Origin of the sequence: Nocardiopsis sp. NPDC049922 (assembly GCF_040660275.1) — a bacterium.
Classification (GTDB): Bacteria; Actinomycetota; Actinomycetes; order Streptosporangiales; family Streptosporangiaceae; genus Nocardiopsis.
Genome location: NZ_JBFAME010000014.1, coordinates 1 through 54778, shown reverse-complemented (window position 1 = coordinate 54778; position 54778 = coordinate 1). Strand labels below are relative to the sequence as shown.

General features: G+C 70.8%; 60 protein-coding genes. 21 read left to right on the top strand and 39 right to left on the bottom strand.

What is annotated here, in order from left to right; translation table 11 throughout:
- Window positions 1-33: 33 nt before the first annotated feature.
- The 5 genes from AB0I72_RS22575 to AB0I72_RS22555 all read right to left on the bottom strand — a co-directional run bounded on the left by AB0I72_RS22575 (window position 34) and on the right by AB0I72_RS22555 (window position 4370).
- Complete coding sequence (locus tag AB0I72_RS22575; protein WP_358571881.1) at window positions 34-777, bottom strand: methyltransferase domain-containing protein; 744 nt, start codon at window positions 775-777, stop codon at window positions 34-36.
- A gap of 373 nt (window positions 778-1150) precedes the next feature.
- Window positions 1151-2170, bottom strand: a complete 1020-nt coding sequence (locus AB0I72_RS22570) for a serine hydrolase domain-containing protein (RefSeq protein WP_358571879.1) — start codon at window positions 2168-2170, stop codon at window positions 1151-1153.
- Window positions 2167-3429 carry a UDP-N-acetylglucosamine 1-carboxyvinyltransferase gene (locus AB0I72_RS22565; protein ID WP_358571877.1) on the bottom strand — a complete coding sequence of 421 codons (1263 nt, stop codon included), beginning with the start codon at window positions 3427-3429 and terminating at the stop codon, window positions 2167-2169. The genes AB0I72_RS22570 and AB0I72_RS22565 overlap by 4 nt, the downstream gene beginning before the upstream one ends.
- The gene (locus tag AB0I72_RS22560) at window positions 3426-4100 is read right to left on the bottom strand and encodes a hypothetical protein (RefSeq protein WP_358571875.1); all 675 of its coding nucleotides are present in this window, start codon (window positions 4098-4100) and stop codon (window positions 3426-3428) included. The genes AB0I72_RS22565 and AB0I72_RS22560 overlap by 4 nt, the downstream gene beginning before the upstream one ends.
- Window positions 4101-4169: 69 nt before the next feature.
- A complete protein-coding gene (locus tag AB0I72_RS22555) occupies window positions 4170-4370 on the bottom strand; it encodes a BldC family transcriptional regulator (RefSeq protein ID WP_358571873.1) in 201 nt (66 codons plus the stop codon).
- Between the two features lie 751 nt (window positions 4371-5121).
- On the opposite strand from AB0I72_RS22555, the gene AB0I72_RS22550 reads away from it, so the two are divergent.
- The gene (locus tag AB0I72_RS22550) at window positions 5122-5856 is read left to right on the top strand and encodes a helix-turn-helix transcriptional regulator (protein WP_358571872.1); all 735 of its coding nucleotides are present in this window, start codon (window positions 5122-5124) and stop codon (window positions 5854-5856) included.
- 273 nt (window positions 5857-6129) lie between these two features.
- Here AB0I72_RS22550 and AB0I72_RS22545 read toward each other — a convergent pair whose 3' ends face one another.
- The gene (locus AB0I72_RS22545) at window positions 6130-6261 is read right to left on the bottom strand and encodes a DUF397 domain-containing protein (RefSeq protein ID WP_358571870.1); all 132 of its coding nucleotides are present in this window, start codon (window positions 6259-6261) and stop codon (window positions 6130-6132) included.
- A gap of 132 nt (window positions 6262-6393) precedes the next feature.
- Here AB0I72_RS22545 and AB0I72_RS22540 point away from each other — a divergent pair, with 132 nt between their 5' ends.
- Entirely contained in the window at window positions 6394-6555 is a 162-nt protein-coding gene (locus AB0I72_RS22540; protein ID WP_358571868.1) for a DUF397 domain-containing protein, read from the top strand.
- 52 nt (window positions 6556-6607) lie between these two features.
- Here the strand turns inward: AB0I72_RS22540 and AB0I72_RS22535 are convergent, their stop codons facing one another.
- Both AB0I72_RS22535 and AB0I72_RS22530 read right to left on the bottom strand, forming a co-directional pair.
- Window positions 6608-7051 carry an ATP-binding protein gene (locus AB0I72_RS22535; RefSeq protein WP_358571866.1) on the bottom strand — a complete coding sequence of 148 codons (444 nt, stop codon included), beginning with the start codon at window positions 7049-7051 and terminating at the stop codon, window positions 6608-6610.
- On the bottom strand, window positions 7048-7494 hold the full coding sequence (locus AB0I72_RS22530) for a hypothetical protein (RefSeq protein ID WP_358571864.1): 447 nt from the start codon (window positions 7492-7494) through the stop codon (window positions 7048-7050). Before AB0I72_RS22530 ends, AB0I72_RS22535 begins: the two co-directional genes overlap by 4 nt.
- Window positions 7495-7834: 340 nt before the next feature.
- Here AB0I72_RS22530 and AB0I72_RS22525 point away from each other — a divergent pair, with 340 nt between their 5' ends.
- Together AB0I72_RS22525 and AB0I72_RS22520 are read left to right on the top strand one after the other, a co-directional pair.
- Window positions 7835-9616 carry a hypothetical protein gene (locus AB0I72_RS22525; RefSeq protein ID WP_358571862.1) on the top strand — a complete coding sequence of 594 codons (1782 nt, stop codon included), beginning with the start codon at window positions 7835-7837 and terminating at the stop codon, window positions 9614-9616.
- Entirely contained in the window at window positions 9547-9705 is a 159-nt protein-coding gene (locus tag AB0I72_RS22520) for a hypothetical protein (protein ID WP_358572046.1), read from the top strand. Before AB0I72_RS22525 ends, AB0I72_RS22520 begins: the two co-directional genes overlap by 70 nt.
- Before the next feature lie 72 nt (window positions 9706-9777).
- On the opposite strand, the gene AB0I72_RS22515 is transcribed toward AB0I72_RS22520, so the two are convergent.
- The 5 genes from AB0I72_RS22515 to AB0I72_RS22495 all read right to left on the bottom strand — a co-directional run bounded on the left by AB0I72_RS22515 (window position 9778) and on the right by AB0I72_RS22495 (window position 17300).
- Window positions 9778-10737 (bottom strand): glycine betaine ABC transporter substrate-binding protein, encoded by a 960-nt coding sequence (locus AB0I72_RS22515; protein ID WP_358572032.1) that lies wholly within the window; start codon window positions 10735-10737, stop codon window positions 9778-9780.
- Between the two features lie 4 nt (window positions 10738-10741).
- Complete coding sequence (locus tag AB0I72_RS22510; RefSeq protein ID WP_358571860.1) at window positions 10742-12694, bottom strand: ABC transporter permease subunit; 1953 nt, start codon at window positions 12692-12694, stop codon at window positions 10742-10744.
- A 1-nt stretch (window position 12695) separates the two neighbouring features.
- Entirely contained in the window at window positions 12696-14027 is a 1332-nt protein-coding gene (locus tag AB0I72_RS22505) for a glycine betaine/L-proline ABC transporter ATP-binding protein (protein WP_358571858.1), read from the bottom strand.
- Window positions 14027-15598, bottom strand: a complete 1572-nt coding sequence (locus tag AB0I72_RS22500) for a GMC oxidoreductase (RefSeq protein WP_358571856.1) — start codon at window positions 15596-15598, stop codon at window positions 14027-14029. Before AB0I72_RS22500 ends, AB0I72_RS22505 begins: the two co-directional genes overlap by 1 nt.
- Window positions 15599-15773: 175 nt before the next feature.
- Entirely contained in the window at window positions 15774-17300 is a 1527-nt protein-coding gene (locus AB0I72_RS22495) for an aldehyde dehydrogenase family protein (RefSeq protein WP_358571854.1), read from the bottom strand.
- Window positions 17301-17623: 323 nt separating this feature from the next.
- On the opposite strand from AB0I72_RS22495, the gene AB0I72_RS22490 reads away from it, so the two are divergent.
- Window positions 17624-18280, top strand: coding sequence for a class II aldolase/adducin family protein (locus AB0I72_RS22490; RefSeq protein WP_358571852.1), 657 nt, complete (start codon window positions 17624-17626; stop codon window positions 18278-18280).
- A 3-nt stretch (window positions 18281-18283) separates the two neighbouring features.
- Here the strand turns inward: AB0I72_RS22490 and AB0I72_RS22485 are convergent, their stop codons facing one another.
- The 5 genes from AB0I72_RS22485 to AB0I72_RS22465 form a co-directional block, all read right to left on the bottom strand.
- Window positions 18284-18685 carry a PIN domain-containing protein gene (locus tag AB0I72_RS22485; protein WP_358571850.1) on the bottom strand — a complete coding sequence of 134 codons (402 nt, stop codon included), beginning with the start codon at window positions 18683-18685 and terminating at the stop codon, window positions 18284-18286.
- Entirely contained in the window at window positions 18670-18918 is a 249-nt protein-coding gene (locus AB0I72_RS22480; protein WP_358571848.1) for a prevent-host-death protein, read from the bottom strand. The genes AB0I72_RS22485 and AB0I72_RS22480 overlap by 16 nt, the downstream gene beginning before the upstream one ends.
- Before the next feature lie 80 nt (window positions 18919-18998).
- Window positions 18999-19211, bottom strand: coding sequence for a helix-turn-helix transcriptional regulator (locus AB0I72_RS22475; RefSeq protein ID WP_358572030.1), 213 nt, complete (start codon window positions 19209-19211; stop codon window positions 18999-19001).
- Window positions 19212-19281: 70 nt separating this feature from the next.
- Window positions 19282-20136 (bottom strand): ABC transporter permease, encoded by an 855-nt coding sequence (locus AB0I72_RS22470; protein ID WP_358571846.1) that lies wholly within the window; start codon window positions 20134-20136, stop codon window positions 19282-19284.
- Window positions 20133-21017, bottom strand: coding sequence for an ABC transporter ATP-binding protein (locus tag AB0I72_RS22465; RefSeq protein ID WP_358572028.1), 885 nt, complete (start codon window positions 21015-21017; stop codon window positions 20133-20135). The genes AB0I72_RS22470 and AB0I72_RS22465 overlap by 4 nt, the downstream gene beginning before the upstream one ends.
- A 400-nt stretch (window positions 21018-21417) precedes the next feature.
- Here AB0I72_RS22465 and AB0I72_RS22460 point away from each other — a divergent pair, with 400 nt between their 5' ends.
- Complete coding sequence (locus AB0I72_RS22460; protein ID WP_358571844.1) at window positions 21418-21825, top strand: VOC family protein; 408 nt, start codon at window positions 21418-21420, stop codon at window positions 21823-21825.
- Window positions 21826-21858: 33 nt separating this feature from the next.
- Here the strand turns inward: AB0I72_RS22460 and AB0I72_RS22455 are convergent, their stop codons facing one another.
- Window positions 21859-22647 (bottom strand): alpha/beta fold hydrolase, encoded by a 789-nt coding sequence (locus tag AB0I72_RS22455; RefSeq protein WP_358571842.1) that lies wholly within the window; start codon window positions 22645-22647, stop codon window positions 21859-21861.
- A gap of 156 nt (window positions 22648-22803) precedes the next feature.
- On the opposite strand from AB0I72_RS22455, the gene AB0I72_RS22450 reads away from it, so the two are divergent.
- Window positions 22804-23334 carry a DinB family protein gene (locus AB0I72_RS22450; protein WP_358571840.1) on the top strand — a complete coding sequence of 177 codons (531 nt, stop codon included), beginning with the start codon at window positions 22804-22806 and terminating at the stop codon, window positions 23332-23334.
- A gap of 63 nt (window positions 23335-23397) precedes the next feature.
- On the opposite strand, the gene AB0I72_RS22445 is transcribed toward AB0I72_RS22450, so the two are convergent.
- The 4 genes from AB0I72_RS22445 to AB0I72_RS22430 all read right to left on the bottom strand — a co-directional run bounded on the left by AB0I72_RS22445 (window position 23398) and on the right by AB0I72_RS22430 (window position 27557).
- On the bottom strand, window positions 23398-23892 hold the full coding sequence (locus tag AB0I72_RS22445; RefSeq protein ID WP_358571838.1) for a CrcB family protein: 495 nt from the start codon (window positions 23890-23892) through the stop codon (window positions 23398-23400).
- Window positions 23893-23949: 57 nt separating this feature from the next.
- Window positions 23950-24306, bottom strand: a complete 357-nt coding sequence (locus AB0I72_RS22440) for a CrcB family protein (RefSeq protein WP_358571836.1) — start codon at window positions 24304-24306, stop codon at window positions 23950-23952.
- A gap of 72 nt (window positions 24307-24378) precedes the next feature.
- A complete protein-coding gene (locus AB0I72_RS22435) occupies window positions 24379-24840 on the bottom strand; it encodes a hypothetical protein (RefSeq protein ID WP_358571835.1) in 462 nt (153 codons plus the stop codon).
- 47 nt (window positions 24841-24887) lie between these two features.
- On the bottom strand, window positions 24888-27557 hold the full coding sequence (locus tag AB0I72_RS22430) for an AAA family ATPase (protein WP_358571833.1): 2670 nt from the start codon (window positions 27555-27557) through the stop codon (window positions 24888-24890).
- A gap of 158 nt (window positions 27558-27715) precedes the next feature.
- On the opposite strand from AB0I72_RS22430, the gene AB0I72_RS22425 reads away from it, so the two are divergent.
- The 5 genes from AB0I72_RS22425 (at window position 27716) to AB0I72_RS22405 (ending at window position 32410) form a co-directional block, all read left to right on the top strand.
- Window positions 27716-28789 carry an alkene reductase gene (locus AB0I72_RS22425; protein ID WP_358571831.1) on the top strand — a complete coding sequence of 358 codons (1074 nt, stop codon included), beginning with the start codon at window positions 27716-27718 and terminating at the stop codon, window positions 28787-28789.
- A gap of 84 nt (window positions 28790-28873) precedes the next feature.
- Entirely contained in the window at window positions 28874-30094 is a 1221-nt protein-coding gene (locus tag AB0I72_RS22420) for an MFS transporter (RefSeq protein ID WP_358571829.1), read from the top strand.
- A gap of 295 nt (window positions 30095-30389) precedes the next feature.
- Window positions 30390-30695, top strand: coding sequence for a prevent-host-death family protein (locus tag AB0I72_RS22415; protein ID WP_073704950.1), 306 nt, complete (start codon window positions 30390-30392; stop codon window positions 30693-30695).
- Window positions 30695-31213, top strand: a complete 519-nt coding sequence (locus tag AB0I72_RS22410; protein ID WP_358571826.1) for a type II toxin-antitoxin system mRNA interferase toxin, RelE/StbE family — start codon at window positions 30695-30697, stop codon at window positions 31211-31213. Before AB0I72_RS22415 ends, AB0I72_RS22410 begins: the two co-directional genes overlap by 1 nt.
- A gap of 405 nt (window positions 31214-31618) precedes the next feature.
- Window positions 31619-32410, top strand: coding sequence for an SURF1 family protein (locus tag AB0I72_RS22405; protein WP_358571824.1), 792 nt, complete (start codon window positions 31619-31621; stop codon window positions 32408-32410).
- Here AB0I72_RS22405 and AB0I72_RS22400 read toward each other — a convergent pair.
- Together AB0I72_RS22400 and AB0I72_RS22395 are read right to left on the bottom strand one after the other, a co-directional pair.
- Complete coding sequence (locus AB0I72_RS22400; protein ID WP_358571822.1) at window positions 32386-32796, bottom strand: DUF3817 domain-containing protein; 411 nt, start codon at window positions 32794-32796, stop codon at window positions 32386-32388. The genes AB0I72_RS22405 and AB0I72_RS22400 overlap by 25 nt on opposite strands.
- A gap of 127 nt (window positions 32797-32923) precedes the next feature.
- On the bottom strand, window positions 32924-34558 hold the full coding sequence (locus AB0I72_RS22395; protein ID WP_358571820.1) for a glycosyltransferase: 1635 nt from the start codon (window positions 34556-34558) through the stop codon (window positions 32924-32926).
- 1052 nt (window positions 34559-35610) lie between these two features.
- Here AB0I72_RS22395 and AB0I72_RS22390 point away from each other — a divergent pair.
- Together AB0I72_RS22390 and AB0I72_RS22385 are read left to right on the top strand one after the other, a co-directional pair.
- Window positions 35611-36324, top strand: a complete 714-nt coding sequence (locus AB0I72_RS22390; RefSeq protein WP_358571818.1) for a PIG-L family deacetylase — start codon at window positions 35611-35613, stop codon at window positions 36322-36324.
- A gap of 152 nt (window positions 36325-36476) precedes the next feature.
- Window positions 36477-37460, top strand: coding sequence for an NAD-dependent epimerase/dehydratase family protein (locus AB0I72_RS22385; protein WP_358571816.1), 984 nt, complete (start codon window positions 36477-36479; stop codon window positions 37458-37460).
- Window positions 37461-37618: 158 nt separating this feature from the next.
- Here AB0I72_RS22385 and AB0I72_RS22380 read toward each other — a convergent pair whose 3' ends face one another.
- Window positions 37619-37993, bottom strand: coding sequence for a DUF202 domain-containing protein (locus AB0I72_RS22380; protein WP_358571814.1), 375 nt, complete (start codon window positions 37991-37993; stop codon window positions 37619-37621).
- Window positions 37990-38337: a DUF202 domain-containing protein gene (locus AB0I72_RS22375; RefSeq protein WP_358571812.1), complete on the bottom strand. Its 348-nt coding sequence runs from the start codon at window positions 38335-38337 to the stop codon at window positions 37990-37992. Before AB0I72_RS22375 ends, AB0I72_RS22380 begins: the two co-directional genes overlap by 4 nt.
- A 282-nt stretch (window positions 38338-38619) precedes the next feature.
- Between AB0I72_RS22375 and trxA the strand changes: the two genes are divergently transcribed.
- The 3 genes from trxA (at window position 38620) to AB0I72_RS22360 (ending at window position 41085) form a co-directional block, all read left to right on the top strand.
- Entirely contained in the window at window positions 38620-39027 is a 408-nt protein-coding gene (gene trxA, locus AB0I72_RS22370; RefSeq protein WP_358571810.1) for a thioredoxin, read from the top strand.
- A 335-nt stretch (window positions 39028-39362) separates the two neighbouring features.
- The gene (gene pstB, locus AB0I72_RS22365) at window positions 39363-40235 is read left to right on the top strand and encodes a phosphate ABC transporter ATP-binding protein PstB (protein ID WP_358571808.1); all 873 of its coding nucleotides are present in this window, start codon (window positions 39363-39365) and stop codon (window positions 40233-40235) included.
- Between the two features lie 52 nt (window positions 40236-40287).
- Window positions 40288-41085 carry a response regulator transcription factor gene (locus tag AB0I72_RS22360; protein ID WP_358571806.1) on the top strand — a complete coding sequence of 266 codons (798 nt, stop codon included), beginning with the start codon at window positions 40288-40290 and terminating at the stop codon, window positions 41083-41085.
- Window positions 41086-41162: 77 nt separating this feature from the next.
- On the opposite strand, the gene AB0I72_RS22355 is transcribed toward AB0I72_RS22360, so the two are convergent.
- The 6 genes from AB0I72_RS22355 to AB0I72_RS22330 form a co-directional block, all read right to left on the bottom strand.
- Window positions 41163-41417, bottom strand: a complete 255-nt coding sequence (locus tag AB0I72_RS22355) for a hypothetical protein (RefSeq protein ID WP_358571804.1) — start codon at window positions 41415-41417, stop codon at window positions 41163-41165.
- Between the two features lie 102 nt (window positions 41418-41519).
- Window positions 41520-41852, bottom strand: coding sequence for a putative quinol monooxygenase (locus AB0I72_RS22350; RefSeq protein ID WP_358571802.1), 333 nt, complete (start codon window positions 41850-41852; stop codon window positions 41520-41522).
- A gap of 127 nt (window positions 41853-41979) precedes the next feature.
- Entirely contained in the window at window positions 41980-42702 is a 723-nt protein-coding gene (locus AB0I72_RS22345) for a response regulator transcription factor (RefSeq protein WP_358571800.1), read from the bottom strand.
- 126 nt (window positions 42703-42828) lie between these two features.
- Entirely contained in the window at window positions 42829-43776 is a 948-nt protein-coding gene (pstA, locus tag AB0I72_RS22340; RefSeq protein WP_358571798.1) for a phosphate ABC transporter permease PstA, read from the bottom strand.
- Window positions 43777-44736 carry a phosphate ABC transporter permease subunit PstC gene (gene pstC / locus AB0I72_RS22335; RefSeq protein WP_358571796.1) on the bottom strand — a complete coding sequence of 320 codons (960 nt, stop codon included), beginning with the start codon at window positions 44734-44736 and terminating at the stop codon, window positions 43777-43779.
- Between the two features lie 28 nt (window positions 44737-44764).
- On the bottom strand, window positions 44765-45739 hold the full coding sequence (locus AB0I72_RS22330) for a PstS family phosphate ABC transporter substrate-binding protein (protein WP_358571794.1): 975 nt from the start codon (window positions 45737-45739) through the stop codon (window positions 44765-44767).
- Window positions 45740-46075: 336 nt separating this feature from the next.
- Between AB0I72_RS22330 and AB0I72_RS22325 the strand changes: the two genes are divergently transcribed.
- Complete coding sequence (locus tag AB0I72_RS22325) at window positions 46076-46294, top strand: EF-hand domain-containing protein (protein ID WP_358571792.1); 219 nt, start codon at window positions 46076-46078, stop codon at window positions 46292-46294.
- A 55-nt stretch (window positions 46295-46349) separates the two neighbouring features.
- Here the strand turns inward: AB0I72_RS22325 and AB0I72_RS22320 are convergent, their stop codons facing one another.
- Window positions 46350-47033, bottom strand: coding sequence for a helix-turn-helix domain-containing protein (locus AB0I72_RS22320; RefSeq protein ID WP_358571790.1), 684 nt, complete (start codon window positions 47031-47033; stop codon window positions 46350-46352).
- A gap of 84 nt (window positions 47034-47117) precedes the next feature.
- On the opposite strand from AB0I72_RS22320, the gene AB0I72_RS22315 reads away from it, so the two are divergent.
- Window positions 47118-48233, top strand: a complete 1116-nt coding sequence (locus AB0I72_RS22315; RefSeq protein ID WP_358571788.1) for an epoxide hydrolase family protein — start codon at window positions 47118-47120, stop codon at window positions 48231-48233.
- Between the two features lie 56 nt (window positions 48234-48289).
- Here the strand turns inward: AB0I72_RS22315 and AB0I72_RS22310 are convergent, their stop codons facing one another.
- Window positions 48290-49030 carry a spermidine synthase gene (locus AB0I72_RS22310; RefSeq protein ID WP_358571786.1) on the bottom strand — a complete coding sequence of 247 codons (741 nt, stop codon included), beginning with the start codon at window positions 49028-49030 and terminating at the stop codon, window positions 48290-48292.
- A gap of 46 nt (window positions 49031-49076) precedes the next feature.
- Window positions 49077-49622, bottom strand: coding sequence for a hypothetical protein (locus tag AB0I72_RS22305; protein WP_358571784.1), 546 nt, complete (start codon window positions 49620-49622; stop codon window positions 49077-49079).
- Between the two features lie 68 nt (window positions 49623-49690).
- Here AB0I72_RS22305 and AB0I72_RS22300 point away from each other — a divergent pair, with 68 nt between their 5' ends.
- Complete coding sequence (locus AB0I72_RS22300; RefSeq protein ID WP_358571782.1) at window positions 49691-51163, top strand: cellulase family glycosylhydrolase; 1473 nt, start codon at window positions 49691-49693, stop codon at window positions 51161-51163.
- Window positions 51164-51254: 91 nt separating this feature from the next.
- Here the strand turns inward: AB0I72_RS22300 and hisG are convergent, their stop codons facing one another.
- From hisG to AB0I72_RS22285, 3 genes are all read right to left on the bottom strand, one after another.
- Window positions 51255-52109, bottom strand: a complete 855-nt coding sequence (gene hisG, locus AB0I72_RS22295) for an ATP phosphoribosyltransferase (protein ID WP_358571780.1) — start codon at window positions 52107-52109, stop codon at window positions 51255-51257.
- Between the two features lie 61 nt (window positions 52110-52170).
- Entirely contained in the window at window positions 52171-52434 is a 264-nt protein-coding gene (locus tag AB0I72_RS22290) for a phosphoribosyl-ATP diphosphatase (RefSeq protein ID WP_013156366.1), read from the bottom strand.
- A gap of 110 nt (window positions 52435-52544) precedes the next feature.
- A complete protein-coding gene (locus AB0I72_RS22285) occupies window positions 52545-53369 on the bottom strand; it encodes an SDR family oxidoreductase (protein WP_358571778.1) in 825 nt (274 codons plus the stop codon).
- Window positions 53370-53547: 178 nt separating this feature from the next.
- Here AB0I72_RS22285 and AB0I72_RS22280 point away from each other — a divergent pair, with 178 nt between their 5' ends.
- Window positions 53548-54246, top strand: coding sequence for a methyltransferase domain-containing protein (locus tag AB0I72_RS22280; protein WP_358571776.1), 699 nt, complete (start codon window positions 53548-53550; stop codon window positions 54244-54246).
- Window positions 54247-54778: the final 532 nt, after the last annotated feature.

Genomic DNA, 54778 nt, shown 5'->3' with positions numbered 1-54778 from the left:
GGGGGTGCGGACATTTCGTCAGGGGACATGTACTCACCGCAGCCCTTCCGGTAGCACCGGAGTCCGACTACCGGCAGATACGGCGCCGTCCAACAGTTCGTAACCGACAGTGAACCTCTCCAGCAGTGGAGCATCCCCGCCGTAGGTGACCGTGCCGTCCGGCCAGATGTACACCCAGGAGTCACCCGCGCCCAACGCGACGACGGGCGCGCTCTGCCCGAGCCGCTCGGTCCACTCGGGTGGAACGTGACTGACCGCGCAGGTGGCGATGATGGCGTCGTAGGTGTCCGTGCCGGGCGCTGTGGTGCCGGAAATGACCCGCACACCGGTCTCGGCGAGTCGAAGGCTGGCGTGGGAGGCCACGCCGGGGTCGATCTCCACGGTCGTGACCGACCCGGTCGGGCCGACCAAGGTGGACAGGATCGCGGCGTTCCAGCCGGTGCCGGTGCCGATCTCCAGCACTCGCATTCCCGGTTCGATGTTCGCGGCCTGGAGCATGTCGGCCATGAGCTGCGGTGCCGACGACGATGAGGTGGGCCGGTTCACCGGACCCGACCCTCCGTCGTTGGCCTGCGTGGTCACCGCATCGTCGGTGTAGACGATCCGTGCCCACTGCTCGGGGTCGGCGGTGCGGTACAGCGGCAGACCCATCGCGCTCGGCCAGATCATGTCCGGGATGAACCGGTGCCGGGGGTGGGCGGCGAACGCTGCTCGGATGTCCTCCGGGGTGTCCAGATCGGCCACGAGCCGAGCGTGCAGGTCGTTGAGGTCAGCCATCACACCTGTCCTGTTCCGTTGCACAGGGGGCGGTCGATGATCTCCTTCTTCCATGGCCCGTTACCGCCCTGGTCATTGAAGGTCTTGCCCGATCCATTGCAGTTCGAGCAGTCCGCGGCGCGGGGAGTCAGACACGAATCCGCTCGTGTCAGCGCCCGAATACGAAGTGACGAGACCCTACTCGGGCACCCTGGCGACGGTACGGGCCCGTGTCGAGACAGGGTCGCGCGCCTACCTCGACCGAATGCTCAACGCGAGCCGGTACGCCACGCGCACCGGTCACACGGATTGGGGCCCGCCCCTGGTCGCAGCATGACGGCGCCCCCTGTCCACAGCCTGTGGACAGGGGGCGCCGTTTCGCGTTTTCGTGGTTCTAGGTGAGCAGGCTCGCGGCGATGCCCCGCACCTCGGTAAGACCACGGCGTTCGCGCCCGTAGGCGATCGCGTTCGTCAACAGCACCAGGTAACGCCCCGTCTGCGGATGCAGGTACAGACTGGTGCCCGTGAATCCGTGGTGGTAGACGAGACCGCTGTCGGCGACCAACCAGGCGAGCCCGCGGTGCGTCGTCTGGTCGATGCGCACGGCCGGTTCCCACGACTCGCGCACGTAGGCGCCGAACGCCGAGTCGGTTCCCTGCGCCCGCAGGATCGCGCTCGCGTAGTCGGCGAGCCCGTCGACCGTGGCGAACACGCCCGCGTGTCCGGCCATCCCGCCCAGCGTGGCGGCGTTCTCGTCGTGCACGGTCCCATGAACAGGATGACCGCCCGTGAGCCGACGCTCGGTCGGCGCCACCTGTGGCCCACGGGCAAGCGGACCATAGCCGACCCCGTTCACGTCGATATCGGTCGCGTACTCCTCGAGGAGTTGCCCGAGTGTCGCCCCGTGCAGACGTTCGAGGAGGATCCCGACGAAGATGAACCCGCGGTTGATGTACCGGTGTCGGCCGATCTCCTCAAGCGGCTCGGCGAGGATCGCCTCGGTGATGTCGCGCTCGTCGCCGATGTACTGGTCGAGGCGGGTCGAGGGCATCATGCCCGAGGTGTGCGTAAGGATCTGCCGCACCGTGACCTCGCCGCCTGGATGCGAACGGGGATCGAGGTCGGGGACGTACTTCGACAGCGGCGCGTCGAGCTCGACCAGGCCGTCCGCGACGGCGCGACCGACCAGCGGCCAGGTGGCGACGACCTTGGTCAGGCTCGCGATGTCGTAGGACGTGGCGGGCGTGGCCTCGTGTGCGCCGTCGACGCCAGTCGTACCGACAGGGACGACTTCCCGGCCACTCGGGGAGCCGATCGCGGCGACGGCGCCGGGAGTGTGACGGTCGGCGACCATGCCCTCGAGAGTGTGCCGCAATGTGTCGGCCGTCGAGTTCACCCATGCGTCGTCGCTCAATGGTCCTCCTCGATGATGGGGGCGCCGAGCGCGCGCAAGGTGCCCGTCAGGTTCTCGTATCCGCGTCGCAGGTGTTCGACGCCCAGCAGTTCGGTTCGCCCTCGCGCCGCGAGTGCGGCGACTACCAGCGCCGCGGCAGCACGGATGTCGGTCCCTCGCACCGTAGCGCCCGACAGGGCCCGGGGGCCGAGAATCGTCACACACCGTCCGACCACGTCCACGCCAGCACCCATGGCCGCGAGTCCGGGCACGTGGGTCGCCCGATGCGTGTAGACGCGCTCGACGACGGTCGATGTGCCCGGGGCTTGCGTAAGCAGGGCGCACAACTGCGGTTGCGCGTCGGTCGGGTAACCCGGGTGTGGGCCGGTCTCAACCTTGACCGGTGCCAGTTCGCCCCGGATCGCCCGGACACCGTCTGGCACCGAGGCAAAGGCGATCCCTGCCGCCTCTACGACGTCGAGGAACCCCGCAGGGAAGTCATGCATGCTGACCCCGTGCAGGTCGATTCGACCATCGGTGATCGCTCCGGCGATCGCGTAGGTTCCGGCGACCATCCGATCCGGGGGCACCTCGTACGTGGTCCCGCTCAACGCCGAGCAGCCCTCGATTTCCACGACATCGGATCCTGTCCAGTGAACAACGGCACCGAGGCGACGCAGGAGCTCGACCGTGTGACCGACCTCGGGTTCGACGCTGGCACCAGTGATGCGGGAGGTGCCGCGCGCTGTCGCCGCGAGCAACAGCGCCGAGACGGTCGCGCCAAGGCTCGGACCGTAGTCGGTGGTGGCGTCGAACGTGAACCCGACCAGCCGAGGAGCTCGCGCGTGAACGAACCCGCCCCTCACCTCGACCTCGGCACCGGCTGCCCGCATCGCCGCGAGGTGACGGTCGATCAGCCGCTCGGCGAACGCGTCCCCGCCCGGCAGAGGAAAGGTCGTGGCACCGGTACGGGCGAGGACAGCGGCGCCGAAACACGCTGTCGGCCGGATCCTGGTACCGAGGTGGTTCGGGATCGTGCGCACGCGCAGGGTGTCAGCGCGCGTGGTGAGGACGGTTCCCATGAACGCGGCGTGCGCGCCGAGTTCACGAGCGATGTCCACGCACACGCCCGTGTCGGTGATGTTGGGAACGTTGAGCAGGTGCACGGGCTCAGGGGCGAGCAACGACGTCGCGGCGAGGTGGAGGAACACGTTCTTCGAGCCCTGCACGTGAACGCGACCGGACAGCGGTACCCCGCCCGTGATCAGGAGACGCTTCACATCCTCACCCGCGCCTCGGTCGGGTACAGGCCGCCGAGCTGGTCGGTCGGGTAGAGCGTGACGTCGGGACCGACCAGCGTGCCCGGGGCGACCGAGGTCAACGCCGGGAGTTGAACACGGTCGCCCAGGACGGCGCCGAACTTGGTCTGCCCGGTGCCAACCTTGGTCCCGCCCACGGTGACGAACAGTTCGTCGACCGCGGGCTCGACGACCGGTCGGTCGACGCGCAGGTTCGACAGCACGCTCGACGAGCCGATGTTGACGTGACTGCCGACGACCGAGTCGCCGACGAACACGAAGTGCATGGCGCGCGTCTCGGCGAGGATCAGGCTTCGGGTGATCTCGCAGGAGTACCCGACTTTGCTCCCGGGCCCGATCACAGTGTGATCGCGCACCAGGCCGCGGCCGACATAGGCGTCTCGGCAGATCAGCGCCGGACCGATGATGACGGCACCCGCATCGACCACGGCGCCCGACTCGACGATCACCGCGCCCTCAACCTCGGCGCGGGGGTGAACGGTGCCCGACAGGGCGCGACAAGCGGATCCGAGCCAGTCATGAACCCTGGCCTTGACGTCGAACACAGCCTCGGGCAGAGGGAAGGGCAGGGGAACACTGGCCGTGTCGCAGTAGTAGGCGAGTTCCAGGAAGCGGGAAGTGTTGGGGGACATGCTCACTCCTCGGGTTGGGGGAGCCCGCGCCCGTTGTTTGGTTTCTCTGCCGAACGCGGGTGACAGCGGTCAGGTGTTGACGACGATCACCGCGTCGCCGTACAGCAGGGCGTGAACCTGGGATGCCGGATAACGGCGATGCCCGCCCAGAGTGCGAATGGTGCTCAGCTTGCCCGCCTCCGCCCAGCGAGTGACGGTCTTGGGATCGACGCGGAACAACCGGGCGACCTCGGAGGAGGTCAGGAGTTCCGGCGTGTCCTGTGCGTTCATGAACGGGATCTCTCAGGATTGGGCCACCGCGTCGCTGTGATCGTGTGCTCGCAGTGCTTGCAGGTGGCTGAGGCGGTGTTGCCGTAACGGACCGGGGGTTGATCCGGGATGTAGTCGTGTCCGGTCGGGCTGACGCAAGACGTTGAGCCGTCCATCTCTCTCCTCGGGGGTAAAGAGAGGGTGTGACCCCGCCCCGGGTTCGAGGCCACACCGGGATCAATGGCTCTGATCGACAAGCGACATGAGAACGGCGATTCCGCGCGAAGCAGCGACACTCGGGCCGGTCTCGGACTCCGCTTCCCACGGAAGCAACGGCGGAGCAGGGAGGGGCGGGGCGGTCACGCCCTCCCAGGGCAATAGCGGACGGCAGGGTGTCCGTTCGGCACCGGTCTCGGGGCGGAGCAAGGGGATCGGCCCGCTGATCACGTTCGGGCGCGGCGGCTGGGCGATGTGCCGTTCGATGTACGGACGTCCGCGTGCGGCGCGACGCCTTCGGGCGTGGGTTCCGCGGGGAACACGGAGGACGTGCGTGATCCACCCGACGATTCGGGCGATAAGGTCGCTCATGTCAGCGCTCCTACAAAGCGTTGGCCGTGCCCCGGGAGCCCTCCTACAAGCTCGCCGGGGTCTGTTGCGTCCGACCGTCGCATGACGTCGACGGAACGCGCGGCGTCTCTGGAGGCGTCATTCCAGCGACATTGGGGGAGTCATTTGGGTGTCTTCTTGTCGCCTGCACGCCTACCATCGCGGCATGGCCACACCGAATACCGCGTTGAAAGCGGCCCGCATGGGGCGACTGATGAGCCAGGACGACTTGGCCCGAGCCCTGCGTGACGCTGGGGTCGATGGAGCATCGAAACGACTCGTGCAGCGCTGGGAAGCTGGCACGGTCGTAACCCCCAGGCCCAGCTACGCTCGAGCCCTAGAGGATGTTCTAGGAGCACCCATCGAAGCTCTCGGCTTCGCCCCGTCGGTGCCGGGGGCGCGCGCCGTCGATCACGATCGAGGACAGGACATGGCCCCTCATGACGGGTCTCAGCTAGATACCGCTGCGGCCCAGACCAACCTGCACGCCAACTACTCCGGGGTCTGGCTTTCGCGATACGAGTACGTCAGCACCGGCCGGGGCTCCACCTTCACCGGAGAGCACTACGTCGTTCTGCTCCAGCATGATGAACGGCTCACCGTGCGCAGCATCCCCGGCTCGTCAGGCTCCCCGTTGACGATGGATCTCACCATCGACGGCGCGGTCTGCACGGGTACCTGGACGGAACAGACGTCCAAGGACGGCTACTACCGCGGCGCGCGCTACCACGGAGCGATTCAACTGCTGATCGAACCGACCGGACGTCGGATGGCCGGGAAGTGGGTCGGCTTCGGAAAGGACTTCGACGTGAACACCGGCCCGTGGGAGTTGGTGTTTCAGGATGCCTCCACCACCAAGGCAACACTCGATCAGTACCAGCGCCGCCCTAGCTCTGAGTAGGACCCGAGGGATGACGCATCTCAGTCGACGCTCACGCCTAGTACTCCAGCCGCACTTAGTGATCGATGAGGCGTCTCTGCCGCTGGTAGTGGCAGCGGCGGGCCCGGGCCTGGTGGCGGCGTCTCCACCGCGACCATCGGATCCGGTGCAGCCAGGCATGCTCGACGTGCGTGCGGTCGGGCGCGGTCCTGGTCGATCTCGACTCGGCCTGACGGGTAGAACGACGACGACCCCGGACAACAGCCCTGTCCGGGGTCGTTTCTCTGTGGCCGACTACTTGGTCACGCTGGCCAACAGCGCCGCCCACTCACCGGAGGGCAGGGACAGGTGCCCCAGCTCCCGGTTCTGGGTGTCGCGGACGTCCACACTTCGGGGGGAAGCCCCGATCGCTGCCAGCGAGCACAATCGGGGCGTTATCGTGCACGACGAGGCGAGCGACTACGGCCGTCTGCACAACCAGATCAAGGCGGCCCTCGGCCGTTCTCTGCCTCCGGTGCAGTCGCGCCGGTTCCTGGACGAGGAGAAGGAGAAGTAGCCATGTGGCACAAGTCCACGTACAGCCCGAGCGGTGGTGACTGCGTCGAGATGCGCGAGCACGAGAACGGCGCGGAGGTGCGCGACACCAAGCACCGCGAACTCGGCGCACTGGCCTTCGACACCGACCAGTGGGTCACGCTGATCGCCAGCGTCACCCGCTGACACGCCGACCGGTGCCCCTCGAACGGTCCGTCCACGGGACACCGGGTCCGACTCAGCCGGGATCGACGTCGAAAGTCGCCCAGACCTGGGTGAAGTACCCGGGCCACTCCGGGAAGGCGTGGCAGCCCCAGTCGGCGGCCAGGCTCTCCACCAGGAGCAGACCGCGCTGTCCCTCGGCGACGTCCCACTCGTCGGCGGTGCGCTCGGTGGGAATGCGGGGACGCGTGGGACCGCCGGGATCGCTGACGGCCACGCGCAGCGTCCGCCGGTCCATCAGGCACATCGTGCGCACGACCTCGCCGCCCGGGCGGGCGTACTTGGCCGCGTTCGCCACGAGTTCGCTGACCACGAGCTGGACGGTGTCCACCAGGTCCGGGGCGAATCCGGCCAGGTCACGACCGAGGTCGGCACGGACCCTGGCGAGTTCGGACAGGTCACCGGCGTAGCCACGGCAGGGCCACCACACGCCGGGCAGGGCGATGTCCAGGGTGCTCACACCGCCACCTCCGCACACCGCCGGGTCCGCTGGTCGCTCCAGGTGCGGACCAGGGCGGCGAGCTCGTCGAACTCGCCGGGCCGCGGCTCCACGGGGGCGGCGAGCAGGTCGCCGGAGGGGCGGGGCTTGGGCACCCACGCGTGCAGGCGGGCGGTCGCTTCGGCCCGGACGCGGTCGAGGTCGCGCTCGTGGGACACGTAGTAGGGGCGGACGAGGGCGATCTCGTCGGCGGGGAGGCTCTCACGCGGCGGCACCAGACGCGGCGCGGGTTTGGGGACGGGAGGCGTGCTGGCCTCGACCGGGGCGGGGGGCGGCGCGTAGCGGCGGACCCGGGTGGAACGGCGACGTCGGGCGGCGGCCGAGTGGCGACCGCGAGCGGGGGTGAACAGCGCCTTCAGGTACGCCGCGAGCAGGGCGAAGAAGGCAGCGCTATAATCGCGCATGCTGGCAATCCTTTTTTGTTAAAGAGGGTGAGGTTGCTGGCCACGACCCCGGGCGCTGAGAAACGTCGCGGGGTCTTCCGAGTTTTCAGTTGTGTTGGGTAGAAGAGTAGGGCATGGGAGGGGTGGGGGAGAACTTTTTTGTGAAGCAGTTCTGAAAAAGTTCACCGCATCGGACGTCACCCCAGTTCAGACCCCTTGTTTACAACGGTCGTTCCCCTTCTTGGATGCCGCCGGAAGAATTCTTTTAGTCCGAATTAAAGGGATTTGCTGGGATATCTGAAACCCCGCTGCGCGGGCAGTCCGTCCCGGTGGGTAGGGGTGGGGCGAGGGGGTGACGCGCGTGACGGTGGGGTCCCTCTCCATGGGCCGGGGCGTCCGCCCCCGGTGGCTGCCCCTGGTGCCGCTCTCCCTCACCGTCACGGCCCTGGCCCTGACCGGGGTCCTGCCGACCTGGCCGGGCCTGGTCCACCTCGTCGCGCTCCCGCCGCTGGACCTCTTCGGCGACCTCCGGGTCCTACTGACCACGACGACCGGGCCCGTGTCGTTCACCCTGTCCCTGGCCGTGGTGCTCGCCGTCCGCGTCACCGTCCTGGCCCTGATGACGGGCGGGCTCACCCGGAGGCGGCTGGCGTTGGCCGCCGCGTTCTACGGCGTGCTGCTCCCGCCCATGCTGCTCGCGGCCGAGTTGGTGTACATGGCGGGCACGCTCCTGTACGCGCGCCTGTTCTGGGCCGGGCTCGTCGCGGTCGCGGTCCTCGCCCTCGTGTTCGCCCCGCTGCCCTGGGAGGCGGGTCGACGGATCCGGGACGTCCTGGCCCGTACCTGGCACGACGGATTCCGGGTGGGCGTGACGCTGTCCTACGGCGTCGCGGTGGTCGGGATCGGCGTGCTCGCCCACCTGTTCCCCGCCGTGACGATCGCGCTCGTCCCCGTGTCGGCGGCGGCGACCGCCGTCGCGATCACCGCGCTGACCCGTCCCGCGCGACCCGGCGGGCCGCGCCGTCTGGCGGCGGTCGCGACGTCGTTCGCCCTCCTGGCCTGGGCGTGGGTCGCCACACGCGACACGGCGACCGCGCCGCCCGAACCCGCCCCGCCGCGCGCGGGGTCGATCCTGCTGATGTCCGGCATCGACTCGCGATCCGGTGCCGGGAACGCCTTCCGCACCCGCACCGACCTGCTCGGCTACGGCTGCGACCAGACCCACTACTTCTCCTACGCGGGCCCCGGGGACGGCCAACCCCGGGGTGAGGCCCTCTGCCCGGTCCGCACCGGCGCCCCCTACGTCAGCGCCCACACCCAGGCCCCGGTGAGCGAGCAGGTCCGGGCGTTCGCCGCGCAGACCGAGGACCTGCCGCGTCCGCTGGTCGTGGTCGGGCACTCACAGGGCGGGTGGATCGCGTGGCGGGCCGTGGCCACCGGCGCGGCGCCCCGGGTCGACGCCCTCATCCTGGTGGGGCCCTTCCCCGAGAGCGTCGGCGGCTACCGGCCCCCGGGCGAGCCGGGCCCGGGCCGACCGGCGTCGGACCTGCTCCACGTGCTGACGCCGCTCAGCCGGGCGGTCGACTTCACCTTCGACACCGACTCCGCCGCCGGGTACGAGCTGCTCGGCACCACGGAGGCCCCCGCCGCGGTCTTCGCGCTGCCCCTCCCCGAGCACACGCGCTCGCTCAGCGTCGTGTCCACCGGCGACCTGCCGCTCATGCCCTCCGGGTGGCGGCTGCCGGTCGACCGGAACGCCTGCCCGGTCCGTGCCCCGCACGCCTACGTGCCGACCAGCGCGGCCTTCTACGAGGAGGCGAACCGCTTCCTCGACGGCGCCCCCGCCCCGCCCTGCCCGATCCCGCGCACCTGGGGCGGCCCGCCGACCCTGCCGTTCACCGCTCCGACGGTCCATGCACGGCCGAGGGCGCCGTGCCCCCACCCGCCGGGGGCGGTAGAACGGGGGGTGAGGACACGAAGGAGGCGGACGTCATGCGGCGGGGATGGCTCAAGGGACCGCTCGGCAGCCACGAACGTCCGGCGAGCGCGCTGGGCTTCCGGCTCGTGCTGGCCGTGTTCGGCGCCCTGGTCCTGCTGGTCGGCACGATCGCCAGCGCCCTGCTCACCGCCGAGCCGTGGCTGACCGTCGTGCTCGGCGCGGGCTTCGCGGGCGCGTGCGTGAACGCGTACTGGGTGGGTCGGCGTCTGCGGTACGAACGCCCACGCGGCTGACCCGTGTGCGCTCGCGGGTCGCGGAGGAAGCCGGGCCGGAGGTCCGCACCCCCGCCCCGGCCCCCGTCCGGATCAGCGCCCCCCGTACCCCTCGGGGATCCAGTCGCTCCACACGTCCGGGTTGTCGTTCACCCAGATCCCGGCCGCCTCCGAGGGGTCGATCCCCTCGTCCGCGATCATCCGCGCGACCTCGTTCTGGTCGGAGTTGCTCCACCGCCAGTTGTCGAGGAACTGGTACGCGGGGTCACCCGTCTCCACGAACCCGGTCCTGAAGATCTTGTTCAGCTCGTAGGTCGGGTAGTCGCAGGGGACGTACTCCAGATCGTCGTCGCACCCCTCGAAGTAGGGCGGGAACTCCACCTTGACCAGGTCGAGCTCCTCCTGGAGCCACTGCGGGTCGTAGAAGTAGAAGAGCACCGGCTCCCGGTCGGCGTACCGTCCCCGGACCTCGGTGATCTGGGCCGCCTCCGACCCGGCGTAGACGATCTCCAGGTCCAGGTCGAAGGCGTTGATCATGCCCTGGTCCTGGGTGACGAACCCGGGGGCGCCGGCGAGGAACTCCCCGCTGTCGCCGGTCTGGGCCGTCCGGAACAGGTCGGTGTGCTCCTTCAACCCGTCCACGGTCACGATCTCCGGGTACTCCTCGACCAGGTAGGCGGGCACGTACCAGCCGATCACACCCTCGTTGCCGTTGGGACCGCCGTCGACGACCGTCCCCTTGCCCTCGGGGCCGTAGAGCTCCATGAGGTCCTCGTGACCCCAGTTCTCCACGATCACGTCCAGCACGCCCTGGTCGAGCGCCTGCCACGCGGGCTGCTCGTCCACCCGCATGAGCTGGACCTCGTAGCCCATCTCCTCGCGGAGGATGTACGCCAGCACCTCGGCGCTGGCCTCGTACCCCACCCAGCCGTTGACGGCGATCCGCACGGTGTTGGGGTCCCGGGCGACCTGGTCGGTGCGCACGGCGCAGGAGCTGACCGACACCACGGCCAGCACCGCCGCGAACAGGCGGATCAGGGCGCCCTTCCTCATGAACCTAGGCACGGGGTGCCCTCCTTCCCTGCGTCACGCGGTCCAGGAACAGGCCGAGGCACACGATGGCCAGACCGGACGCCAGGCCCAGGCCGAACTGGTTCTGGGCCAGGCCGAACACGACCCCGAAACCGAGCGCTCCGGCGCCGACCAGCGCGCCCATGACCACCATGGACAGCACGAGGATGATGCCCTGGTTGACCGCGAGCAGCAGCGACCCGCGCGACATCGGCAGCTCGACCTTGGTGAGCAGCTGCCACTTCGTCGACCCCTGGGACCGCGCCGCCTCCAGCGTGGCCGTGGGGACACCGCGGATTCCGTCGTTCACCAGCCGGATGACCGGCGGCAGGGCGAAGACCACCGCGGCCACCAGGGCCGGGACCGGGCCGAGGCCGAAGAAGGCCACGGCCGGGATCAGGTACACGAACGGCGGCAGGGTCTGCATCGCGTCCAGGATCGGCTTCAGGATCGCCGCGAGCACGTCGCTGCGCGAGGCCAGGACGCCGACGACCACGCCCAGCGCGAGCGTCACCGCCGCCGCGACCAGGACCTGCGCCAGGGTGTCCATCGCCTCGGTCCACACTCCGAGCAGACCGACGGCGACGAAGGACAGGCCCGAGATCACGGCGGCGCGGGCCCCGGCGAAGATCCACCCGAGCACGGCGGCGACGAGCACCACCAGCCACCAGGGCACCCCCGTGAGCACGGCGGTCAGCGGGTTGATCACGACGCTCTGCGTCGCCGTGCCGAGGGCCGCCGTGACGTCGCCGGCCACCGACTCGAACCACGCGTTGAACGCGTTGATCGGGGCGCTGATGTCGACCGACAGGTCGCGCGGCCACCCCTCGACCCCCAGGACCCGTGCGACACCGATGACGGTGATGAGGATCGCGAGCCCGCCGCCGAGCACCGGCAGTCGGAACCGGGGCGCGATGTCCGGGGTCTGCGCGCCATGACCGACCGCGCCGGTCACCCGGTCCATCGCGATCGCCAGCATGACGATCGCCAGGCCCGCCTGGAACGCCTCGCCGACGTTGACCTTGGCCAGTGCCTGGTAGATCGCGTCACCGAGGCCGCCCGCGCCGATGACCGACGCGATCACGACCATGGAGACCGCGAGCATGATCGTCTGGTTGACGCCCAGCAGGATGGTCCGCCGTGCCATCGGCAGCTGCACCTTGGTGAGGACCTGCCAGGGCGTGGAGCCGAGCGACGTCGTCGCCTCGACGGCGCCCCGGTCGACCTCGCGGATGGCCAGCGCCGTGATCCGCACGGCGGGCGGCATCGCGTACACCGCGGTCACCACGACCGCCGCCGGGTCGCCGATGCCGAAGAACAGCACGAACGGCAGCAGGTAGGCGAAGGCGGGCAGGATCTGCATGAAGTCCAGCACCGGCCGGATGCCCCGGTAGAACCGTTCGCTGCGCCCGGCCAGGACGCCCAGCGGGAGGCCGAACAGCAGGGCGGCGAGGACCGAGGTGATGATCAGCGACAGCGTCGTCATCGACTCGTTCCACAGCCCGGTCAGCGCGAACACCGCGAACGTGGCGAGCACGACCAGCGCGACCCGCCACCCGGCGACCCGCCAGCCGACGAGCACCCCGGCGACGGTCACGCCCACCCAGGTGAGGAAGTCCAGGATCTGGTTGATCAGCACGACCGCCGAACCCAGACCCACGGAGACGTAGTTGAACCCGTACAGGAACAGCGGGCTCTCGTTGCGGTTCAGGACGATCCACAGGTAGACGTCGTCCATCCGGGTCATGAGCCACTCGCCGGTGGCGGCCGGGAACGCGCCCGCCCACGCCGGACGGCCCAGCCAGCCGCTCAGGTGGTAGCCGGCGACGAGCACCGCGATCGCGATCAGCGCCGCGGACCACTGCCACCGCGGAATGCCGTCGATCCGCCCCAGTCCGCCGGTGCTCTGTTCGGGGTCGGGCCTGGTTGCCGTGGCCATGTCACCCACCGTCCCCGGTCGGCGCCGGGCCGCCGTGCCCCTTGTGTCCGCTGGGGCCGTCGTAGCGGCGCGAGGTCTCGGTCTCCTCCGGCGAGGTCTCGGCCTGCGGGGACTCGTCCTCCGGAGCGCCCCCGGCGCCCGACTCGGCCTCGGACGCCGTCACGGCCTCGGCCGGTCTCTGCGGTGTCTCCGGGAGTTCGTCCCCGTCGCGCTCGGCGACCTCCCCGACCGCCTCCTCCTCGATGGCCGCGGCCACCGTGGCGTCGGCGAGCTGGTCCTCGGCGATCGCGCGCAGCACGTCGTCGCGGCCCACGTATCCGAGGAAGACGCCCTTGTCCACGACCCGGACCGGCGCCGTGGTGGCGGCGAGCATCGGCAGCACCTGCGCCAGGACGGTGCCCGCCTCGCAGACGGGGCCGTCGGTGCGCTCCTCCGGGAAGGCGTCGCGGACCAGCCACCGCGCGGTGAGCACGGTCGTCCGGGCGACGTCGGAGGTGAAGTCGGCGACGTAGGCGTCGGCCGGCCGACCGACCACCTCCTCCGGCGTGCCCACCTGCACCAGCTCGCCGTCGCGCATGATGGCGATGCGGTCGCCGAGCTTGAGCGCCTCCTGGAGGTCGTGGGTGATGAACACCGACGTCTTGTCGAGCTCGTGCTGGAGCCGGACGACCTCGGCCTGCATGTCACGGCGGATCAGGGGGTCCAGGGCGCTGAACGGCTCGTCGAAGAGCAGGACCTCCGGGTCGACGGCGAGCGCGCGGGCCAGGCCGACCCGCTGCTGCATGCCGCCGCTCAGCTCGCGCGGCCGGGCGTTCTCATAGCCGCCGAGCCCGACCATCTCGATCATCTCGCGCGCCCGGGCGTGGCGGTCGGCGCGCGGCATCCCGCGCACCTCCAGCCCGTAGGCCACGTTGTCGATGATCTTGCGGTTGGGCAGCAGGCCGAAGTGCTGGAAGACCATGGCCAGCTTGTGGCGGCGGATCTCGCGCAGCCGTTGCGGACTGGCCTGCTCGATGTCCTCGCCGTCGAGCAGGACCTGCCCGGCGGTCGGCTCGATCAACCGGCTCAGGCACCGGATCAGGGTCGACTTGCCCGACCCCGACAGGCCCATGACCACGAAGATCTCGCCGGGGTGGACGTCGAAGGACACGTCGCGCACCGCGACGGTGCAGCCGGTCTCCTCCCTGATCCGGTCCCGGTCCGCCGACTCCAGCTCGGTGCCGATCACCTTGTCGGCGTTCTTGCCGAAGATCTTCCACAGGTTGCGGACCGAGAACGTGACGTCGGACCCGCCGTCGGCCGGTCCGGACGTCTCAGCCGTCTGCGTGCTCATCAGACCCCCTCCTCGCGAGCGGTGCGGTCGGCGCGGATCAGGTCCGCGGCACGCTCTCCGAGCGCCAGCACCATGACCATGGGGTTGGGCGTGGGCAGCGTCGGGAAGACCGAGGCGTCGGCGACCCGCAGACCGCGCAGGCCCCGCACGCGCAGTCGGGGGTCGACGACGGCGGTGTCGTCGTCGACGGCGCCCATCCTGCAGGTGCCGGCCGGATGGTACACGGTGTGCGCGGCGCGGCGGCCGTACTCCGACAGCTCCTCGTCGGTCTGGACCCCGGGGCCGGGGGCGACCTCGCGCTTGATCCAGGACCGGAACGGCTCGGTGGCGGCCACCTCGCGGGCGATCCTGAGCCCGTCGACGATGGTCTGCTCGTCGTAGCCGTCGGGGTCGGTGAAGTAGCGGAAGTCCAGCGCGGGCTTGGCCTGGGGATCGGCGCTGGTGAGGTACAGCTTGCCGCGCGAGCGGGAGCGGGGGATGTTCGGCGTCATGCACACCGCGTAGCCGTCCGCGGGGGACTCGTAGCCCAGCCGCTTCGTGTTGTCGTCGAAGGGGATCTGGTAGATGTGGAACATCAGGTCCGGGCGCGGGTCGCTCTCGTCGCGGCGGACGAACAGGGCCGCGTCGGAGTCCATCACCGTCTCCTGGGGCACCGGGCGCTCGGTCTCCCACATGATGATCGACTCGGGGTGGTCGAGCAGGTTCTCGCCGACGCCGGGCAGGTCGTGGCGGGGCTCGATCCCCACCGAGCGCAGCTCCTCGGCGTGGCCCACGCCGGACAGCATGAGCAGGCGGGGGCTGTCGACGGCGCCGGCGGCCAGGATGACCTCCTGCCGGGCGTTGACGGTGACGCGCTCGCCGGACTTCAGGGTCGCGCTCACGCCCGTGGCGCGGTCGCCGTCGAGGACGATCCGGTCGACCCAGGTCTCCAGCATGACCGTGAGGTTGTTGCGCACGCCCATGATCGGGTGCAGGTAGGCGACGGAGGCGGAGGAGCGGTGGCCGGTGTAGGGGTCGTAGGCGATGGACAGGAAGCCCGCGCCCTCCGCGAACCCGCCGCCGTGCGAGGTCAGGGCGTTGAAGTCCTCGACGACGGGGACCTTCGCCGCCTCGGCGGCCGAGGACACCCAGTCCTTGACCATGGCGTTGCGGTCCTTCTCGGCGACCGGGACGATGTTGCACCTGATCCGGTCGGCGTAGGACTGGACGGTGGCGTTGTCCCAGCCCTCGGCGCCCAGGGCGACCCACTCGTCCAGGTCCTCGGCGAAGGGGCGGAAGCTGATCAGGGTGTTGTGCGACGAGCAACCGCCGAGCACACGGGCGCGCGAGTGCAGGATGTGGGAGTTGCCGCGCGGCTGCTCGGTCGTGGTGTACCCGTAGTCGAGGTCGCTGTCGAGGACGCTCAACCAGTCGCGCAGCCTGATCACGTTCTCGTGGTCGCGGTCGTCGGGACCGCCCTCGATGACGCAGACGGTGGTGCCGGGGTCCTCGGTGAGCCGGTTGGCGATCACCGAACCCGCCGTTCCACCTCCCACGATCACGTAGTCGTAGGTGCTCTGGTTGTCGGACACGGCCTGGTTTCCTCTCGTTACTTCTCACACAGGGGGATGTCGGGGGGATACCGACCTGCGCGTCGTTCTTCCTCTGGAGTCGGGGCCGCGGGAGCGGCACGGCGTTCCGGGCGGCCGGGACGGCCCCGGCGGCGACCCGCCCCGGGCGGTCGGACCGTCCGGGGCGGGTCGCCGTCTAGCCGAACCAGCGCTGCGGTTCGGGTGCGAGATTGCGGTAGATGTGCTTGGCCTCGCGGTACTCGTCGAGTCCGGCGAGCCCGAGTTCGCGACCGACGCCGCTCTGCCCGAAGCCGCCCCATTCGGCGCCCGGGAAGTACGGTCCGTAGTCGTTGATCCAGACGGTGCCGTGCCGCAGGGCGGCGGCGACGCGCTCACCGCGGGCGGTGTCGTCGGTCCACACGCCGCCGGAGAGCCCGTAGTCGGTGTCGTTGCCGAGCTCGATCGCCTGGGCCTCGGTCTCGAACCGCTCGACGGTCACGACCGGGCCGAACACCTCGGTCTGGACGATGTCCATGGAGCGGTCGCAGTCGACGAAGACCGTCGGACGGTAGAAGTAGCCGTCGGCGAGCTCCGGCGCGTCGGGACGCGTGCCGCCCGCGATGACCCGGGCGCCCTCCTCCACGCCGCGCGCGACCGCGGCCTCGACCTTGGCGCGGTGTTCGGCGGAGACCAGCGGCCCGCAGCGCACGCCCTCGACCTGGCCGCGGCCGATCCGGATGGCCTCGGCCCGGCGGGCGAGTTCGGTGGTGAAGGCGTCGTGGATCTCGTTGTGCACGATGAGCCGCGCGCCCGCCGAGCAGACCTGGCCGGAGTGGAAGAACGCGGCGCTGAGCGCGTAGTCCACCGCGGTGTCCAGATCGACGTCGGGGAAGATGATGTTCGGGTTCTTGCCGCCGAGCTCCAGGGCGATCTTCTTGACCGTCGCGGAGGCGGCCGCCATGATGCGGCGCCCGGTGGCCAGACCCCCGGTGAAGGAGATGAGGTCGACGTCCGGGTGCTCGGACAGCGGGGCGCCCGCGTCGGGGCCGCTGCCCAGGACCAGGTTGACCACGCCCGCCGGGACGCCCGCCTCGGCGGTGAGCTCGACCAGCTTGGCGGTGGTGACGGGAGTGATCTCGCTGGGCTTGATCACCATGGTGTTGCCCGCGGCGATGGCGGGGGCCATCTTCCAGGCGAGCTGGAGCAGAGGGTAGTTCCAGGGCGTGATCATGCCGCAGACGCCGACGGGTTCGTAGACGACGCGGCTCTGCACGCCCTCGGGTGCGGAGACGAGCCGGCCGGAGTCCTTGTCGGCCAGACCGGCGTAGTGGCGGAAGACGTTGGTGACGTCGTCGACGTCGATCCCGCCCTCCTCGATCGTCTTGCCGGTGTCCAGCGACTCCATGACCGCGATCTCCCTGCGGTCGCGCTGGAGGAGGTCGGCGATGCGCTCCAGGATCCGACCGCGCTCGGCGGCCGTGGTGCTTCGCCACTCACCGTGGTCGAAGGCGCGTCGGGCGGCGGCGATGGCCGCCTCGGCGTCGGCGCGTCCGCCCTCACTCACGATGGTGAGCACGGAGGCGTCCGCCGGGTCCAGGATCTCCCGGACACGGCCGTTCTGGGCCGCCAGCCACTCGCCGTCGATGTACAGGCTCGTGGCCGTGGCCGCACCCGGTTCCGACAGGTACGGCACGGACGGCAGGGATACGTAGGGTTCGTTCACGGGTCCGGTTTGCCCGAGATCGGTAGTCACAAACTGCCTCGTCTCAATGGACACTTATGTCACACAACTCCCACAACTCGTCCCTCACCAGCAACCGCGCGCCTTCGGGGAGCCGTGACCCGTGGTGAGCATCACGCGTCGACTGCGTCCACAGGTACTCGGCGCGGGAGGGCCGCTACCCAGCGCACACGCCCGTCTGGGGAATACCTGGGGGAGAATTTGACGTACATTGAGGTGTACCTCAGTGGTTTCGTCCGGTTCCGGGCGTCCACGTCAGAGCCCGCACCAGGACCGCACCGCCAGCGTGCGCCGGGGGAACCCACATGCTGCTAGAACAGGAACGCCGCGACGTCTGCCTGACCGCCCGTAGCCTCGCCTCCGGGGCCGCTCCAGGGGAGTCGGTGACCGTCAGCGTTCGCAGCGGGGACCTCGTGGTCGTCACGCCGCACGGGGTCGCGCCGGACCAGCTCCAGCCGGCCGACTGCCCGGTCATGTCCGTGGACGACCGCGTCCTGGAGGGGCGCCACGATCCGGCGGCCGAGACCACCCTGCACCTGGCCGTGCACCGCGGGGCCGTCGAGCACGGGCGCGACGTCACGGCCGTGGTGAACGCCTTCACCGCCGACACCGTCGCGGTCTCCGCCGTCCTGGCCGAGCTGCCCCCGGTGCACCACCGGGCCGCCGCGCTGGGCGGGGCGATCGCGGTGACCCCCTACACGACCTACGGCACCGGGGAGATCTCCGACCAGGCGGTCAAGGCACTCAAGGGGCGCGACGCCGCGCTGCTCGCCAACCACGGCGGGGTGGCGCTGGGCGTCGGGCTGGAGCACGCGCTGGAGAACCTGCGGCTGCTCGACTGGCTGTGCACCACCTACCTCCGGGCCCGCCAGCTCGGCGAGCCCCGGGTGCTGTCGGAGGACGAACTGGCCCAGGTGCGCCAGCGCGACACCTACGGCTGGGCGGGCCCGGACATCTTCTAGCCGCTACCCGACCGCCATCGCCATGACACCAGGGAGATCCCCGAAACGCGCCTTGGCGTCACGGCTCACGACGGTCCGGCCCGTGTGCGCGGCGTGCGCGGCGATCATGAGGTCGTGCTTCCCACGGGGTGTGCCACTGCGTTTGGTGTAGGCGATCAACGCCGCGTGGTGGGCGGCCGTCGCCTCCGTGTACTCCAACACCTCCACGTTGTCGAGGATGGCCACCAGCGCCCTGGAGCGTTCGGCTGCCCGCGCGGCGGTGCCCGCCAACTCGATTCCGACTCGGAACTCGGCCACCGTGAGCGCGGCGATCGACAGCTCGTCCTGATGGAACATCGATCGGTCGATCGTGCCCCGCTCGTAGGAGATCAGGACATTGGTATCCAAAATCAGGCGTCGGCCCACGGATCGGTCACCTCATCCGTGAGGAAGGCCAGCGCCTCGTCGACGTCCTTCTCGAACTCGTCGTCAAGCGGTGCGATGCCTTCCAGGGCCGCGTGCAGGTCCGCACCGGTTCGGCGACGAGCTGGGCCGATCTCAGCGACGGGCACCCGCCCCCTGGTGATGGTGACCCGGTCACCGGCTTCGATGGCGTCCAGGAGATCCGAGAACTTTCTCGCGGCCTCGGTCGCGGTCATCGTACGCATAGTGAGAAGCATTTTATCTGACTATCAGATCTTGGAACAGGGCGTAGGGAGAACCGCGAAAATCAGGACGGCTACTGACCGAGGCGCGGGAAGGGTTCGGTGGAGAAGACCACCTCGACCGGCACCTCGAAGTAGTGGGCGATGCGCAGGGCGAGGTGGAGGCTGGGGCTGTACTCTCCCCGCTCCAGGTAGCCGACGGTCTGGTAGTGGACGCCGAGGGCCTCGGCGAGCTGGCGCCGGGAGACCTGCCGCTCCGCGCGCAGCATCGCGATGCGGTTGTAGATCGTCTCGCCGCCCCCGGTTCCGGAGCGGCCGCGCCGACCGCCCCCACCGGCGCGCTTGGCCTCGGACTGGTCAGAGGACACGCTTCATCGCCTTCTCCCTCGCCGCCTGCACCCGCGACCCCGACTCGCGTCGGGCCGTCCGCCGCAGCACGCGCAGAGCCACCAGCGAACCGACCACCGCCCACGCCGCCAGGACCGCCGCCACCACGGGCAGCTGCCAGGACCCGGCGAGCTCGAGCGCGGCGTAGTCGGCGGGCAGCGTACCCGCCCGGACTCCCAGCCCGAGCCAGTACACGGGCGTCGCCTGGGCGATGGTCAGCACCCAGTCCGGCAGGAGTTCCAGCGGGAACATGACCCCGGACAGCATCATCAGGGCCATGATGGGGATCATCAACAGCCCCACGGCGCGGGGGTTGCTGAAGAGCGCTCCGAGGGTCGCGCCGATCGGGACCATGGCCAGCAGTCCCAGCACGCACACCCAGACCAGCGTGACGGCGGAACCCCAGCCCCGGGGACCGAACCCCTCCACGAAGAACAGGCCGGGGACCACGGTGAGCGCCACCGCCACGGCGGACATGGCCAGCAGGTGCACGGTCTTGGCGACGCCGTACCCGACCATCCCGTGCGGGATCGCCTTGGCCCGCAGGAACGTGCCGTCCTCCCGCTCGGCCGCCAGGACCTGGGCCACGGCCAGCGTCCCCAGCATGATCAGCATGAGGACCAGGCCGCCGCTGTAGGTCACCGCCCCGTAGTTGGTGGCGGCGCCGTCGACCTCCTCGTCGGAGAGGAAGACGCCGAGGACGACGAACAGGACGGGCATGTAGAGGTAGCCGAACATGTCCGGCGGGTTGGTGAAGGTCCCCCGGAACTCCAGGACTCCGCGGGCGTACCCCGCGCGGACCGCGTTGCTGACGGCGTTGTTCACCGGATCCCCTTCACGAACTCGTGGGCTGCCCGTTCCGCGTCGCCGGACTCGTGGCGGCGGACCAGCTCCATGTAGACGTCCTCCAGGGAGGGCCTGCTGACCCGGAGGTCGGTCAGGTCCTCGCCGTACTCCGCGTACAGCTCGGCGACGTGGCGCGCCGGGCTGTCGGTGGTGTGCACACGGCGCTGGCCGTCGACGCTCCAGGACACCTCGCTGTCCCCCTCGACCAGCGTGGACAGCTGCTCGACGCTCCCGTCGGCGACGATGACGCCGCCCGCCAGCACGAGCACCCGGTCGGCCAGCTTCTCGGCCTCGTCCAGGTCGTGCGTGGTCAGCAGGACCGTGGTGTCGTCGCTGTCGACGATGTCGTGCACGAGGTCGTGGAAGTCGCGGCGGCCCACGGGGTCCAGCCCCGCGGTCGGCTCGTCGAGGAAGAGCACCTCCGGACGGCCGACGACGCCGATCGCCACGTCCAGGCGGCGGCGCTGCCCTCCGGAGAGCCGGTTGATCCGCTGGTGCGCGTGCTCGGCGAGGCCGACGCGTGCGAGCAGCTCGTCGGTGTCGTGGGGGCGGACGCGGTCGGGGGTCGAGTAGGGGGCGTGGAAGCGGCCGAAGTGGTGGAGGAGGTCGCGCACCCTCCACCGGCCGTGGTCGCGCCAGGACTGGAGGACCACGCCGAGCCCGGCGCGCCAGTCCTCCCCGCCGTGCTCGGGGTCCACGCCCAGCACCTCGACGTCGCCCCCGGAGCGCTTCCGGAAGCCCTCCATGATCTCGACGGTCGTGGTCTTGCCCGCGCCGTTGGGCCCCAGGAGCGCGACGACCTCGCCGCGGTGGGCGGTGAGGTCGACGCCCCTGAGGACCTCGTTCGTCCCGTAGGTCATCCGCAGTCCTCGGACCCGGATCACGGCCTCGCCGGGGCTGCCCGCCGCCTGAGCCTCCGCCCTGGACAGCGGAGTGACCGGTGTGTTCGTCACACCACTTCACCTCTTCGTCTGGTTTCTGCTGCCATTGATAGTACTTGTACTACATTCCGAAGCAGAAGGACAGCCGGAAGCCGGGCACCCAGGCCACCGTGCGGGGCGAACCCGCAGGTCATCGGGGTGGGAGACGTGACCGCATCCGGCCAGCGTCCACCCGGCGAACGTCGGCGCGCCGCCGCGCACGCCGCGGGCCGCGCGGGCCATGGTGCGGGAGAACGCGGGTACGGATACTCGGTGATCCGCCGTTCCGACACGTCAGGGCGGTGCGGCGGGACCCGGACCGCGATCGCTTGGAGGCCCCATGCGCTGCACCTACATCAGGCTCCTCGTCAACGACTACGAGGCCTGCTTCCGCTTCTACTCCGACGTGCTCAAGCTCCCGGTCCTGTGGGGCGGGATGAACAGCCGCTACGCCGAGTTCGACGTGGGCTCCACCACCCGACTGGCGATCAACCAACGCGAGGTCATGGCCGAGGCTCTGGAGACCGACACGGCCGACCCCGAACTCCCCCATCAGGACCGGCTCGCCGTGGTCTTCGAGGTGGACGACGTCGACGAGACCGCCGCCCGGCTGGTCGCGAACGGAGCGCGGCAGGTCATGGCGCCGAGGGACTGGACCGCGTGGGGCATCCGCGCCGCCCACTTCCGCGACCCCGACGGCTACCTGTTGGAGATCAACCGACCCCTGATCCCCGCGAAGGCGCCCTGACCGTCACGGCGCCGCGCGCCCGGACCCACGCGATCAGGTCAGCCCCTCCGGCTGCGGCCCGGCCAGGTGGTCGACGAGCAGTTCGCCCACCCGTTCGGCGCGCTCCACGCCCACGAGGTGCGCGGCGCCGGTGACCACCTCGAAGTGGGAGTCGACGATCCCGTCCGCCAGCCTGCGGCCGTGCCCGGGCGGCAGCAGCGGGTCGTGGGCGCCCGACACCACGAGCGTCGGCGCCCGCACCGCGGCCACGAGGTGGCGCTGGTCCATCGCGCCGACGGCGTCGCAGACCGACGCGAAGGCGCCGGGGTCGAGCCTGCCGAAGTCCTCCTCGAACCGCTCCGCGACCTCCGGGTGCTCGTCGATCAAGTCCGGGGTGAACCACGGCAGCGTGACCTCGTCGGTCACCGAGTCCAGGCCAGTGGCCCGGATCCTGGCGGCGATCCGGTCCCAGCGGTGCGACCTGGGCGTGCGCGGCGCGGCCGCGAGCAGCGCGAGGCGGTCGAGGGTGCGCGGGGAGTTGGCGGCGATCCACACGAGCAGCGACGAGCCGAAGCCCGCGCCGACCGCGGAGACGCGGGACAGGCCCCGTTCCTCCAGCACCCGCAGCACGTCGAGCGCCATGTCCCCGATCGTGTAGGGGCCGTCCGGCGCCGGGGAGAATCCGTGGCCCCGGTGGTTGATCCGCAGGACCTGGTGGTCGCGGGTCAGCACGGGCAGCTGCGCGTCCCACACCGACATCGTCGTGCCGAAGGGCGGCACGAGCAGGACGACGGGCGCGTGCCTCGGGCCGTCGAGTCGGTACTGGAGCGGGATGAGGGCCATGAAACCTCCGGGTCGCCAGGGGCCCAGGTTATCGGGAGAGCTTTCGGGGCTTCCAGGACACTTCTCCGACGCGAGGCGAGTGGAGGACAGTATCTGACCTAGACGGTTCCTATCGTCGGTACCGAGCACGGAGGACGACTTCGAGGAGCGGTGGTCATGACGGGGAACCGGATCCAGGACACGACGGTGGACGCCGAGCGCGCGGCGCTGTTGCAGATGTTGGAGGAGATGCGCGGGAACATCCGGTACACGGTGCGGAACCTGACCGACGCGCAGGCCGGCGAGCGCACGACCGTCAGCGAGCTGTGCCTGGGCGGGGTGATCAAGCACCTGGCCAGGGGTGAGCGCGACTGGATCAGGTTCATCCTGGACGGCGACCCGCACATCGACTACTCGGACCCGGAGGTCGTGGCCGGACACCTGGCGAGCTTCCGCATGGAGGAGGGCGAGACCCTCGCCGACCTCCTGGCGGAGTACCAGGAGGTGGCCGAGGAGACCGAGCGCATCGTCAACGGACTCCCGAACCTGGAGGTCAGCCAGAAGCTCCCGTCGGCGCCCTGGTTCCCGGAGGACACCGCGTGGACCGCCCGGGACGTACTCCTGCACATCATCGCCGAGACCGCCCAGCACGCCGGGCACTCCGACATCATCCGCGAGACGCTGGACGGCCAGAAGACCATGGGCTGACCCGCCTCCGCCCGCCCCGCCCCCTCCGTCCTGGGGCGGGGCGCTCCGCGTGTCAGCGGGCGGTCACCCGTCCGACCCCTCGCCCGGTCCGCGGCCACGCGTGACCAGCGTGGCCAGGGTGACGCCGACCCACGCCGCCGCCAACCCGCCCAGCAGGTTGGCGCCCAGGAAGACCAGCGTGGCCCCGGCCCGCCCCGCCTCCAGCAGGTTCTGGGCGTCCAGGATGTGCGTGGAGAAGGTGGTGTATCCGCCGAGGACGCCCACGCCGAGCAGGGGGCGCAGCAGCGTCAGGCGCGGCCACACGTCGATGACCAGCACCATGAGCACGCCGATGAGCAGACAGCCGGTGACGTTGGCCGACAGCGTCGAGACGGCGAACCCGCCTGGGGCGGACGGCAGCAGCGCGTCGACCCCGTGGCGGGCGACCGCGCCGAACGCGCCGCCCGCCGAGATCGCGGCGAGCACCGGCCAGGGCGCGTCACGCAGTTCGCGGCGCTGCCGGGGGAAGTGGACGTCGATGTCCGAGTCGACGGGCAGCTCCCCGTCCTCACGCCGCATGCCCGCCTCCCCTCGTGTGCGCCACCGGGCACGGTGATCGTATCCACCCGGGAACGGTCAGAGCGCCGCGGCGAACGCAGCTCCGATGTACGCGGCGCCCAGACCGGCGCCCACGGACGCCGCCACGTTGGCGAAGGCGAGGAACCAGGTCTGCCTCTCCATGAGCCGCAGCGTCTCGTACCCGAACGTCGAGTAGGTGGACAGCGCGCCGAGGAAACCGGTCGCGACCAGGGCGTACGCCCACTCCGGCAGGGCGAGCACACTGACGAAGCCGAGCAGCAGACACGCGGTCGCGTTGGCGGCGTGCGTGCCCCACGGGAACACCGAGTCGTGGCGGACCTGCACGAACCGGTCGGTGAGGTAGCGCAGCGGGGCGCCGATCGCGCCGCCGACGGCGACCATGAGCAGGGTCATCGGTCCGTCTCCCCACGGTGGATCGTGTGCGCCGGGCACGGCGATCGTACCCGGCCGGGGCCGCCCGCCCCGCTACGCCGTGGGTCGGGGCAGCCGCTCGGACGGGGCTCGGACGGCCGCGCCCCAGACGGCGACCGCCCACGCGACCGTCCAGACGGCGCCGACCGCCAGCGACGTCCAGGCCGCGACGCCGTCCGCCGGTGCGCCCGGGGCCGCACCCGCGGCGCGCGCGGCGAACATGACCACGCCCACGCCGACCATGAGCGCCCCGGCGCCGTTGACGAGGAGCAGCACCCAGCGCCAGAGCGCCCTGGTCGGCGGTCGCAGCAGGGCGAGGACCACGACGACCAGCACCGCGCCCACCGCCGCGTTGGCGAGTTGGCCGCTCAGCGCGTCGTGGGTCGCGTAGGACTCCGGAGGGGCCGGGAAGCCGGGCATGCCCAGCCTCCCCCGCAGGGCCAGGTCGACCTTCGAGACCGCGTAGGCGGTCGCGCCTCCGGCGGCGAGGAGGACGGCGGCGGTGTGTCGGTTCATGCCTCCAGTCTGAAGCGGGCGCCCCCGCCGCGTCACCCGCACGGTGCTCAGGTCAGGTCCAGCCCGGCCAGTTCCCTCCGCGAGCCGACCCCCAGCTTCGGGTACGCCTTGTACAGGTGGTGCTCCACGGTGCGCGGGCTGAGGAAGAGCTGTGCGGCGATCTGCCGACTGCTGTTGCCGCCCGCGGCGAGGCGTACGACCTGGAGTTCCTGCGGGGTGAGGCGGTCGGCGGGCTTTCCCGCCGTCGCCTGTGCCGCCGTGATGGTCTCCCCGGTGAGTTCCAGTTCGGCCCGTGCCCGGTGCGTCCACGGGTCGGCGTGCAACCGGTCGAAGGTCGCCAGAGCGGAACGCAGGGGATTCCGGGCCTCGCCCCGCCGACGGCAGCGGCGCAGCCATTCCCCGTACAGCAACTCGGTCCTCGCCCGTTCGAAGGGGCGGCCGTCCTCCGCGTGGAGGCGCAGAGCCCTGGTGTAGTCCTCCTCACGGCCGCTGAGCAGGGCCCGGCAGCGCGACGCCACCGCCCGCACCCACGGCTCGGCGACCGGCGGGGCCCAGGCGTCCAGGGAGAGCAAGTGCACCTCGACCGCCTCGGGAGTGCCGAGCCGTACGGCCGCCTCGATCTGGTCGGCGGCCACGGAGGTGCACAGCCACGTCACCCGCTCGGGACCGTGGCGGGGCGGGACGACGCGTTCCAGCGCGGAGGAGTAACGGCCCAACCCCAGGTCGAGGAGGACCAGCGCCCTCTCGATCCCGCCCAACGATCGGCGCGGTGCCTCCTCGACGAGCCGACGGCAGTGCTCCTCGTCTCCCTCGACGGCCGCGAGCCGGGCCTCGACCCCGTACAGCCGGGTCAGCCGGTGCCGCTGGCCGGTGTCCCCGGCGACCTCCTTGCCCTCGGCGATCGCCGCACGCGCTTCCCGGTGGTGCCCCAGAACCGCCTGCACCTGGCTGAGGGTCTCCAACGCCTGGGGCAGTTCACCGATGAGCCCCCCGTCGCGGCAGCGGGACACCTCGGCCGAGGCCAAGGCCAGCGCGGCCGCGTCGTCGCCGATGGCGAAGGCACTGGTGGCGGCCAGCTGCCGGACACTGTGGAGGTGGTCGTCCTCGGCGGCTTCGGAGAGCGAGGCGAGATGCTTCCTGAGCGACTCGGTGAGGGTCGGCAGGGCACGGGCGTAGTCGCCGTCGCACAGCTCGGCCAGCCCCTGGGCCAGAGTCTCCGCCCGGCCGAGGGCCGTCAGCCGCGTCGCCGCCGCCCGGACCAGCGAGGCATCGCAGGCGAGCCAGCCGTGATGGGCGGCGGCGAGCAGCAGGGCGGGCGCGGCCTCGGCCGTCGTCCGCCGCGCCTCGTCGAGCAGGTGGCGGGCGGCCCCCCGGAGGTCGTCGTCGTCAACCAGGACGGCTGCCCGGACCCGGGCCAGCGCAGCCCGGTCCGCCGGTTCCACCGGCCGTCGCCCCGCCTGGGCGGCGAGGCGGTCGGCCAGTGCGAAACGACCCGCGGCCAAGGCCATCGTGGAGGCCGTCGCAAGCCGGGAGGCGCGCTGACGGTTGGCCGGTGACACCCGCGCGGCATGCTCGTAGAGTCGGGCCGCGGCCCCGTAGGCCGCGGAGGCCCGAGCCCGCTCGCCGGCCTCGGCGAGTTCGTCGGCGATCCCCGCGTCGGGGTCCGGCATGAGCGCGACGAGGTGCCGGGCCCTACAGTCGGGGTCCTCGGCGACGTCGGCCAGGGCCCGGTGGACGGCGATCCGCTGGGCCAACGGAGCATTCTGGTAGCTGGCGGAGGCGATCAGGGGGTGCCGGAAGGACAGGACGCCGTCGATCATCTGGATCAACCCGGCCGTTTCCGCCTCGCCCAGATCCGCGACCCCCGCCCCGAGCCGCTCCGCCGCGCGCATCTGGTGACGCAGGTCCCCCCGGGCCTCAGCCGCCATGATCAGCGTCATCAGCCGCGTTCGTTCCGGGAGCTGGGCGATCTGGGTGCTGAAGCGGGCCAGCACCCGGTCGGCGACCGGCAGCGGTGGGTGGTCGTGGTTTCCGTCGCGCCGCGCGTCGGCGAACTCGATGAGGGCCAGCGGGTTGCCCAGGGACTCCGCGATGACCCGCGACCGCGCGGCGACCGAGTGACCCCGGACCCGCAACAGCCGGGCGGAGTCCTCGTGGCCCAGACGGGACAGACGCAGCTCGGTGAGTCCGCCGAAGGCGGAACCGTCCTCCACGGCACCGTCCCGGCCGGCCAGCACGATGGCGATCCGCTCCGCCTCCAGTCTCCTGGCCGCGAAGAGCAGAGCCTCGGCGCTGGCCTGGTCGACCCACTGGGCATCATCGACCAGGCACAACAGCGGTCCGTCCTCGGCCAGGTCGGCGAGGAGGGTCAGGACGGCGAGCCCGGTCAAGAAGCGGTCCGTTCCCCGATCCCTACCGCTGCCCAGCACCGAGCGCAGGGCGTCCGCCTGCGCTTCGGGCAGCTTCGCGAGCCGTCGCTGGAACGGCCACACCAACTGGAGCAGACCGGCGAAGGCCAGATCGGCCTCGTGCTCGATTCCGCGTACGCGGACCAGCCGCATCCCGAGCTCCGAGGCTCTGTCCGCGAGCCAGTCGAGGAGCGCCGTCTTGCCGATCCCGGCCTCACCGCGCACCAGGACGGCGCCGCTGCGGCCCGCGATCGCCCCGGTCACCAGTTCGTCCAGTCGTCGTTGTTCGCCGGCTCTGCCGTACAGCACCTCAGCCCCTCACCCGAGCTCGTCGTCCTGCGCCACCTTATTCGCGCACGATCTCGGTAGGGCGGCCAGTAGCCCTACGGATTCGGGCGCAGCGGCTCCGTCCCTACCGTCGTGATCGGAAGAACCGAGCACACGTCCGATCACGACGGAGGAGCACGATGCGAGAACTGTTCGAGCCACTGCGGCTGGGGAAGATGACCCTGCCGAACCGGCTGGTGATGGCGCCCATGACCCGCAGCCGCTCGGTGGACCGTTCCGTGGGGCGGCTCACCGCGGAGTACTACTCCCAGCGCGCGGGGGCCGGGCTGATCATCACGGAGGGGACCCAGCCGAGCGTGATCGGCCAGGGGTACATCGACACCCCCGGCCTGCACTCGCCCGAGCAGGCCGACGCCTGGCGCACGGTGACCGAGGCCGTGCACGCCGAGGGGGGCCGGATCTTCGTTCAGCTGATGCACTCCGGCCGGGTCGGGCACCCCAGTCTCTACCCGGACGGAGCGCTGCCGGTGGCCCCGTCGCCCGTCGCCACCGGCGGCACGATGTTCACGCACGGCGGCCCCGTGGAGCACCCCACACCACGTGAGATGACGCTGGAGGACATCGCCCAGACCATCGAGGACTTCGTGGGCGCCGCGCGCTACGCGGTGCTCGCGGGCTTCGACGGCGTCGAACTGCACGGCGCCAACGGCTATCTGATCCACCAGTTCCTGGCCGACAACGCCAACCTGCGCACCGACGCCTACGGGGGTTCCCTGGAGAATCGGGTCCGCCTGGCGGTGGAGGTGGCGAGCGCTGTCGGCGACGCGATCGGGCCGGAGCGTGTCGGCATGCGGATCTCCCCCGGCAGCACCAGCGAGGGCATCGGCGAGGAGGACCCCGCCGCGCTGTACCGGACGTTGATCCGCTCGCTGGCCCCGCTGGACCTGGCGTACGTCCACATCATGGAGTTCGGCCACCGCGAGGTGACCCGGATGGTACGCGCCGAGTGGCCCGGAAGCCTGATCCTGAACCCGCACAGGACCGCGGAGGAGCCGCCCGTGAACCCGCGGATCGCGGCCGAGGCGCTGCGCGAGGGCCTCGCGGACGCGATCAGTCTCGGCCAGATGTGGCTGGCCAACCCCGACCTGCCGGAGCGGATCCGGAGCGGCGGCCCGTACAACGAGATCGTGCCGGACACGTTCTACGGCGGCGATCACCGCGGATACACCGTCTACCCCACCCTCAACGGCTGAACGACCCGCGCGATCCCGGTGGGGCGGTGGCAGCCGGAGTTCACCGCCGCCGTCCCGGCCGGGTCCTCACGTCCGGGAGGACTGATGCAAGAACCCACACCCGGCTCGCGGGCCGCGGACGCCTCCGGGGCACCCGGCACGCGGACGCCGCGCGTTCCCGCCCCGTATCTCGCGCTGATGGCGGGCCCGTTGTCATTCGGCATAGCCGGGCCCGCCCTGGTGCTCGACGACGTCGCCCGCGGTCTGGGGACCTCGGAATCCGCGGCCGCCTGGTGCGTCACCGCGTTCGGCTGGGGCATCGCGGTCGGCACCCCCTTGATGGCCGGCCTGATGCGGCACCGGGGTCCACGCCTGGCGCTGCTCGCCTGCGCCCTACAGATCGCGGTCGGCGCCGCGCTGGTCCTCGGCGTCCCCGTCCTGGGGGCGACCATCACGGGATGCGCCTTGCAGGCGCTGGGCACCGCGGGGCTCACCTCCATCGCGATGAACCTCGCCGGCTCCCCGCTCCGCATGGGCGTCGTCAGCGCCTCGCTCGCGGTGGTGGGCGCGAGTGCCCCCCTGGTCGGCTCGCTCGTGAACGAGGCGCTTTCCTGGCGGATGTCCCTCGCGCTGCCCGTGATCAGCGTGCTGGGCGTGCTCGCCGTGATCCGGCGGGTGCCGACCCACCGAGATCCGGGTTCCACCTTCGACGGTCTCGGCGCCGCCGTCCTCACCGCGCTGGTCACCGCGGTGGTGTTCGTCCCGACGTACCCGGCCGTCGCCGGCGTGTGCGCGGTCGTGGCCGCGGCCGTGCTGGTGGGGCACACGCGTTCCCGGCCGTCGGGGTTCGTTCCGGCCTCCGTCGTCCGTCAGACCGCCTTCCTCACCGCGTGCGGCCTGGCCCTAGCGCTGGCGATCGTCAACTTCGGTCTGATGTACGCCGTTCCGCAGGCTCTGACGGAGCACACCGACTGGACGATCGACCGGATCGGGGTGTCGATGGTCTGGCCGTTGCTGTTGGGCGGCGGACTGTCCTGGTTCGTCGTCGCCGCGTCCGGGCCGCTGGGGCGCCGACCGGTCGTCACCGTCCTGGTCGTGCTGGGCGCCGTGGCTCCCTTGCTGGCGCTCAGCGGTTCATGGACGGTGTTGCTCGTCGCCCAAGCCTCGGCTTCCATCGCGGCGGCGTCCGGCCAGGGAGTCCTCGCCGGGCAGGCTCAGGACGCCGTCCGTGCGGCGGACCGCCCCTCGGCGACAGGGCTGTTCAACCTCTGCTACCTGCTCGGCGCGGCGTTCGGCCCGTCCATCGCCACGCTGCTCGCCGGTTAGCGGTGGATATCCGGGCGGCGGTCGGGCCGAGCCGATCCGCGGGAACGCCCCCGGAAAGGAGTGGCGAGGCTCGCCTCCGCATCCCGTGTGAGCAGGGGAACGGGAAGCATCCGGATACCACCGGGCGCAGGTGGGGACGGGTAGCGGACCTCCCCGGCCACATCCGGAGGCATCCCGGGACACCCCGATACTCGGACGGCAGTATCACGACGGGTATCAGCGGCGGGGCGTCTGAACCGTTTCCGGCACAGGAACACCCATCGCCAATCTGTATAGTTTTCTATACAGTTGAGGCATGGCGATTCTTGAGCACACCCAGGAGATCAGCGTCACCGATGCGGCCAGACGTGGCGTCGCGGGTATCGTCCACGACGCGGAACAGGGCACCGAGGTCATCGTGACCCGTCGGCACGAACCGGTCGCGGCCGTGGTCGCGTTCGCCCGACTCGCGGAACTGGAGCAGGCGGAAGCGGATCTGAGGGATCTCGCCCTGGTCATGGCCCGGGAACTCACGGACAGTGGACGACGGACCTCCATGGACGACGTACTGGCCGCCTTCGGGCACAGCCGCGCCTCACTCGAAGAACTCCCCGAGGACTGATGGCCGAGATCACCTTCACCGACGCCGCCCTCGACGATCTGCGGCGACTCGGCCCGGACGCTGTGCCCAAGGTCCTCAAGAAGGTCCTTCTCCTGGAGGAGAACCCAGAGGCCGGATACCCCCTGGGCGGCGAACTCACGGGGTTTCGCAAACTGGTCGTCGGACGCAACATCTGGCGTGTCGTGTACCGCGTCACCGACGAGAAACGTGTGGAGATCCGCGAGGTCTGGGCCGTCGGAGCGCGAGCGGACGCCCAGGTCTACGCCGAGGCCTCCCGGAGAGTCCGGGCAGCCTCGAAGGACACCCCCACCGCCCAGAAGCTCGCGGTCGTCATCGAGCACCTCGGCAAACCAGCGGAGAGGGTGGCGCATGAATCGCCCCCCGCGAGAGAACCCGTCCCGGACTGGTTGGCCGAACGTCTGATCCACACCATCGGCATGCCCCCGGAGGAGGTGGCCGCCCTCGGCCTGGAACAGGCCGTGGACCTCTGGGCCGACTTCCGCTCACGACCGCACTGACCCCGCACTCCGCCCTCGATGTCCGAACGCGTATCAGCGGCGCGGAACGCCACGGGAACGACATCGGGGACGCCCCCGCTGATCTGCGGGAACGCCCCCGAAAGAAGTGGCGAGGGTCGCCTCCGCATCCCCCCTCAAAGTACGGAGGCGACCCTCGCTCTGGGAAACGGCCTGCGACTCCTCCCCCCTGGAGTCGCGGCCTGGAAGGTCTGCCCGCGGAAAGCGATCCCGTCGTTCCGCGTTGATAGAGACACTACCCACCCCACCCTCGAATAACAACCCTCAGTCACTGGAAACTACTTAAAGTGATCGTCATTCCTCGCCCCCATCGCGGCCAAGGCCGTGTGGGCAGTGTCAATCCGGGGTCATGACCGGCTCCCCGAGAGGCACGCATAGCCTGGTCGGGTGAGATCACCGCTGCTCAGTCCTCGCTGGATCGGCCTGCACCTCCTCGTCGTGCTGGCGGTCGCCGTGTGCTCGGCCGGGACCTACTGGCAGTCCGTCCGCGCCATCGAGCCCGACCGCGACGTCATCACCAACCCGGCCGAGGACCTCGCGGACGCCACCCCCATCGACGGCCTCGTCGAACCCGGCGCCTACATGCACCCGGACCTCTTCGCGAACACCGCCGTCGAGGCGACCGGGACCTACGACGCCGAGGCCCAACTCCTGGTCCCGCGCGTCGAGGACGGCGTCTGGGGCTTCGACGTCATCGTCCCCCTGGTCACCGGCGACGACGTGGCCCTGACCGTCAACCGGGGCTGGACCGAGGACGGCGCCGACGTCCCCGACGCCCCCGGCGGCGAGGTCACCGTCACCGGCTGGCTGCTGCCGCCCGACAGCGCCCCCGACGGCATCATCCCCGTCGACACCCCCGACGGCCAGGTCGACCGGATCGCCGCCTCGGTCCTGGTCAACGAGTGGGACTACCGTCTCTACGAGGGGTACGTCGCCCTTCCCGAGGACGACCCCGCCACCGCCTCCCTGACCCCCGTCCCCCCGCCGGAGCCCCCGACCGAGATCACCGTCAACTGGCGCAGCCTCAGCTACGCCGTCCAGTGGGCGATGTTCGGCGTCTCCGCGATCGCGTTCTGGGTCATCCGCATGCGCCGCGACGTCAGAGAGGCCCGCTCCCAGCGGGAACGGGCCTCGCGGACGGAGGACGAGCGGGGTCAGGCGGTCGGCGCGGGCTCCTGAGCCCCCTGCTCGGCGGCCCGGTCGGCGGCGCGCTCGGCCTTGACCAGCCGGTGCTCGACCACGAAGCCGAGCACGGGGACGGTGCCCGCCAGCACCACGCCGAGGGTCCGGCCCGCGCCCCAGCGGCGGTTGAGCGACACCCACAGCACCACCAGCACGTACGCCATGTACACGTAGCCGTGCGGCATCGCGATGAACAGCATCAGCGGCGACTCGGGGCCGAACCAGTGCTCCAGACCGCTCGGCGCGGGCACCAGGGCGACCATCGAGTCCTCGCCCACCAGGTACTTCGCGGGCATGGCCACGAAGGTCAGACCGAGCAGGAACACACCGGTCACGTACGCCAGCACCCGGTACAACGTGAACGACACGCGTCTGCTGTCCACCGCTACCTCACCCCATCCACAGACTGCCGCCCCGAGGAGGGTCGGGGCTCCTCCCCGAGGCTAAACGCTGCCCGGCACCGCCCCGCGCCGGGGTGGGCGAGGCGGTGCGATCTCACACCGGAGCAGGTCAGGTCCGGTTCGACACCCGGACGGGGCTGCGCCACCGGCCGTCGGAGCTGGCCGTCCACGCCCGGGGGATCATGCGCAGCGACAGGTAGGCGTCGATCAGCCGCATCGGCAGGAAGAACAGCCCGTACAGCAGGTAGGACGGCCGCCTCCGGACCATCGCCATCACGCACGTGAGCGCGTAGTCGGGGACGAACAGCCCGACCAGCAGCGCCGTCGGCGGCAGGAACGCGGTCACCGCGGTGACGCCCTCCCCGTAGTACGGGATGCTCTGCACCGGCTCCCCGCCGACCGCCCCCACCAGGACGAACAGCCCGAGCGCCGACGTGGCCAGCAGCATGGCGGAGACCAGCACGACCTCCAGCAGGTACGGGGCCAGGAACAGCCAGAACGCGCTGGGCCACACCCCGTGGCGGCGGATCGTCTGCCAGAACCCCAGCGTCCACCGCCCCACCTGCTTCGAGTAGTCCCGCAGGGTGAACGGGTCCTGGCTGTAGGCGCGGGTGTCGGGCCGCATCGAGATCCGGCCGAGGCGCTTGCGCTGGAGCTCGAAGGTCATGTTGAAGTCCTCGATCACCAGCCCCTTGGGGTTGACCTCGATCTCCCGCAGCGCGCTGCTGCGGTAGACGCTGGCGAACCCCGGGACGATGAACGCCGTGCTGGAGCGCCGCCAGGTCTGCCCGAACCGCATGAAGTACTGGAGGGTGAAGTACAGCCGGTCCCGGTAGGCCGAGATGAGCCGACCCGCGAACGTGCGCTCGCGCGGCTTCCACTCCGACACCACGAACCCGGCGACGGCCGCCACGTCCGGGTCCCTGAGCTGCCGTTTGGCCCCCTCCACGTACCCGGCGTCCAGCTCGGTGTCGGCGTCCAGGATGAGCACGCCGTCGTAGTTGTCGGTGAGCGCGAACTCCTCGATCACCGCCTCCAGGGCGCCCGCCTTCCCGCGGTTGGTGAGCAGTTCGAGGACGTTCACGCCGGTCCGCGCCGCGATCTCGGCGGTGGAGTCCTTGGAGGAGTCCGAGACGACGTACACGTCCCAGCGGTCGAAGAGCCGCAGCGCCGACTCGATCGCGCCGGCGATCACCGGCTCCTCGTTGTGCGCCGGGATGATGACGGCGATGCTGACGTCACGCGGCTCGTCGGACCCCTCGGATCCGTCCCGGGCCACCGTGTCGTGGTCCCTCAGCCGCAGCCCGCCCGACGCGTCGCCGCCCGGGACGCCGCCGGACTCCGCCCCGGCCGCCTCCGCGACCGGCCGCTCGACCGTGTCGACCGCCGTGCCCGCGGTCGCGGCGTGGCCCGCGGTCACCTCGCCGCCGGACTCGGCGGCGCCGGCGAGGACGAGGACGCGTTCGCGCTCGGGTCCCCCGGTCACCTCCCGCCTCCGTGGCCGGGAGCCGCGCCCGACCGCGGCCCGGACCGAGCCCTCGCCCAGCCGCAGGACCCCTATCGCGCTCCACCACAGGAGGTTCGCGCCGAACGCCAGCCACAGGAACACGTAGGCGACCGCACCGCCCCCGGCCGCCGCGGCCGAGGTCGTCGCGAAGTCGAACCAGTAGACGAACAGTGCCGCTGCCAGGACGAGGGCGACCAACCCCGCCAGCAGGCCTCCGATGAAACGTACGATACGCACAATCCTGGGACCCTCCGGAAGTCACTGGTTTTCGGACCGACATTAACCGCAAAGTCGGTGTTAGATTGACGCCCTGCGACTCGGATGGGTTCACCCGGCTTCGCGTCCTATGTAGGCCACGCAAATCGTATCCACGGGCTTGCGTGAGGTGGTACCCATTAGAGGATATTTGTGATGACGGCCGGGGGCGGTCCCCTCCGGTGTGTTCGAGGCTGCCCGGAGCACCGGAAAACCTCGCGGACGGTGACATGAGGAGACAAGGAGAACGCCAGACGTGATCGGCGACGTACCGACCGCATCGGCCGCACCGGGTTCCGCATCCCCGGACCCCGGCATCGCGACACCGGCACCCACCGGGAACGACCACCGTGTCCTGGGTGCGGCGGAGCGGCGGTCGCGGCGCCGTGTCCCGGCCTCGCCGGCCGTCGGGGTCGCCGGATTCGACCTCGCCGACCGTTTCCCGGCCTTCGGATCGGAACCGTGTCCGGATCAGTTCGAAGGGCCGCTCCGACATAACCGAAAACACGTAGTAGATCCTGAGAATCCCCCGGGATCGACCAACTCGGCAATACGGAAGAACCCCATAACGGACACGCCTCCCGCCGACTCACCACATTGGAGGATCAGGCCCCACCAAGGCCACACAGAACACAGGCGCCACAGGACGCCGATCCAGGGGAAGAATCACGCCGAATACGTACACGCGTTCGCAACAAATGGTGACAAAACCACACATCCATCCACACTTCAAGCCACGGACACGGCCACCGACCCGGCCGTCCACACCAGCCACCCGTGGATCGGGGGAGCGTCGACGCCGCTCCTCCAGCGCGACCGATCGTGATTCGAACACCCCCGCACTCGCTCACAACCTCATGCGCCCCTGAGGTTCGCACCGCACATGGAACCCCGCCTCTCTCCCATGACCACCACCACCAACGCGGCCACCACACCGCGCACGGGTCCCGCTCCCCACTCCGGTCTCGCCTCCGCCACCCTCGGCCGACCGGAATCCCCCATACGCCCCTCTCGGTCAAGGACGGGAAACTGGCATGAAGACTGACTGGTCCCAGGAGCGCATCCTGGTCCTCGCACCCCACCCCGACGACGAGACCCTGGGCTGCGGTGGTCTCATCAGCAAGGCCAAGGACGCGGGGGCCGAGGTCTTCGTGCAGTTCATGACGGTCGGCGACACCGCCGACCTGTCCCCGAAGGGCTACTCCACCGCCGAGGAGCGCTTCGCCGAGATCAAGCAGGTGCGCGACCACTTCCACTGGGACGACTGGCACATGGCGCTGCCCGGCGACGAGTACCACCTCCGGCTCGACCTCGTCGGTCGGCACCGGCTCGCGCAGGTGATCGAGCACGAGAGCCCGCTCTCCGTCGCCCGCCTCCGCCCCACGGTCGTGATCGCCCCGCACCACACGAGCTACAACCAGGACCACCGGGCGGTCGCCGAGGCCGCCCACACCGCGCTGCGCCCCTCCAACGCCTCCCTCCGCCACCACCCCCGCCTGGTCCTCGCCTACGAGGAGGCCGCCGACCAGTGGCGCGCGGACGCGGTCGCCCCGCCCTCCCTCCTCGTCGAGCTGGACGAGGGAGCCCTGGCGGCCAAGCTCGACGCGATGGCGACCTATGGATCGCAGAACCACCCCCACCCGCACACCCGCTCGGCGACGACCCTGCGCGCCCTGGCCGTCCTCCGGGGCATGCAGGCCGGGGTCGCGCTCGCGGAGGGGTTCCACGTCCTACGCCAGCACGCCTGAACCGCCGGGCGCCCCACCGGCCACGCCCGCCCCCGCACCCGCACGCCCCCGGCCCGGCCCCGTGCCCGGCTCCGAGGACCACCCCACCGATCCCTTGTGTGTCCATGGCCCCGTGAAGCGCGGGGCGCACCAACCACAGTGGAGGAACAACGATGAAGACCCTCGTCACCGGCGGCGCCGGATTCATCGGCTCGCACCTGTGCGACCACCTGGTCGCACGCGGCCACGAGGTCACCGTCCTGGACGATCTGTCCACCGGTTCGACCGACAACCTCACCCAAGCCGAACGGGCGCCGGGCTTCCGGTTCGTCCATGGCGACATCCTCGACCGCGACCTCGTCGACGCCCTCGTCGCCGAGTCCGACACCGTCTACCATCTCGCCGCGGCGGTCGGCGTCCACACGATCGTGGACAGCCCCCTCCGGTCGCTGCGCACCAACCTGCACGGCACGGAGAACGTGGTGGAGGCCGCCGTGGCGCACCGGGTGCCGTACATGGTCGCCTCCACGAGCGAGGTGTACGGCAAGAACGACGCCGACGGCCTCACCGAGGACGACGACCGCGTCTACGGGTCGCCGACCAAGAGCCGGTGGTCGTACGCGGCCGCCAAGGGTCTGGACGAGCTGGTCGCCTACGTCCACGGTGTCGAGTCCGGCGTCCCCTGCGTCATCACGCGGTTCTTCAACGTGGTCGGACCTCGCCAGACCGGCCGGTACGGCATGGTCGTCCCGCGCTTCGTCGACCAGGCGCTGGCCGGTGCGCCCATCACCGTGTACGGCACGGGCACGCAGCGGCGCTGCTTCGGCTCGGTCTTCGACGTCGTGCCCGCGATGACCCGGCTGATGGAGACGCCGGAGGCCCACAACCGCGCCGTCAACCTGGGCGGACGCGAGGAGGTGTCGATCAAGGGGCTCGCCGACCGCGTGGTCGAGCTGACCGGATCCTCCAGCGCGATCACCTACGTGGACTACGAACAGGCCTACGGCGAGGGGTACGAGGACATGCAGCGCCGCTACCCCGACACCTCGCTGGCCGGACGGCTGATCGGCTTCGCGCCGACCCGCGACCTCAACGACATCATCCAGTCGCTCGTCGAGCACCGCCGGTCGGAGCGCTCCGTTCCCACGCCCGCCTGACGCGGAGCGGACGTCGACGGCCCCGGTGTGCCCCCGTACCCGCGCGAGGGAGGGACACGGCCACCGGGCGCCCGCACCCCGCCCGCTCAGGGCATGCGCCACCCGTCCCGCCCGCCCGGGACGGCCCCGAACCCGTGCCCGGCGACCCGGCCCACGGGTCACGCCAGGAGGACCGACACCACGAGGACGAGGCTGAGACCGAGGACGCCGACGCTGAGCAGGCCCATCGCCCACGGACGGGCCAGGGTGGGCGGCGGCCGCCCGGTCACGGGGTCCCTCAGGCCCCGCCCGGTCCGTCGCCAGCGGTACCAGAGGTGCAGTGCGAGGACGCAGCACACGAACAGCAGGCCGACCAGGGTCGCGAACCGGACGATCGGCGGCGCCACCGGAAGCGCCGGGGCCGCGCCCACCAGCGACCCGCGCATGTACAGGACACCCACGACGACCACCAGGATCAGGGTGCGCTGCCAGGACAGCAGCGTCCGCTCGGGCTGAAGGCCCGGGTCCCGGTCCTCGCCGCCCTCCGCGGTCACCGCAGGTTCCCCCAGAGGATCACGACGCACACCAGGAAGATCGCGAACGTCGCCACCACCGGCAACAGGCTCATCCGCAGCGTCCGTCCGCGGCTCATGACCTTCTGCACGTGGTACCAGCGCAGGGGCGCGTACACGGTGACGACCCCGGCCAGGACCGTGAGCGTGAGACCGACCGTCATGCGCTGGGCGTCGCTCCAGTCGAGCGGCAGCAGGTGCAGCACCGCGACGGCGCCGGCGAGGAGGGCCAGGGCGGTCCGGAGCCAGGCGAGGAAGGTGCGCTCGTTGGCGAGGGTGAAGCGGTAGTCGACGGAGGGGCCGTCGCCGGATGCGTCGCTACTCATCCGTCCCCCGTCGGCCTCGAGATTTCGCTGTTCGGGCCACAGTCCGCGATCCGGTCACGACAATGGGACCGTGTCCCTTGAGCAGACCCTAGCCCCAGCGCGCCCAGCCTCCCAAACAGGTATGTCATGCGTGTTGTGTCGGAAACCGCCCATGGATGACACCATTGACGGGCCCCGCCCGGCCATGGAACAAACGAGCGGACACCACTGCTGTAGCACTGCAAGAGGATGGCAGTTGGCCACAGGTCGACACCAGACGACGATCAGATTCCAGGAGACCCCGTGCCCACCGTCGAACTCACCAAGGACAACTTCGCCGACACGCTGAAGGACAACGAGTTCGTCCTCATCGACTTCTGGGCCGACTGGTGCGGTCCCTGCCGCCAGTTCGCCCCGGTGTTCGAGAAGTCCTCGGACAAGCACGCCGACATCGTGCACGCCAAGGTGGACACCGAGGCCGAGCGCGAGCTCGCCTACGAGTTCAACATCCAGTCCATCCCGACGCTCATGGTCGTCCGCGACCGGACGGTCATCTACAACGAGCCCGGGGCGCTCCCGGCCGACGCCCTGGACAGCCTGATCAGCCAGGCCCGGGAGCTGGACATGGACGAGGTCCGCGCGAAGATCGCCGAGCAGACCGCGCCGGACGACGGCGGTCGCCCCCGGACCGAGAGCGACGGCCAGGGCTGACCCCCCGTTCGCCGGGCCGGCGACCACCGCCCCGGCGCGGCGCCACCGCCGCGCCGGGGCGGTTCGCGTCCGGCATCACCCCGCCGTTCACCAACCACATCCACCAGGTCACCAACACCATCGTTTCGGTCGGTCACGGACGGTGTTCACCGCGCCCCCGGGGCGTCCCTCGCGGAAGGGTGACGTCCATCCCGTCCGGAGTTCACCGCCCACGTTCACTTTGGCCACGAGGTTCGTTCACCTCCGCTTCATCCGGACACCTTTGCATGGGTACGACCGCGCTCCGCGGGATTCGCCCCTCATCGACCGCGTAACCTCCATCCGGAAGTGGCCCCATGTCTGTCAGCAACACCGCGACTCCCCGCGGCGCCGAGTCCGGCCGCGGCGTCGCCCCCGACACCGTCCGGTACAACCGGGAGGTTCCCGGTCTGAACGAACCCGTCTTCGACGTCAGCGGCCTCTCCATCTACTACGGCGACAACAAGGCCGTCCGCGATGTGAACATGAAGGTCGGACCGCGCCAGATCACCGCGATGATCGGCCCCTCCGGCTGCGGCAAGAGCACCGTGCTGCGGACGCTCAACCGGATGAACGACCTCATTCCCGGGGCCCGTGTCGAGGGCAGCGTGAGCTACCACGGCGAGGACCTCTACGACCCCGCCGTCGACCCGATCGAGGTGCGCCGCCGGATCGGCATGGTCTTCCAGAAGCCGAACCCGTTCCCCAAGTCGATCTACGACAACATCGCCTTCGGCCCCCGCATCAAGGGCGTGCGCAGCGGCCTGGACGACCTCGTCGAGGAGTCGCTGACCAAGGCCGCGCTGTGGGACGAGGTCAAGGACAAGCTCAAGCAGAGCGCGTTCGCCCTCTCCGGCGGCCAGCAGCAGCGGCTGTGCATCGCGCGCGCCATCGCGGTCAACCCCGAGGTGATCCTGATGGACGAGCCGTGCTCGGCGCTCGACCCCATCGCGACCCTCAAGATCGAGGACCTGATGTACGAGCTCGCCGACGAGTTCACCATCGTCATCGTCACCCACAACATGCAGCAGGCGGCGCGCGTCTCCGACCGGACCGCGTTCTTCACCGCCGGTGTCGACGGCAACGGCGACCGGTTCGGCAGCCTGGTCGAGTACGACGAGACCGCCACGATCTTCAGCAAGCCCTCCGACAAGCGCACCGAGGACTACATCTCCGGCCGCTTCGGGTAGGCCACGCGCGACACGACCCGTCCTTCCTCCCCTTCGACGAAGTGGATCGCCCATGCCCGCGCTCAGCCCCTCCGCCCCCGTCGCCCAGCCCTCGGGCTCGCCGGACGAGGAGGAGCGGGTGGAGCGCGGCGGCGAACGGTCGGAGGGGCCGCTGCGCGTTCTGCTGATCGAACCGGAGTCGGAGCAGTCCCACCAGCTCGTGCTGTCGCTCAGCGGGCACGACATGGACATCACCGTCTGCGTGGACGCGGCCGAGGCCCTGCTCCGGATCGGCATGATCCGCCCCGACACGCTCGTCACCAGCGCGAATCCCCCCGAGGTCGACCTGGAGACACTCGTGCGGGTCACCCGCCGCGCGACCGACATCCCCGTCCTCATCGGGGTCGGTCCGGGCGACTCCCAGCGCGCCATGCGGGCGCTGGCCGCCGGAGCGACGGCCTGCGTGAACCGCCCCTACCGGATCCCCGAGCTCTCCGCGCTGCTGCGCGGCTCACTGCCCGCGGGCGACGTTCCCACACCGGTCAACGGGGTCCAACCCCCCGTCGCGCTGCGGTCGGGCGCGCTGGAGCTCGACGCCCTGGGCCACCGGCTGTTCGTGGACGGCAACCCGGTCAACCTGGCCCTGCGGGAGTTCGGGATCATGGACTTCCTCATGCGGCACAGCGGGCGCGTGGTGAGCCGAGAGGAGCTGTGGACGGAGGTGTGGCACAAGCCGCTGCCGCCGGTGAACAACACGATCGCCGTGCACATCCGACGCCTGCGCCACAAGCTCGGTGACTCCGAGTCCCAGCCGCGGTTCATCCACACGGTGCGCGGGATCGGCTACCGCCTGGACACCCTGGACTCCTGACCGCCCCACCCGACCCGGTCGAACGACCCGCGCCCGACCTCTCCGAACGGGGAACCGAACACGGCGCCGCCGCGACCTCAGCGGCCGTCGCCGTAGAGGTGGTCCGTCGCCGCGTCGGCCGCCGCGCCGCCCGGGTCCTCCACGATCCCCCCGACGGCGTCGGCCTGATCCTGGAAGCCCTGCACGGTCTCCGCCGCTCCTCCGAAGGCGTCCTCGCCGTAGGCCTGGGCACCTTCCGCGGCTCCCCCCAGGGTCTCGGTGACGCCCTGGGTCATCTCCTCGGCGGCTCCACCGAAGAGACCCTTGAACCACTCGATCGCATCGTCGAACATCGCTCCCTCTCCGTAGGTTCTCCCACTTGTTATCCCTTCGAGATAAGCACGCCATAAGGGGCGGGAAGGGAAACCCGCGGTGAGCACCCGATGACGTGTCGCTCAGGCCTCGCGGGGAGCGGTCTCGCCCATCTCACCCCACCCGGACATGCCGGGGATGTCGGTGGAGACGATCGAGGGCCGCGTCGCGACGGCGTAGGACATGTCGTCCATCGCCTTGGCGAAGTGCGGCGACTCCACGTGCTCGCGCCCGGCTTCGCCGTCGGCGAAGGCCTCGACGAGATAGAAGACGTTGTCCGCGTCGACCGAGCGGGACCACTCGAAGAAGACGTTGCCCGGCTCGGCGCGGGTGGCCTCGGTGAAGGAGCGGGTGAGGTCGAGCCACTCGTCGGCGCGCTCGGGCCGGACGGTGAACTTGACGGTGATGAAGATCAACGGGCTCTCGCTTCGCGGTCGGTGCGGTCATCCGCGTCGGGCCGGGGGCAGTCGCCCCTCCGACGCTCCGTCGCCCCATCATGCCCGAACGTCACAGCCGCGAAGGTCGCACGCGGCGAGGAGCTCGTCACATGCCGCTCTCCGGCACGGTCAGCCGGTACCCCACCCCGTGCACCGTGCTGATCCACCGGGGCCGCGCCCGGTCGTCCCCCAACCTCCTGCGCAGCCGCATGACGTGCACGTTGAGCGTGTTGGTGCGCACCGGCGCGTCCCCCGCCCAGGCGGCCCGGATCAACTCCTGCCGGGACACCACCGTGTCCACGTTGCGCGCCAGGTGCCGCAGCAGCAGGTACTCCGTGGGCGGCAGCGCCACGAGCCTTCCGTCGAGCCGGAACGCCGGGGCCTCGCCGTCGACCCGCAGCCTCCCCAGGTCGATCGTGGTCGACCCCTGGGGATCACGGCCCAGCCCCCGCACGAGCGACCGCAGGACGGGCAGCAGGGTGTCGGCACGGTAGGGCCGCTCCACCGTGCGCGTCGCCCCGAGGGACCGCGCCGTTTCGGCGTACGACGCGTCCCCGGGCGGCACGCCCACGACCACGGGCAGCACCCGGTCGGAGCTACGGACGATGCGGAGGAACTCCAGCGGATCGATCGGACCGTCCATCGATCCGAGGAGCACGGCGTCCGGGGCGGTCCGCCCGAGGAGCAGCAGCGCCTTGGGGGCTTCTTCGCAGTACAGGACGTCGATCGGCTCCCCGGCCAGGAGCGTCCGAAGCTCGGAGACCCCGCGCCGGTCCGACTCGCCCACCAACAGCGTCGGCCGTCCCTCCGGGTGCGACGGAGACTCCACGCGCGGCCCTCCTGGAACGGGACGAACCCGACACGGCCGTGGTGGCGCCGGTCGGGAGGCTGACCGAACGGTCGGACCCGTGGACGGCCACGGGAACCCCCCGGGGTGCGCTCTCCGGCACCCCGGTCATCTCACGTTCTTCTTCTCGTAGTGGTTGCGCAGCCAGATCGCGAACGAGTTCATCGACAGCAGCACCGCCAGCATGAGGATGGTCCCGGCCGCGGCCAGCACTCGGAACTCGTCCTGCGGACGGCCCGCGTAGTTGTAGATCTGGACCGGCAGCACCGAGTACTGCCCGTCGAAGAAGGTCGGTTCGAAGGTCACGAAGGTGACGGCGCCGACGAGCAGCAGCGGCGCGGACTCACCGATCGCGCGGGAGACGGAGAGGATGACTCCGGTCAGGATGCCCGGCAGCGCGCCCGGCAGGACGTGGTGCCAGATGGTCTGCCACTGGGTCGCGCCGAGACCGAGCGAACCCAGACGCGTCGAGTTCGGGACGGCCTTGATCGCCTCGCGCGCGGCGAGGATGACCGTCGGCAGGACCAGCAGGGAGAGGGTGAGCGATCCCGCCGCCGCGACGAACCCGAGGCTGAGCGGTCCGCGCACGATGAACGCCAGGCCCAGGATGCCGAACACGATGGACGGCACGGCCGCCAGGTTCTGGATGTTCACCTCGATGGCGCGGTTCCACCACCGGGTCTTGTCCGCGTACTCCTCCAGGTAGATCGCCGCGCCCACGCCCACGGGGACGATGAACAGCACGACGCCGCCGATCACCCACAGCGTGCCGAGGATCGCGGTCCGGTACCCGGCGTTCTCCGGGAAGAGGGTGGACGGCCCCTCGGTGACCAGCTGGGTGTCCAGGCGGGGAAGACCCTCGATGAACGACCAGACGATGATCGCGGCCAGCCCGAGCAGGGCGAAGCCCATGCCGAGCAGCAGAAGGGCGCGGAAGAGCACGTTGGCCACGCGGTCGCCGGGCGACGACGGGGTGAAGATGCTCTCGGTGGCCGCCCGGGCTCCCGCCACGGCCAGCCGCGACCTCTGGGGCCGCTTTCCCTTGTCGATGACCATTTACTCGTACACCTCACGGAAGCGGCGGACCAGACGGGTCGCGATGATGTTCATGACCAGCGTCATCGAGAACAGCAGGGTGCCGACGGCGAAGATCGTGTCGTAGACGACCGTGCCCTGCGGGATGTCGCCGGTCGCGGTGCCGCCGATGTAGGCGGTCATGGTCTGGGCGGAGCTGAACCAGTTGAAGGTCAGGTTCGGGTTGCCCGCGCCCGCGGCGATGAGGACGACCATCGTCTCGCCGATCGCGCGGGAGGTGCCGAGCACGACCCCGGCGATGATGCCGGAGATCGCGGCCGGGAACACCACGCGCAGGGTCACCCGCATCTTGCTGGCCCCGAGCGCGTAGGCGCCCTCGCGGAGTCCGCCGGGGACCGACCGCATCGCGTCCTCGGCGACGGAGGCGACCAGCGGCACGATGAGGAGGCCGACGGCCACACCCGCGATACCGATGGAGAACGGGGTGTCCCAGGGGAAGAACGGGAACAGGCTCTCCGCGATCGGACGCATGAAGAAGAAGGCGAAGAGGCCGATCGCGACGGTCGGGATGCCCTCCAGGACCTCCAGGGCCGGCTTGATCACCTTGCGCACGCGCTGCGAGGCGTACTCGGACAGGTAGATCGCGGAGGCGAGACCGATCGGGACCGAGACCGCGAGCGCGGTCACGACGACGATCATCGTGCCCACGACGATCGGCAGGACACCGAAGGACGGGTTCGCGAACGCGGGCTGCCAGACGGTGCCGAAGAGGAACTCGGAGAAGGTGATCTGTCCGAAGAAGCTCACCGTGGGGACCACGAGGGCGATGACGATGCCCGTCGTGACGAGGATCGAGAAGGCCGCGCACAGGGCGAGGAAGAGCTTGATGCCCCGCTCGCCCAGATGGGAGGATCCGGCGCCCGCCAACGGCCGACGCTGCTCAGCGCCGGCCGTAGGGGTCGCCATGTTGCTGTCTGCCATGGCTGGAGTGCTCTCAGATCGAGGGCGGTCAGTTGGTGAGGGACTCGATCTGCTCGGTGGCCGTGTCCATCTGCTCCTGGGTCAGCGGGACGAAACCGGCGGCCTCGGAGATCGCGGCCTGGTTCTCGATGTAGAAGTTCATGAACGCCACGGCCTCCGGGCGCTCCAGGGCGACGTCACTGGCGTAGACGAAGAGCCCGCGGCCCAGGGGGGCGTAGGAGCCGTCCTGGACGTTCTCCAGGGTGGGCTCGACGCAGCCCTCGCCGTTGTCGATCTGGAGCGGCTTGACGGCGTCGCCGGCCTCGGTGAAGTAGGAGTAGGGGATGTAGGCCATGGCGCCCGTGTCACCCTCGACGCCCACGACGGCGGCCTGGTCGTCCTCGCCGATGTCGGTGTAGTCGTTGCGGATCACGCCCTCCTCACCGTTGACGGCCTCGGTGAAGTAGTCGAACGTGCCGGAGGAGGAGCCGGGGCCGTAGAGGGTGATGTCCTCGCCGGAGAGGTCGCCGACGTCGATGCCGTCCACGTCGCCCCAGGTGGTGACGGAGGAGCCCTCGTTCCAGATCTGGCTGGCCTGCTCGACGGTGATGCACTCGAGCGGGTTGTCGGGGTTGACCACGATGGCCAGGGCGTCGTTGGCGACCTGGACGCTCTCGAACGCGATGTCGTTGCCCTGGCAGGCCTCGACCTCGTCGTCGCCGATCTCACGCGAGGCGTCGTTCATGTCCGTCTCGCCGTTGCAGAACTTCTCGAACCCACCGCCGGTGCCGGACTGGGCGACCGAGACCCGGACGTCGGGGTTCTCTCCCATGAACAGCTCGGCAGCGGCCTCGGAGAGGGGGCCGACGGTGCTCGAACCGTCGATCGAGATCGTGCCGGACAGGTCGGAACCGCCGCTCTCGCCGCCGCCTTCCTCGCCACCGCCGTTGCCGCCGCAGGCGGTGAGGATGAACGGAACCGCTCCGGCCACGCCGACGACCTGAAGCCACTTCTTAGAGATCACGTGGGAATCCTTGACTCGTTGCTTGCGGCCGACAGGGGGAACCGCCGACCCGGTGCAGGGGCCGCCCGGCGTGTCCCGCCGAGCACGTTCCCCATGCAAGGCGGTCCGACTGATCAGGGAAGAGAGAAAAGATGAACGAAAGATGAAGGAGCCGACTCAATTCAGACCAGGCTCCGCGAGGAAACACACCGAGAACACATGTCACCACGAAGAGTGAGGATCCTTGACTTCCGGTGTGCTCCGCGTGGCGCGCCGTCGGCTTCCCCCTGGAAGGAACGCACCGATACGCTGACGCGAGCCGCACACAGCCCCCACGCAGGGAACAGAGGAACGCACATGCCCGACACCAACGAGTACGCGGCGACCTTCGCGTTCGTCGACGCCGACAGCGACGGGCGCATCACCGCCCAGGAGTACGCCGACCTGATGCACCGCATGGGGGACAGCTGCACCGAGGAGCAGGCCCAACGGGCGATCGAGGCGATGGACCGGGACGGCGACGGGCTGATCACCCTGGAGGAGTTCACCCTCTACATGGCCGACAACGGGGCCTGAGCCCCCGCCACGTCCGGCCCCGGCCGTCGGGACCCGGGACCGGAACGACCGACCGTCAGCGGGACCAGCGCCAGGCCAGTTCGGCCGCCTCGGGCGGCGGCCCCGGCAGTTCCGCCGCCCCCTCGCCCGTTGACGGCCCCCCGGCGGCGTCCATGCCGGCGACGAGGAGCGCGAGGTGGCGCTTCCGCAGCTGCCGGGTGCGCTCGGCGTCGAGCAGTCGGATGGCCGCGCAGCCCTCCAGGACGAGCGTCACGTCGTCGGGTACCACGTCCGCCCTCAGGCGCCCCGCCTCCCGGGCCCTGACGACCAGGGCCGCGCCCAGTTCGGCGGCGCGGACGGCGTCACGGTTCATCTCCTCCGTGGGGGTGAACGATCCCGCCAGGTGCACGGCGAGCGAGTGCACGTCGGCGTCCACGACCCTCCGGAGGAAACCGGTGAACGCCCGCCAGGGATCGGGGTCGGCCGCCGCCCGCTCGGCCTCGGCGGCGAACGTGCGCAGACCGTCGTGGCAGAGCCTGCGGAGGAGTTCCTCCTTGCTCCCGTAGCGCCGGTACAGAGCGCTGATACCGACTCCGGCGCGGGCGGCGACGGCCGAGACCGGCGCCTTCGGATCCTCGACGAACACCGCGCGGGCGGCCTCCAGGATCACCTCGTCGTTGCGCGCGGCCTGCGTCCGACGCCCCGGGAGGCCCGGCGCCCCGTCCTTCCCCATGTGCGTTCCCTCCACCCTCTTCGTCATGTTTCCATTCTAACAGTGGAACGGATCATTCCGTTCTGATAGAGTAAAGGGGAACGAAGCGTTCCGCTCCAAGGAGGATCAGCCATGAGCCACCCCCAGATCCGCCCGTTCCGCGTTGAGGTCCCGCAGGCCGCGCTCGACGACCTGGAGAACCGGCTGCGCGGCACCCTGTTCCCCCACGAGCTGCCGGACGCCGGGGATGACTACGGCGTCTCCGGAGACCGCGTGCGCGGCCTGCTCCGGTACTGGCTGGAGGAGTTCGACTGGCGCGCGCTGGAGGCGCGGCTGAACTCCCACCCGCAGTTCACGACGGAGATCGACGGAGAGGTCATCCACTTCCTGCACGTCACCTCCTCCCGCGAGGACGCCACGCCGCTGCTCCTGACCCACGGCTGGCCCGGATCGGTCCTGGAGTACCTGGAGGCCGTCGCCCCGCTGACGGAGCCGGAGTCCCCGGAGGACCCCGCCTTCCACCTGGTGATCCCCTCCCTGCCCGGATTCGGTTTCTCCGGCCCGACCCGCGGCAGGGGATGGGACACGGTCCGCACGGCCCGCGCCTGGGTGGAGCTCATGCGCCGACTGGGTTACGACTCCTACGGACTGGTGGGCAACGACGCGGGCTCGATGATCGCGCCCGAGGTCGGTCGGATCGCCTCGGACCACGTCGTCGGCGTGCACGTCACCCAGATCTTCTCGTTCCCCTCCGGCGACCCGGCGGAGTTCGCCGGTCTGAGCGAGGAGGACCAGGGCGCGCTGGCCCACCTCCAGTGGTTCTACGAGAACAAGTTCTCCTTCAACACCCTGCACAGCCAGCAGCCGCAGACCCTGGCGTTCGCGCTCGCCGACTCCCCGGCCGGTCTGCTCGCCTGGAACTCCCAACTGATGGACACGACCCTGGACGAGGAGTTCGTGGTGGGGAACGTGGCCCTGTACTGGCTGACCGGCACGGCGGCGTCGTCGATCCGCTTCTACTACGAGAACGACAAGGCCAAGCGCGAGGAGACCGGCCCGACGACCGTCCCCACCGCCCTGGCCATGTTCGAGGGAGACTTCCGTTCCATCCGGGCCTTCGCCGAACGCGACCACTCCACGATCGTGCGCTGGAACTCCTACCCCTCCGGGGGCCACTACGCCGCCCACGCGGAAACCGACACCCTGGTCGGCGACGTCAGGGAGTTCTTCGCCGCCCTGTCCCGCTGAGTGCCACGCGACGGCTCACGTCGGCGACGTGAGCCGTCGCACGGGACCGTGACGACTCAGGTGGCCGCGGCCTCCCCGCGCGGCCCCGACGCCAGATACACGACGTCGGGCACGCCCCGGGCGACCGGCACCTCGACGACCTGGACCGACGCGAAACGCCCGCGCAGCGCCTCCTCGAAGGCGGGCGCGGCGTTCGCGCTCCAGAAGGCCACCAGCCCGCCCGGGGCCATCAGCTCGCCGAGCCCGCCCAACCCGGCGTCCTCGTACAGTCGGCCGTTGCCCTCCACGACCGTCCAGTCGGGCCCGTTGTCGGTGTCGAGGCAGATGACGTCGTAGCGCACGGGGTCGGCGGAGTCCCGGGCGTCGTCGAGCCAGGCCACGATGTCGGCGTTGTGCACCCGGCAGCGCGGGTCGCGGTGGACGTACCCGGCGGCCTCGCCGAGTTCGCCGTCGTGCCAGGCGATGACCCTCGGTTCGAGCTCGACCACGTCGACCCTGGCCACCCGGGGATGGTCGAGGGCCTCGCGGGCGGAGAAGCCCACACCCAGTCCCCCGATCAGCACGCGGGCGAGCGAACGCCCCCGGGGCAGCGCGGCGAGGCTGGCCCGCACCATCTCCCGCTCCGAGGTGCCGTCGCGGGTGTCCATGAGGAACACCCCGTTGGAGTAGATCTCGTAGTGCGGGCCCACCCGGCGTAGCACCAGGTCACCGCCGGTCTCACCGGTCACCCGGTCCAGGGTGACGGTCTCGCCCTCGGGAATGGTGTACGCCGCCCGCTCCGGTCTCCGCTGCTCCATGCCCACATTCTGCCCTCCGGCGCGGGCCCGGGTCCTCCCGTGCCGGTCAGGACCCGGCCGTGGCCCTGGCCTCCGTGCCCGTCGTCACCCGGTGGACGATCGCGACCGGCACCGCGCAGACCCAGCCCGTGCACACCCCCCACAGGAGGCCGCTGAGCGTTCCGGCGAGCGCGAACCCGAGCAGCGCCACGGGACCCACCCCCGCGGCCAGGGCGCCCGCGGCGGCGCGCAGGACGCCGGCGGCCACCAACCCGAGCAGGACCGCGGCCCAGACGGAGAGCAGGAACCGCGCGGAGCCGGCCCCGGGGCGCCGGTTCAGCGCGCGGTGGGTCCACCACGCGGTCACGGCGGCGAGGACCAGCACGGCCAGGAGTTCCGTCGCGAAGTGCCACGGGGGCTGACCGACGGCCGCGGGGCCGAGCCGGGGGAAGGCGAAGGGGACGCCGAACGCGGAGGGCAGCAGGAGCCAGGCGGCGCGCGCGCCGAGCCAGGCCGTGAACGCGGCGTTGGCGAAGAGCGCGCAGGGGAGCAGCACGGCGACGGCGGCGACACCGGCGATGCGGATATTGCGAATCTTATTCACCTTTTGCATCCTAGTGATCCACGTCTCATCCACCACCCCGACGCCCCCTCGCCCCCATCCCCGAAAGGGCGGTGCCGATGCCTCGCCAGGTCCGACGTCGACTCACCCGCCGCCTCCCCACGGCCGCGCTCGTGGCGCTCGCCCTGCTCCTGACCACCGCCGTCGCGGTCGTCACCCGGCACGAGCCCGGGCCCACCCGGTACATCACCGACGAACGCGGGCGCGCCCTGTTCCTCCACGGATTCAACACCTCCGGCTCGGCCAAGTCCGACCCGGAACGCCTCCCCTGGATCACCGAGGAGGCGGTGCAGCGCGAGTACGACCTCATGGGCACCAACTTCGTCCGGCTGCTCCTCCAGTGGCAGGCGCTCGAACCGGAGCGGGACGTCTACGACGAGGCGTACCTGGACGCGGTCGCCGAGCGGGTCGACTGGTACGCCGAGCGGGGCTACCACGTCCTGCTCGACATGCACCAGGACCTGTACGGCCGGTTCACCAGCCCCGAACGGCACTCCGGCAACGGCGCCCCGAAGTGGGCGACCCACACCGACGGCCTGCCCGTGGAACCCCGGGAGATGTGGGAGCTGGTGTACCTGGAGCCCGGGGTGGTCCGAAGCTTCGACCACTTCTGGGGCACCACCGGCGACCACCCCGAGCTGATGGACGAGTACGCCGACGCCTGGGCCCGCGTCGCCGCACGCTTCGCGGACGCACCGGCGGTGCTCGGCTACGACCTCATGAACGAACCCTTCGGCGGCAGCCTCCAGGGGCCCGACTTCGAGAGCGGCCCGCTCGCCGAGCTGTACCGCCGGTGCGCCGCGCGGATCCGCGAGGTCGACCAGGACACCTGGCTCTTCGTGGAGGGGCAGGCCGTGGGCGTCAACTGGGGTCTGCCCTCCGCGCTCCCGCCTCTGATCGACCCGCGCGAGGGCGAACCCCGGATCGTCTACGCGCCGCACGCCTACCCGCTGCCCATGGACCTCGGGCAGCCGTACGCGGGCGGCTCGCGGGAGACGGTGGAGACGAGCATCGAACTGTGGTCGGAGAGCGTGCGCACCACCGCCGAGCGCCTGGAGGCCCCGATCGTCCTGGGCGAGTTCGGACTCGACGTGTCCGGGGAGGGCGCGCTCGACTACGTGACGCGGATGCTGGCGGAGACGGAGGACATGGCCTCCGGGCGGGCGTACTGGTCCAACGACCACGACGGCTGGGGACCCTGGGCGGACGAGGACCTCACCCCGGGCCCGCTCGTGGCCGCGATGAACCGGGCCTACCCGCGCGCGGTCGCCGGGCAGCCGCTGGAGATCGGGAACGACGCGGACGCGGCGCGGCTCACGGTGCGGTTCGCGGTGCGCGACGGCGTGTCCGGGCCGACCGAGCTCTACCTGCCCGAGGACACCTATCCGGAGGGGTTCGAGCTGTCCGTGGACGCCCCCGACGGCGTGGGGGACTGGACGTCGGAGTGGGACGGGCGGCGGCGCGTGCTGTTCGTCGAGACGCCCTCCGGGGAGCCCGGGGACGAGTACACGCTCACCGTCGTCCCGGAGTGAGGCCGCCCGTACACGGGAACGGGCCCCGCGCCGGGGCCCGTCGGACACGCGCGCGGGCGCACGCCCGCCGTGGGCGCACGCCCGCGCGCGGTCAGAGGCGGCAGGCGTAGATGTCGGTGACCAGGATGGCCCGGGCGCCGAGCTGCCACAGGTCGTCCATGATCCGCTGGGCGTCCCTGCGCGGCACCATCGAGCGGACCGCGACCCAGCCCTCCCGGTGCAGCGGGGAGACCGTCGGCCCCTCCATGCCCGGGGTGAGCGCCACGGCCGGTTCCAGGTGCTCGGCGTGGACGTCGTACTCCATCATCACGTAGTCGCGGGCGACCAGGACGCCGCGCAGACGCCGCAGGAGCTGCTCGATCTTCGGGTCCTCGCCCGCGCCCCTCGGCCGGATCACGACCGCCTCGGAGACGAGGATCGGTTCGCCGAAGGTCTCCATGCCCGCCTGGCGCAGCGTGGTCCCGGTGGAGACCACGTCGGCGACGGCGTCGGCCACGCCGAGCTGCACGGAACTCTCGACGGCGCCGTCCAGGTGGATCACCCGGGCGTCGACGCCCTGCTCGTCCAGGTAGGAGCTGAGCAGGCCGTCGAAGGACGTGGCGACCCGCTTGCCGTTGAGGTCGCCGACGGTCATGCTCGCGCCGTTGGGCGCCGCGAAGCGGAAGGTGGAGGCGCCGAAGCCCAGGGCGAGGACCTCGTCCACCTCGGCGCCGGAGTCGAGCAGCATGTCCCGCCCGGTGATCCCGGCCTGGAGGATGCCCTCGCCCACGTAGACGGCGATGTCCTTGGGACGCAGGAAGAAGAACTCGGTGTCGTTGTCGGGGTCGACCATGACCAGGTCGCGGCTGCTCTTGCGCTGCCGGTACCCGGCTTCGCGCAGCATCTCGACCGCGGGTTCGGACAGTTGGCCCTTGTTGGGCACGGCGATGCGCAACAGGTCGGTCATTGCTGGTTCCTTCGTCGGTTCTGGCGTTTCGGGGACGTCCGGTGAGCCGGTGCGGGACCGGCTAGAGATGCTTGTAGACGTCCTCGAGGCGAAGGCCACGGGCCAGCATCAGAACCTGGAGGTGGTAGAGGAGCTGCGAGATCTCTTCGGCCGCCTGGTCGTCGGACTCGTACTCGGCGGCCATCCAGACCTCCGCCGCCTCCTCCACGACCTTCTTGCCGATGGCATGGACACCGGCGTCGAGTTGGGCGACGGTCCCTGACCCCTCGGGGCGGGAGCGCGCCTTCTCGGACAGCTCGGCGAACAGCTCTTCGAAGGTCTTCATGGTGTCTTTCCTCGACCGACAGTGCGCTACCAGCGTAGGCGCTCCGCGCGCCCGTTGCCGCAACCGGAGGCGGATGTCTCACGATGTGGTCGAAGACTTCCGGAACGGGGTCAGACCATCCGGCGGGCCAGGGCGCGCACGACCGAGCGCGGCAGCACCCGGAGGACGCCGTCCGCGGCCTTGTACTGGGCGCCCGGGATGACGTGGGACCGCCCGGCGGACCAGGCCCGCAGGGAGTCGCGCACGAGCTGGTGCCTGGGCACGAAGGCGAACTCGGGCAGGCCCCTCTCCTGGACCGCACGGGTCATGTCGGTGCGGACGAAACCGGGCAGGACCACGGTGACGTGCACGCCCTCCTTGCGCACCTCGGCGGCCACGCTCTCGCTCCACAGCGTGACGAACTTCTTGCCGCCGCCGTAGACGGAGCCGCCGGGGTTGACCGGGGGCTCACCAGCCAGCGACGACACGTTGATCACACCGAGCCTGGCGGTCTCGCCCGCCGCGCGGCGGGCGATCTGGACGGGCAGGACGGCGCGGGTCAGCTGGAGGACGGCGCGCACGTTGAGGTCGAGCATGGCGTCGATCTCGTCCGGGTCCTGAGTGGCGAACGGGCCTCCGTCCCCGCGTCCGGCGTTGTTGACGAGCAGGTCGACGGGGGCGGCGTCGCCCCCGCCGTCGACGGACAGGCGCTCGGCCACGGCGGCCACGCCCTCGCGGGTCCCGAGGTCGGCGGGGAGCGTCTCGACGCCGGTGCCGTAGGTGTCCCGGATGTCCTCGGCCAGTTCGTCGAGGAGGGCCGCGCGGCGGGCGACGAGCACCAGGGCGTACCCGCGCTGGGCCAGCCTGCGCGCGAACTCCTCACCGATGCCGGTGGAGGCGCCGGTGACCAGTGCGGTCCGGGGGGCGGGTCGGGGCGTGGTGTCCGCATCGCTCATGGGGGCCAGACTACGCCCGCCCCCTCCACCGCCTTCGACGGACGCCTCCGACGCGGCGTCCGCATCGTCCTCGTGCGGCCGCGCCCTCAGCCGGTCCGTGAGCGAACACACCGTCGCGCGCGCCAGGACTTCCCGCCGATCCCTCCCGTCGACGCGCGCCAGACGCTAGCGTTCGGGTATGGCCGAGACCCAGAGTCCCACCGGACCTCTCACCGCCCTCAGGCTGGACGACCGCCTCCGCGACACCAAGCTCTTCTTCACCCAGGCGGTACGGACCTTCCACGCCACCGGCTCCGTCGTTCCGAGCAGTAGAGCACTGGCCGACGCCCTCGCCGAGTACGTGCGCGAGCGCCCCGATCCCGAGCAAGCGCTGCGGATCCTGGAGGCCGGGGCCGGGACCGGCGCGATCACCCGGGGGATCGCCGCCGCCATGGGGCCGAAAGACACCGTCGACCTGGTGGAGGCCAACCCGCGGTTCGCCGCCCACGTCGAGGACCTGCTCGGGAGCGATCGCGAGCTGTCGGCCATCGCCGACCGCGCCACGGTGCACGCCATGCTCGTCAACGACATGGGCACCGACCAGACCTACGACGTGATCGTCTCGGGGCTCCCGTTCGCGAACTTCACGGCGGAGCAGGTCGGCGAGATCCTCGACCACTACTTCACGGTGCTGCGGCCGGGCGGGACGCTGTCCTTCTACGGCTACCTGTACACCAAGGAGATCAAGGCGGTCATCGCGCGCCGCGAGGACTACCTGCGCCAGGCCCGTACGAGTTGGCTGGTGCAGGACTGGATCGACCGCTACGGGATCCGCTCCGAGCGCGTGTGGGCCAACGTCCCGCCCGCGTGGGTGCACCACCTGCGCAAGCCCGTCTGAGCCCGCCGACCGTCCCGGTGGACGACCGGGACCCGTCGTCCGACGGCCCCGCCCCCGTGCCACGGCGCTCCGGGGGCGGGGCCGTACCGTGCCCGAACAAGATTCGCCCTACCGTGACCTGATTCGTCCGGATGAGGTGTCGCGGTGACCCGTGTGGCGCGGGTAGTCTCGCGTTGACTTCTTGAGGACCCGGCCTTGTCCCGGCCGACTGCCTGTCCAGTCTGTCGGTGTTCACACCAAATATTCCCAATATTCCCAAGGTCTGATTCAAGTCCCCTGAAGCCCGTCCCGCGCCACAAGCCCTGGGTTCTACCGTCTTCACACCACTGCGGTGTGCGCCCGAACCATGCGCGCGGAGTCCCACATCTCACCGACGTCCCCAGGTCGACGAAGACCGATGGAGGAGGCAACGTGACGCTCACCCAGGCGGCCGGAAGCGCGCCAGCACTGCCCGGCCGGACCCGCGACACGACCCCCGAACCCCTGCCCGTGGACGTGCGGCGGCGCATCTCCGCTCTGGCCCGCACCCCCC

Bases quoted from the DNA above. Each gene is read 5' to 3' on its own strand.
- pstA (WP_358571798.1), bottom strand. From the start codon at position 43,776: ATGGTCATCGACAAGGGAAAGCGGCCCCAGAGGTCGCGGCTGGCCGTG.
- pstB (WP_358571808.1), top strand. From the start codon at position 39,363: ATGTCTGTCAGCAACACCGCGACTCCCCGCGGCGCCGAGTCCGGCCGC.
- AB0I72_RS22530 (WP_358571864.1), bottom strand. From the start codon at position 7,494: ATGCGCGATTATAGCGCTGCCTTCTTCGCCCTGCTCGCGGCGTACCTG.
- AB0I72_RS22420 (WP_358571829.1), top strand. From the start codon at position 28,874: ATGCAAGAACCCACACCCGGCTCGCGGGCCGCGGACGCCTCCGGGGCA.
- AB0I72_RS22540 (WP_358571868.1), top strand. From the start codon at position 6,394: ATGTGGCACAAGTCCACGTACAGCCCGAGCGGTGGTGACTGCGTCGAG.
- AB0I72_RS22490 (WP_358571852.1), top strand. From the start codon at position 17,624: ATGCTGCTAGAACAGGAACGCCGCGACGTCTGCCTGACCGCCCGTAGC.
- AB0I72_RS22560 (WP_358571875.1), bottom strand. From the start codon at position 4,100: ATGTCCCCCAACACTTCCCGCTTCCTGGAACTCGCCTACTACTGCGAC.
- AB0I72_RS22290 (WP_013156366.1), bottom strand. From the start codon at position 52,434: ATGAAGACCTTCGAAGAGCTGTTCGCCGAGCTGTCCGAGAAGGCGCGC.
- pstC (WP_358571796.1), bottom strand. From the start codon at position 44,736: ATGGCAGACAGCAACATGGCGACCCCTACGGCCGGCGCTGAGCAGCGT.
- AB0I72_RS22385 (WP_358571816.1), top strand. From the start codon at position 36,477: ATGAAGACCCTCGTCACCGGCGGCGCCGGATTCATCGGCTCGCACCTG.
- AB0I72_RS22415 (WP_073704950.1), top strand. From the start codon at position 30,390: ATGGCGATTCTTGAGCACACCCAGGAGATCAGCGTCACCGATGCGGCC.
- AB0I72_RS22325 (WP_358571792.1), top strand. From the start codon at position 46,076: ATGCCCGACACCAACGAGTACGCGGCGACCTTCGCGTTCGTCGACGCC.
- AB0I72_RS22515 (WP_358572032.1), bottom strand. From the start codon at position 10,737: ATGAGGAAGGGCGCCCTGATCCGCCTGTTCGCGGCGGTGCTGGCCGTG.
- AB0I72_RS22505 (WP_358571858.1), bottom strand. From the start codon at position 14,027: ATGAGCACGCAGACGGCTGAGACGTCCGGACCGGCCGACGGCGGGTCC.
- AB0I72_RS22555 (WP_358571873.1), bottom strand. From the start codon at position 4,370: ATGAACGCACAGGACACGCCGGAACTCCTGACCTCCTCCGAGGTCGCC.
- AB0I72_RS22355 (WP_358571804.1), bottom strand. From the start codon at position 41,417: ATGTTCGACGATGCGATCGAGTGGTTCAAGGGTCTCTTCGGTGGAGCC.
- AB0I72_RS22280 (WP_358571776.1), top strand. From the start codon at position 53,548: ATGGCCGAGACCCAGAGTCCCACCGGACCTCTCACCGCCCTCAGGCTG.
- hisG (WP_358571780.1), bottom strand. From the start codon at position 52,109: ATGACCGACCTGTTGCGCATCGCCGTGCCCAACAAGGGCCAACTGTCC.
- AB0I72_RS22375 (WP_358571812.1), bottom strand. From the start codon at position 38,337: ATGAGTAGCGACGCATCCGGCGACGGCCCCTCCGTCGACTACCGCTTC.
- AB0I72_RS22320 (WP_358571790.1), bottom strand. From the start codon at position 47,033: ATGACGAAGAGGGTGGAGGGAACGCACATGGGGAAGGACGGGGCGCCG.
- AB0I72_RS22445 (WP_358571838.1), bottom strand. From the start codon at position 23,892: ATGCGGCGTGAGGACGGGGAGCTGCCCGTCGACTCGGACATCGACGTC.
- AB0I72_RS22360 (WP_358571806.1), top strand. From the start codon at position 40,288: ATGCCCGCGCTCAGCCCCTCCGCCCCCGTCGCCCAGCCCTCGGGCTCG.
- AB0I72_RS22575 (WP_358571881.1), bottom strand. From the start codon at position 777: ATGGCTGACCTCAACGACCTGCACGCTCGGCTCGTGGCCGATCTGGAC.
- AB0I72_RS22455 (WP_358571842.1), bottom strand. From the start codon at position 22,647: ATGGCCCTCATCCCGCTCCAGTACCGACTCGACGGCCCGAGGCACGCG.
- AB0I72_RS22550 (WP_358571872.1), top strand. From the start codon at position 5,122: ATGGCCACACCGAATACCGCGTTGAAAGCGGCCCGCATGGGGCGACTG.
- AB0I72_RS22460 (WP_358571844.1), top strand. From the start codon at position 21,418: ATGCGCTGCACCTACATCAGGCTCCTCGTCAACGACTACGAGGCCTGC.
- AB0I72_RS22300 (WP_358571782.1), top strand. From the start codon at position 49,691: ATGCCTCGCCAGGTCCGACGTCGACTCACCCGCCGCCTCCCCACGGCC.
- AB0I72_RS22425 (WP_358571831.1), top strand. From the start codon at position 27,716: ATGCGAGAACTGTTCGAGCCACTGCGGCTGGGGAAGATGACCCTGCCG.
- AB0I72_RS22390 (WP_358571818.1), top strand. From the start codon at position 35,611: ATGAAGACTGACTGGTCCCAGGAGCGCATCCTGGTCCTCGCACCCCAC.
- AB0I72_RS22480 (WP_358571848.1), bottom strand. From the start codon at position 18,918: ATGACCGCGACCGAGGCCGCGAGAAAGTTCTCGGATCTCCTGGACGCC.
- AB0I72_RS22310 (WP_358571786.1), bottom strand. From the start codon at position 49,030: ATGGAGCAGCGGAGACCGGAGCGGGCGGCGTACACCATTCCCGAGGGC.
- AB0I72_RS22410 (WP_358571826.1), top strand. From the start codon at position 30,695: ATGGCCGAGATCACCTTCACCGACGCCGCCCTCGACGATCTGCGGCGA.
- AB0I72_RS22465 (WP_358572028.1), bottom strand. From the start codon at position 21,017: ATGACCTACGGGACGAACGAGGTCCTCAGGGGCGTCGACCTCACCGCC.
- AB0I72_RS22315 (WP_358571788.1), top strand. From the start codon at position 47,118: ATGAGCCACCCCCAGATCCGCCCGTTCCGCGTTGAGGTCCCGCAGGCC.
- AB0I72_RS22435 (WP_358571835.1), bottom strand. From the start codon at position 24,840: ATGAACCGACACACCGCCGCCGTCCTCCTCGCCGCCGGAGGCGCGACC.
- AB0I72_RS22440 (WP_358571836.1), bottom strand. From the start codon at position 24,306: ATGACCCTGCTCATGGTCGCCGTCGGCGGCGCGATCGGCGCCCCGCTG.
- AB0I72_RS22510 (WP_358571860.1), bottom strand. From the start codon at position 12,694: ATGGCCACGGCAACCAGGCCCGACCCCGAACAGAGCACCGGCGGACTG.
- AB0I72_RS22285 (WP_358571778.1), bottom strand. From the start codon at position 53,369: ATGAGCGATGCGGACACCACGCCCCGACCCGCCCCCCGGACCGCACTG.
- AB0I72_RS22450 (WP_358571840.1), top strand. From the start codon at position 22,804: ATGACGGGGAACCGGATCCAGGACACGACGGTGGACGCCGAGCGCGCG.
- AB0I72_RS22305 (WP_358571784.1), bottom strand. From the start codon at position 49,622: ATGCAAAAGGTGAATAAGATTCGCAATATCCGCATCGCCGGTGTCGCC.